The following is a 57,671-nucleotide window of genomic DNA, read 5'->3' as shown; positions in this document are numbered from 1 at the left end:
CACCCGCAAAAGACAATGAGCAGTCCTCCCGCCGGCCCGGGGAAGTCTTGCGGGCCTTGTCCCAACGTTCGCCCCATGTGACGCGACAGTCACCAGGAGTGCAGCGATGCGCAGGCTTTCCGGTTCGATTGGCATGAACGTGTTCCTGGTCGTCCTGGCCGGCGTGCTGCCCGTGCTCGGCCTGGTCCTGGCCACCGGGTACGAGCGCCGGGGGCACGAGGTCGAGCAGGCCCGCCTGACCACCTTGCGGCTGGCCCAGGCCTATGCCGACGGCCAGGTCAACGAAACCCTGCGCCTGCGCGTCATCCTTGCCGCCGTGGCCGCCCAGCAGGCCGTGCGCGACCTCGACGCCGCCACCAGCGACCGCTTGTTTCGCGACATGCTCCTGGCCAACCCCAACTACGTCAATTTCGCCCTGGCCAGGCCGGACGGCGAGGCCGTGGCCTCGGCCCTGCCCTTCACGCGGCAAAACCTGGCCGAGCGCCGGGAGTTCCGGGAGGCGCTGCGGACCGGCGCCTTCGCCGTGGGCGAGTATGCCGTGGGCAAGGTCAGCGGCGTCCAAGTCCTGCCTTTCGCCTATCCCGTGCGCGACGACCAGGGCGCCATCCGGGGGGTGCTCATCGCCACCTTGCGGCTCGGGGACATCGGCGCGTCCTTCGACCAGGTCATGTTGCCGCCGGATTCCTTCGTGGGCATGGCCGACCGCAACGGCCGCAGGCTTTACCGCCATCCGCCCCTGGCCAAGCCGGGCATCGGCGAACCCATCGCCCCCAACGTCTGGGCCACGATCCATTCCGCCCACGCCCCCGAGCTCTTTACCGAGACCGGTTCCGACGGCCTGCGCCGCATCTATGCCGTCAGCTGCGTCAGCCTGGGGGACGACGAGCCGTATCTCCATATTTTCGTGGGCATTCCCGAAACGGCTGTCACCGCCCAGGCCGACGCGGCCACGCGCCGGCTCCTGGTTTGGCTGTCGGGGTCGCTTGCCGCCTCGGTGTGCCTGGCCTGGGTCGTGGGGCGCTTCGGCATCCACGCCCCGCTGGAGCGGCTGGCCCGGACAGCCCGACGCATCGGCCTGGGAGACCTCCAGGCCCGGTCGGGCTTGACCGATGCCCGGGGCGCCCTGGGGACCCTGGCCCGGTCCATGGACAAAATGGCCGAGGACATCGCTTCCGATCGGGAAGCCCTGATCCGAGCCATGGAAGCCAGGGACCGCGAGGCCCAGTGGCGGGCCACGCTCATGGATGCCAGCGCCGACGGCATCGTGATCATCGATGGAGACTACCGTGTCGTGGAGGCGAACCGGCGTTTCGCGGTCATGCTCGGCTACGATGCCGAGGAGGTCGTTGGCCTGCGGACCTGGGACTACGAGGCCCAGCTCAACGAAGCCGAGATCCGCGACCGGTTTCCCAAGGTCCTCCCGGTGCAGACGACCTTCGAATCGCGGCACAAGCGCAAGGACGGGACGTCCTTTCCCGTGGAAGTGAGCGTGTGCGGTTGCGTCGTTTTCGGCCAGGAACTGCTTGTCGCCGTCGTCCGGGACATCACCGAACGCAAACGGGCCGAAAAGGCCCTGCTGGAAAGCGAGGAACGCTACCGCGCCCTGTTCGAGAATTCCCAGGACGCCATCGCCCTGTGGGAGGAAACCTCGGCCCGGCTGACCTGGGTCAATCCGGCCTTCCGCCGGCTTTTCGGCTACACGCCCCCCGAGCTGTGGGCCATGACCGGTGACGCCTTGTGGGGCCTGATCCACCCGGATGACCGGGAAGCGGCCCGGCGCGACATGGCGCGCACCGAGGCGCAGGGGCGCGACACGGCCCGCCTGCGGCTGCGCATCCGCAGCAAGAACGGCGAGGTCCGCTGGGGGGACGTGACGGGACGGTTGCTGCACAGCGCCGGGAAGCGGATGCTCATGTTCCTCATCCGGGACGTGACCGAGGAGCAGGAAACACATGCCCTGCTCGAGTCGGCCAAAAACCAGGCCGAGGCGGCCAGCCGGGCGAAAAGCGAATTCCTGGCCAACATGAGCCACGAGATCCGTACGCCCCTCAACGGCATCATGGGCATGCTGCAGTTGCTCAAACTCGGCGGTCTCAACGACGAAATGGCCGGCTACGTGCACATGGCCCTCCAGGCCAGCCAGCGGCTGACCCGCCTGCTCGCCGACATCCTGGACCTCTCGCGCATCGAGGCGGGTAAGCTGGCCGTTGCCCATGAGCCTTTCGACATCCGCCAAACCGTGGGCGAGATCCGGGAGCTGCTCCTGCCCCTGGCCAATCAGTCGGGCCTTGCTTGCACCCTGGCCGTCGACCGGCGCATTCCCGAAATCGTGGTGGGCGACGGCGCGCGGCTCCAACAGCTCCTCACGAATCTGGTGGGCAACGCGCTCAAATTCACCAGGCAGGGGCAGGTCGCCATCGAACTGACGGCCCTGGCCACGCCCGGTAGCGGACGCTGCCGGGTCCTTTTCACCGTGGCCGACACCGGCCCGGGCATTGCCGCAGAAGCCCTGCCGCGCCTGTTCGAGCCCTTCACCCAAAGCGCCCGGGGACACCGGCGCGAACACCCGGGCGCCGGCCTCGGCCTGTCCATCTGCAAACGCCTGTCCGATCTGCTGGGCGGGGACATCAGCCTGGAAAGCGAAGAGAGTGTCGGCACCACCGTGGCCTTGAGCCTGCCCTTCGACCTGCCCGAGGCAGCGGCGCGGCCCGTCTCCGGCAAGCCCGCGCCGCAGCCCGGGCAGTACTCGGGCCTGGCCCTGCTGCTGGTCGAAGACGACGCCCTCACGCGCCTGGCCATGCACCGGTTGCTCGAACGGGTCGGCCACCGCGTCACCACGGCCGACAACGGCGCGGAGGCCCTGCGCGCCCTGACGGCCGGGGCCTTCGACCTGATCCTCATGGATGTCCAGATGCCGGTCATGGACGGCCTGGAGGCCACGCGCCGGCTGCGGGCCGGGGAGGCCGGGGCGGGAGCCGCCGCCACGCCGGTCATCGCCATGACGGCCTACGCCATGGCCGAGGACAAGGAAACGATCCTGGCCGCCGGCATGGACGGCCATATCGCCAAGCCCGTCAATGCCGACGAACTGTTCGCCATCCTGGAGCGGTTCGCGGACAGAGCGGCCACGGACGACGCCCCCCAGGCGAGCTGAAGCGGCGGGCCTGCCCGGGCCCGGGGCGCACCGATGGGCAAGTGGCGCACCCCGGGCTCACGGAGCGCGACCCGGCCCAACGACAGGGGCGGTCGCCAAGCCCCCGGCAGGCCAGGCTGCCCCGGCCCGCCGGGATTGCGCCGGCGGCGGGGAACCCTACGCGTCCTTGGGCGCCTGCGCCTCGACCTTGGGCTTGTCCACGCCGAGGACCCGCTCGGCGAATCCCTGCACCAGCACGTAGAAAACCGGCACCACCAGCACGGCCAGCAGGGTGGAGGCGAGCATGCCGCCGAAAACCGCCGTGCCCACGGCCCGCTGGCTGGCCGCGCCGGCCCCGTTGGCCGTCAGCAGCGGCACCACGCCGAGGATGAAGGCGAACGAGGTCATGATGATGGGGCGAAAGCGCAGCCGGGCCGCCTCCACCGCCGCCTGGGTGATGTCCATGCCCTTGGCCCGGCGTTCCCGGGCGAATTCCACGATGAGGATGGCGTTCTTGCTGGCCAGGGCGATTAAAAGCACCACGCCGATCTGGGTGTAGACGTTGTTGTCCATGTGGCGAATCAAAAGCGCCACCATGGTGCCCAAAAGGGCCAGGGGCACGACCAGGATGACGGCCGTGGGCGTGGCCCAGCTCTCGTACTGGGCGGCCAGGACCAGGTAGACCAGGACCACGGCCAGGGCGAAGATCAGGTAGGCCTGGTTGCCGACCTGCTTCTCCTGGTAGGACATGTTCGTCCATTCGATGCCCATGGACGTCGGCAGGCGGTCCCGGGCCATCTGCTCCATGAGCGTGAGCGCCTGGCCGGAACTGAAGCCCGGGGCGGCGGCGCCGTAGACCGCGGCCGAGGTGTAGAGGTTGTAGCGGGTCAGCACCGTGGGGCCCAGGATGTCCTTGATGGTGGTGACCGCGGACAGGGGCATCATCTCGCCCTTGTTGTTGCGGATCTCCATCTGCATGACGTCCTGGGCATTGAGGCGGAAACGCGACTCGGCCTGGGCCCGCACCTGGTAGACGCGGCCGAACTTGTTGAAGTCGTTGATGTAGGTCGAGCCCATGTAGGTGGAGATGGTGCTGAAGAGGTCGTTGAAGCTGACCCCCTTGTACTGGACCTGGGTGCGGTCGATGTCGGCGTAGATTTGCGGCGTGGCGGCGTTGTAGGTGACGTTGAGGGGGGTCAGCCCGGTCTGGGTGCGGCCGACGTCGATGAGCCCGTAGCAGGCCTCCTGCAGGGCGTAGGGGCCAAGCGCCCCCCGGTCCTCCACCATCATCTGGAAGCCGCTGGCCTGGCCCAGGCCCTGGATGGCCGGCGGGATCATCACGAAGGCCACGGCGTCCTGGAGCGTATTGAGGCGGGAGCGGATGTAGCGCAGGATGGATTGCTGGTCCACGCCCTTGGGCCGCTTGTCCCAATCCACGTAGGTGACGAAGATGGCGGCCATGTTGGGCTGGTTGAGGGAGTCGAGGATGGACATGCCGCCGAAGGTGATCCAGTCGGCCACGCCGGGCGCGTCCTTGAGGAAGCCGTCGATCTGCTTGATGACCGACGCCGTGCGCGACAGCGAGGCCGCCGGCGGCAGCTGGAGGCTGATGATGGCGTAGCCCTGGTCCTCTTCCGGCAGGAAGCCGGTGGGCAGGGAGGCGAAGCCGATGAAGGTCACGGCGATGAGCCCGGCGTAGCCCAGCATGGCCGTCTTGGCGTGCCGGACGATGAAGCCGACCACGGCGGCGTAGACGGCCTCGCAGCGGTTGTACAGGGCGTTGAAGCCCCGGAAAAAGGCGTTGGGCTGCCCCTTGTGGGGTTTCATCCACAGGGCGCACTGGGTGGGCTTGAGGGTGGCGGCGTTAATCGCGCTGATCACGGCCGTGGAGGCGATGACCAGGGAGAACTGGCGGTAGAGCTGGCCGGTGATGCCGGGCAGAAACGAGGCCGGCAAAAAGACCGAGATCAGCACCAGGGTGATGCCGATGATGGGGCCGAAAAGCTCCTTCATGGTGGCGATGGCCGCGTCGTGGGGGCTATCCCCCAGTTCAATATGGTGGGCCGTGCCCTCCACGATGATGATGGCGTCGTCCACCACGATGCCGATGGCCAGGATGATGCCGAACAGCGTGACCAGGTTGACGGAAAACCCGAGCATGCCCATGGCGATGAACGCCCCGAGGATGGTGACCGGCACGGTGGTGGCCGGCACGAGCATGGCCTTGAAGTCCTGGAGGAAGAGCATGATGACCAAAAGCACCAGGATGCCGGCCTCAATCAGCGTCTTGTAGACGTCGTGGATGGCCTGGTTGACGAAGCGGGTGGTGTCGAAGGGGATGTCGTAGATGAGCCCGGGCGGGAAGTCCTGGGCGATCTTTTTCATGGCCGCCTTGACCAGGTCGGCGGTCTCGAGGGCGTTGGCCCCGGGCAGGAGGTAGATGGCCAGCAGGCTGGCCGGCTTGCCGTTTTTGAGCGCAAAGCGGTCGTAGGTCTTGCTGCCCAGTTCCACCCGGCCCACGTCCTTGACGCGCAGGACCTTGCCGGTCTCCTTGAAATCGGCCTTGAGGATGATGTCCTCGAACTGGGCCACGTCCTCGAGGCGGCCCTGCATCTGGATCATGTACTGGAAGTGCAGGTTGTCCGGGGCGGGCTGCTGGCCGATCTGGCCGGCGGCGACCTGGACGTTTTGCTGGGAGACGGCGTTGACCACGTCCTGGGCCGTGAGCCCGAAGGTCTTGACCTTGTCCGGGTCGAGCCAGATGCGCATGCCGTATTCGTCGCTGCCGTTGACGTTGACGCTGCCCACGCCCGGCAGGCGCGACAGCTCGTCGCGCACGCGCAGATAGCCGTAGTTGGACAGAAACAGGCTGTCGTAGGTGCCGTCGGGCGATTCGAGGGAAACGCACATCAGGATGGCGGTGGACTGCTTCTGGACGGTGATGCCTTGGGCCTGGACCTGCTGGGGCAGGCGGGCCAGGGCCTGGTTGACCCTGTTTTGGACGAGCACCGTGGCCATGTCCACGTCGGTGCCGACCTCGAAGGTCACGGTCAGGGTGTAGGAGCCGTCCGAGGCGCTATTGGAGCTCATGTAGAGCATGCCTTCCACGCCGTTGACCTGCTGCTCGATGGGCGCGGCCACGGAGTCCACGATGACCTGCGGGCTGGCGCCGGGGAAGCTGGTGGTGACCTGCACCGTGGGCGGGGTGATGTCGGGGTACTGGGCCACCGGGAGCCGCAGCAGCGTGACCACGCCAAGCAGCATGATCAGCACCGCCAGCACGTTGGCCAGGACCGGCCGCTCGATGAAGAATTTGGAGAACATGGCGTGCGGCCCCTAGGGGTTGGCCCCGGCGGCCGGCGCATGGGGCGCGGGGGCCGGGGTTTTGGGCGCTGGGGCCGGTTTTTTTGGCGCATGGGCCGGCGCCTTGGACGCGGCAGCCGGCGCCTTGGGCGCAACAGCCGAGGCCGGCGCCACGGCGGCTGGGGCTTCGGTCACGGCGTCCGGCGCCTTGGGCGCAACAGCCGGGGCCGGCGCCACGGCATCCGGGGCCTTGGGCGCAACAGCCGGGGCTTGCGGCGTGGCATCCGGGGCCTTGGGCGCGGCGGCCGGGGCCTTTGGCGCCGGGTCGGGCGTCTTCGTGGCGGTGTCGGCGGCTTTCGGCGCGGCGGCCGGGGCCTTGGGCGCGGCGGGCAGGGGCTCGGCCTTGCCGCCGGGGCGCACCCGCTGCAGGTCGCTGACGATGACCCGCTCGTCGCCGGTCAGGCCCTTGTCCACCACGTACATGCCGTCCACGGCGAAGCCGAGGGTGACCGGGCGCTGCTGCACCACGTCCTTGTCGTCGAGGAGCAGCAGGAAATGCCCGGTCTGGTCCTGGCCCACGGCCGTGTCCGGCACGAGCAGGGCCTGGCGTTTTTTCAGCGGCACCCGCACCCGGGCGAAAAGCCCCGGGGTGATGCCGCCATCGGGGTTGGGCAGCTCGCCCCGCAGCAGGATGGTGCCGATCTTGGGGTCGATGCCCAGGCCGTAGTAGTCGAGCTTTCCCGTAAACGGATAGTCCGTCGAATCGCTGAAGCCGACCTCCACCGGGATATGGACATCCTTTTCCGGGGCGGCCGTTCCGCCCCGGGCGGCCTTAAGGCGCAGCAAATCGCGCTCGCCCAGGGTGAAGTAGACGTACATGGGGTCGTAGCTGATGGTGGTGGCCAGAAGCGTCGGTTCGCCGGCGCCGACGAGGTTGCCCACGTCCACGCTGCGCCGGCTGACCCGGCCGTCGAAGGGGGCCAGGACCCGGGTGTAGCTCAGGTTGATCTCGGCGATCTCGATTTGCGCCTTGGCCGCTTCCACGCCGGCCTTGTACTGCTCGCGCTGGGCGTCCCACTTGACCACGTCCGTGTCCGGGCCGGCCTTTTCCCGCAGCAGGTTCTTGGCGCGCACGTATTCGATCTCGGCCTGGTGCAGGCCGGCCTGCTGGCTCAGCAGCTGGGCCTTGGCCTGCAGGAGCTTGGCCTCGTAGGGCTCGGGCTGGATGACGAACAGCAGCTGGCCCTTCTTGACGTCCGCGCCGTCCACGTAGGCCTGCTTGACGAGGTAGCCCTCGACCCGGGCCTTCAAATCGACGGAATTGACGGCCTGGGTGTTGCCGGTGAACTGGAGGTATTCCGTGACCTCCCGGTTCTCCGGCCTGGCCACCTGGACCTTGGGCGTGGGCGGCGGCACGTACTTGTTGCCGCCCTCGCAGCCGAAAAGGACGATAAGGCTCCCCGCGACAGCCACGAGGGCGACCAGGGCCGAGGCGATCCGTTGGTGTGGCGTGTGCATGGGCTATCCGTCCCGATCGTGTTTGCCGCGGCCCGCCCGGGCGGCGCGGTTGCCGTTTGGGGTGGCGATGCTACAGGTCGGGCACGAACCGGGACAGGCCCTGGCCGGATTCCTCGACCTGCTTCGGGCCTTCCTTGATCTGCGAGCCCCACCACGTCCGCTTTTCCATCTCGCGCCGCACGTCGTCGGGCACGTAGGGCAGGCCCTGGCGCACCTGCCAGCCGCCGCCCAGGGCCCGGTAGAGGCTGACCAGGGAGGTGGCCACGGTGCCTTGCGTGGTCACCAGGTCGTCCTGCTGCTTGAGCAGTTGCTGCTGGGCCACGAGCACGGTGGTGTAATCGGTCTTGCCCTCGCTGTACTGGATGAAGGCCAGGTCGGCCGAGCGCTTGGCCGCGTCGGCCGCCTTGGCCAGGGAGACGACCTGGGCGCTGGCCCCGATGTAGCTGGACAGGGCGTCCTCGACCTCGCGCAGGGCTTTGAGCACCGTCTGGCGGTACTGGATGAGCAACTGCTGGAACTTGGCGTCCTGGACGCGGACGTTGTCGATGATCCGGCCGTAGTTGAAGAGGTTCCAGGAAAACTGCGGCACGAACTGGGCCGTGAACCCCTGCTGGGACAGCAGGTTGGACAGGCTGAACAGGCCCACGTCGCTGGCCAGGAAGCCGACCGAGCCGCCGAGGGAAAACGAAGGGAACAGATCGGCCTTGGCCACGCCGATCTTGGCGCACTGGGCCATGGCGGCGTATTCGGCGGCGCGCACGTCGGGCCGGCGGCGCAGCAGGTCGGCCGGCACGCCCACCCCGATCTCCCAGGGCGGCGCGGGAATGCCCTTGGTCCGGTCGAGGCCTTCCGGCGGCGTGTCCGGCGGCAGGCCCAGCAGCACGGACAGGGCGTGGCGGTTCTGGGCGATGGCGCTTTCGAAGCCCGGGATGGTGGCCTCGGTGGACAGCAGCATGGTCCTCGCCTGCTCCACGTCGCGCTCGCTGGTGGCGCCGTAGCGGAAGCGGGCCTCGGCGATTTTGAGGCCCTCGGTTTGCAGCACCACGTTCTGGTGGGCGATGTCGAGCTGGGCCTGGTTGATGCGCAGGTTCAGGTAGGTGGTGGCCACGTCGCCGGCCAGGCTGACCAGGGCGTTGTCGTAGTCGGCGGCATTGGCCCGCAGCGTCGCCTCGGCCGACTCGATGCCCCGGCGGTACTTGCCCCAGAAATCGAGCTCCCAACTGGCGCCGAGGCCCAGGGTGTTCTGCCAGACGGCGTCCTGCACGGACTGGCTGGAGCCGGGCTGGGGCCAGGTGGGGGCGAGGTGGCTTTCCTTGGTGAAGGTATAGCCGCCGGAGCCGGTCTGGGACTGGGGATAGAACTGGCCCACGGCGATGCCGAGCTGGGCCCTGGCCTCGATGACCCGCAGCCCGGCCACCCGCAACGGCAGGTTGGCCTCGAAGGAGGAACGGACCAGCCGGGCCAGTTCGGGGTCGCCGAAGGCGTCCCACCACTCGTTTTGCACCGCCAGGCCCGGCCGCGTGCCGGCCTGGCCGCCCTCGACCCAGTCCGGGTAGGCCGGATCGCCCGGGCGCTTGAAGTCGGGTCCGACCTTCATGCAGCCGGAAGCAAGGATGGCCGCAAATAGCGCCATCCACAAGGGCAACCTGAAACGGATCGCACGCATGGAAACCGACCCCGTGACCCGGACGCAGGGTTTATGAAAAAAACGTCGGCACCGTCGAACCAATCCCCATCCATGGTGTGGCATGGCCACGGGAACGCCGCAAGCCCGGCCCAGGCACACAGCAGGGACGCAACGTCCCGCCTGCCGGCCAGGCCAGTCTCCTTTGCCGCTTGTTTCTTTTTTGGCCATCGCTGTCAATAACTTTGAAGCAAAAAAGCAGGTTACCTCCAAATATACAAAAAGGGCCCCGTGTGCCCCCACGTGCTGCCGCGCGGCTGCCCCGGCCGGGGCGTCGTTTCCCTTTGCGCCGCGCCGCCCGGCAGTGCCCGCGACGCGCCCCCATCACGTCTGCAACACCCGATCGCCCGCCCCAATGGTGAATCCGGAACCGTTTTGGGCGATGCCTTGCTCCATGAGCCGCCCCGTTCCCCTGTCCCGGATTACGGCAGGCCCTCCGGCAAGGGCCGCCGCCGACCGGTACCGAGGCCTTGGTACCGCTGGGAAGGCTTGCCTCCCCCGGCGACTGTGCTAGTTTCGCGACAACCATGCCGCCGGCCGCGAGGCGCCCGCGTCGCGGCGGCGATAATCCCCAACCCCTGGAGCCTGCCCATGCCCCTCGTCCGCGAAGTCACGTTCGATTTGCTGCGCCGCCTGGGCCTGACCACCGTCGTCGGCAACCCGGGTTCCACCGAAGAGACGTTCCTGAAAAATTTCCCGGCCGACTTCACCTATGTCATGGCCCTGCAGGAAACCAACGTCGTGGCCATCGCCGACGGCCTGGCCCAGGGGCTGCGAACGCCGGTCATCGTCAACGTGCATACCGGCGCCGGCATCGGCAACGCCATGGGCGCCCTGCTCTCGGCCTACCTCAACAAGACGCCGCTGATCGTCACCGCCGGCCAGCAGACCCGGCAGATGCTCCTGTCCGAGCCGTTTCTGACCAACTTCGAGCCCCAGACCCTGCCCCGGCCCTATGTCAAATGGAGCTACGAACCGAGCCGCCCCCAGGACGTGCCCGGCGCCTTCATGCGCGCCTACGCCATGGCCATGCAGCCGCCGACCGGCCCGGTCTTCCTGTCCTTGCCCCTGGACGACTGGGACCAGGAGATGGCGGCCGTGGACGTCTTTCGCACCATCGCCACCCGCCAGGCCCCGGACCCGGACCGCCTGGCCGCCTTCGCCCGTCGCATCGAGGCCAGCCGCAACCCGGTGCTCGTCTACGGCGGCGACCTCGGCCGCAGCCAGGCCTGGGACGCCGGCATCGCCCTGGCCGAACGCGTGCAGGCCCCGGTCTGGTTCGGCCCATTCACCGAAAACGTGCCCTTCCCGCAGGACCATCCGCTCTACGCCGGCGTGCTGCCGGCGGCCGTGGGCCCGGTCAGCCAGGCCCTGGCCGGCCATGACCTCATCGTGGTCGTGGGCGCGCCGGTCTTTCGCTACTATCCCTGGGTGCCCGGCGACACCCTGCCGGCCGGGGCCGAACTGCTGCAGGTCACGGACAGCGCCTACGAGGCGGCCAAGTCCGTGGCCGGCGACAGCCTGGTCGGCGACGCCGGCCTGGCCGTCGCCGGCCTGCTGGACAGGCTTGGACAGCGCCCGGCCCCGGCCTCGCCCCGCCCGGCCGGCGCCCGCGAGGACGCCCAGGCCCTTCTGGCCGGCGCCGGCGAACCGCTGACCGCCAAACAGGTCTTCGCCGTGCTCTCCCAGTGCGCCCCCGAGGACTATGTCCTGGTCAACGAATCGCCCTCCAACATGGGCGAACTGAGCCAGACACGCTTCGGCACCATCACCAAGCCCGACAGCTACTACATCATGGCCTCGGGCGCCCTGGGCTGGGGCATGCCGGCGGCCGTGGGCCTGGCCCTGGCCGAAAAGCGCACCGGCCGGGGCCGCCCCGTGGTGGCCCTTATCGGTGACGGATCGTTCCAGTACGCGCCCCAATCCATCTGGACGGCCGTGCAGCACGGCGCCCATGTCGTGTTCGTGGTCCTGCGCAACGAGGAATACGGCATCCTCAAGGCCTTCGCCCTGCTTGAGGCCACACCCAACGTCCCGGGCCTGGACCTGCCGGGCCTGGACATCGCCTCCCTGGGCCAGGGCTACGGGGCCAGGGCCTGCCGGGTTGCCTCCCCGGCCGCCATCGAGGCCGCCTTCCGCCAGGCCCTGGCCGAACCGGGCGTCACGGTCATCGAAATCCCCATCGACAAGACGATCCACAAGCTGCTGGGCGACGGCTAGGGAGGTCGACGCCACGGCACAACAGGGCGGCGCGCCCGGACCGACAAGCCAAGGCCGGCACGCCGCCGGACGAGAAAATCGATGGACCACGGGATCGTGCTTCCCAAGCTCCGGGATTCCCGCTATCCTCGCATTTCCCCGGTGATCACGCGGCTTTCTCGTGTCTGTGCCTACACTCGTACGCAGCAGGAGGCCTTCCGCGATGCGACGCCCCACCATCGTCTTGGCGCTTGTTTCCGTCCTTGTCGTGTTCCTCGTACTTGCCTGTTCCGCCGCCTTGGCCGGCAACGAACGGGGCGCCTCCACCGGCCCCACCACGGCCAAGGGCACGGTCCAGTCCGACCAGTACCTCCACGTCCCGCCCGTCAAGGTCGCCCCGAACATGGAGCCGGTCGTCCCCCATCCCGACCAGGCCAGGCGGACGGCGGACAAGCTGGCCGCCCTGGAAAAAAAGTTCGGCAAAAAGCCCAATATCATGGTCGTGCTGCTCGACGACGTGGGCTGGATGGACGTGGGCTTCAACGGCGGCGGCATCGCCGTGGGCAACGACACGCCGACCCTGGATTCCTTCGCCGCCAAGGGCCTGATCCTCACCTCGGCCTATTCCCAGCCGAGCTGCTCCCCCACCCGGGCGACCATCATGACCGGCCAGCTGCCCGTGCACCACGGCCTGCAATACCCGCCCATGTACGGCCAGGCCGGGGGCCTGGAAGGCGCCGTCACCCTGGCCAGGCTTTTGTCCGACCAGGGCTACGTCACCCAGGGCGTGGGCAAATGGCACATGGGCGAAAACGAGGGTTCCCAGCCGCAAAACGTCGGCTTCGACGACTTCCGGGGCTTCTTGTCCGTGTCGGACATGTACACCGAATGGCGCGACATCTACTACAACCCGGAAATCGCCCTCAACCCGGCCCGGTTCGCCATGATGGAAAAGTCCGATTTCAACCACAACGACGTGCACTGCCGCAAGGGCCAACCCTGCCAGGCGGTGCGCCTGATCGACCTCGATACCATCAAGACCCTGGACCAGGAATGGGCCGCCTATGCCGAGCAGTTCATCCGCAACCAGGCCGGGGCGCAAAAGCCCTTCTTCCTCTACTACGGCACCCGGGGCTGCCATTTCGACAACTACCCCAACGACGCCTTTGCCGGGACCTCCCGGTCCCACACCTCGTTTGGCGACTGCATGGTGGAGATGGACGCCGTCTTCGGCCGGCTCATGCAGGCCCTGGCCGATTCGGGGCAACTCGAAAACACCCTGGTCCTCTTCACCTCGGATAACGGCCCCGAGGGCGAGGTGCCGCCCTACGGCCGCACGCCCTTTCGCGGCTACAAGGGCACGACCTGGGAAGGCGGCGTGCGCGTGCCCACCTTCGCCTACTGGAAGGGCATGATCGAACCGCGCAAGTCCGAGGGGCTCTTCGACCTGGCCGACGTGCTCCCCACTGCCCTGTCCCTGGCCGGCAAGCCCGGGGCGGAACTGGCCAAGCTGCTGCCGGCCGACCGCTACCTGGACGGCATCGACCAGGCCTCGTTCCTGCTGGCCGAGGGCGGCGACTCCAACCGCCGCAGCGTGTTCTATTGGATGGGCACGCAGTTCGCCGCCGTACGCATCGACGAGTTCAAGTACCACCAGGTGGTGCAGATCACGGATATGATCGTCAAGAAGGGCTGGAACGCGGGGTTCAGCGGCGGCGTGGTGGACAAGACCGGCTGCGAGGTGCTGTTCAACCTCTACACCAACCCCCAGGAGGATGCCATCGTCGGCATCCGGCACCTGCCCGTGGCCGGCATCCTCCAGCAGGAGATGCTGCGCTACGAAACCGAGGTGCTGCCCAAGTTCCCGGCCAACTTCAAGCTGCCCGGGGGTTGATGGGGAAACCGCGGCTGGTGCGAAACCCTCGCGTCAAAAGGTGTAGCCAAACGACAACTGGCCGCCGACGCCAACGCTTCGCCCGCCGTCGCCGAGCACCCCGTCGGCCCGAACCCGCAGGGTCAGGGACTTGTAGGCGGCGGCAAGGCCCAGGCCGGCCTTGAACAGGTCATGGCTGCCGAAGGCGGAGCGCTGGCTGACGGCCTGTCCGGAGCACGTCCCGAGGCTCGTGACCTGCGGGTCGCCCAGGAGCCGCTCGTAGCCGAGGGTCAGGGCGGGGCTCACGGCCCAGGCTTGCCCCCCCCACCGGTCGAGGGCTGCATCCAGGTCGGCCACCAGGCTCGCCATCGCGTTGTCGCGGCCGTGGACGGACAGGGCCAGTTCGCTGCCGCTTTCCGTGAAGCCGGCCAGGGTTTCGCCCGTGACCCGCACCCCCACTTGCGGCGTGACCGTGAGCCCATCCCGGGCGAAGACGTGACCGAGGGCGGCCAAGCCGCTGGCCAGGCCGCCGGTGGTCCGGCCGCTGGCCGAACCCAGGCCGCCGCCCAGGGGGCGGTCGCTTTGGACGTCCACGAAGCCGGCCAAGGCCCGGGCCGCCAGGTAGGGGCCGCTGTCCAGGCCGAGGAAGCCGAAGCGGCCGCCGAGGGTGGCAAAAACGGTCTGGGTCGTGGCCGTGGCCCCGGCACTGCCGACCGCCCCCCACAGGGCGCCCAGGCCCGCATGGCCGCCGGCCCGTTCGCCGGCCCGGTAGGTGACGCCCACCATCGAACCGGCCTTTTGCTCCCGGCTCGAGGCCGTCTCCGTTCCCCCCTGGGTCCAGAAGGCGCCGCCAAGGCCGGCCAGCCAGAACCGGGCCTGGCCAGCGGCCAGGTCGCGGCTTTCCCCATAAGGCCGCAGGGCCTCGTCCACCCAGCCGGGCTGGCGCAGCAGGGCCGAAGCGGTGTCGGCATGGACCTGGCCCCCGACCTGCCCGGGCACCCCGCCCAGGCCGCCCAGGTCCACCGACGACTGGAGATAGAAATTGTAGGCGGTGTAGCGGCCGGAAAGGGCCGATTGCTGCAACCCGTTGAGCAGGGCCGCCCCGGAAGCGGCATTGCCGGCCAGGCCCCCCTGCCCGGGCAGGACCGGATACGAGACCATCTTGGCCCGCAGCACGTAGATGTCTTCCAGGGTCAGCCCCAGCCCCTGGATCAGGTAGCCGTACATGGAGCCGTAGGACTGGTTCACCTGGTCGAGGGCGGCCTCGAGGTAGCCGGGCACGACCCCCAGAAGCACCGTGATGGTGGCGGCGTTCGCCCCGGGCTGCTCGGCCAGGATGGCGGCCCGCGACGCCTCGATGGTGGCGGCCGTATAGCTGTCGGTGGCCAGGTAGTCCCGCATGATGGTCGCCGACGGGACGCCGGCGATGCTTTCCAGGATGGCCGACGTCCAGCCCGTGCGGTCCTTGCCGCCCGAGCAGTGGTACACGTCGGGGAAGGGGTCGTGGGCCAGGGTCAGAAGGACGGTCCGGAAATTCGCCCGCTCGGTCGGATCGGTCACGAAGCCCCGATAGAGGTTTTCGAAATAGCCGAGGGACTCCGAAAGAGAGGAAGCAAAGGACGGGAAGCTCGGCGGACTCGAACTGCCGTAGATATTGACGTTGGTGTAGAAGGCGCCCCCGGGCACTAGGTCCGGGGCGCTGGCGATCTCCGAGGGCGTGCGCAGGTCGATGTCCCGGCCGATGCCCAGGGAACTGATGGTCCGCCAATCCGTGTCGCTTAAGCCATTGAGCGCGTCGGAGCGGTAGAACACGCCGGTGCGCATGAGCCCGAACTGGCTCGTGACGTTGACGAAGCCCGTGCCGCCGTAGGCGGCCGCGATGCCCGCGATATCCCGAAAGTTCGGCGCCGACGCCAGCACCGGGGTGCCGATCACCTGGCCTGCGGCGGGCCTGGCCGCCAAACAAAGCAGGACCGCCAGGACGCGGATGAGGATGTTGCCCATGATACCCCCGTTCGGATCGCATTGGCCGGCTTGTGCGCCGCAGCATCACCACGCGGTGCCAGGAGCGGTTCCCTAGCGCTTCCTTGCGAGCACCTTCCGGCGCACAGGCAAAGGGCAGCCGCACGAACGCAGCCACAGGACGTCGAAAAAAACGGGATTCTTCCCGTTGCGACAACAAGGAATCGACAGAAAGCCTTCCCTAGCACGATTCATTCTCCCCCACCACTCCCGTCCATCCCAATGCTGCGGTGCGTCATCCTGCAACAACACAATTCCACCGTTTACTCCTGTCGCATGGGACAGAGAACACCACGTAGCGCACGACACCAATGCCCGCTTGGCGCACGAACCGAACCGCCCTGGAGTCCCGTCTCCCGCATCGCGACCAAAAAGAAAAATGCACCAGGCATTTTGACTTCCCCTCCCGCCTTGGGTAACCAGGAATGCAATGGCGCAACGGCACAACGGCCCGGCTCCGTCCGGACACGCCCGGGACGCCACGCCGGCTCGACCGCCACAGCGACCGACTCGCCCCCACGATCTTTGTGTTCCTAACCCGCAGCGCACGTCGGAGATGCCATGACCGCACCGATCATCGCCTTCACGGATACCGGCCCGCTGCCAGCCATCAGCGCAGTGGGCGGCAAGGGCTATTCGCTGCTCCGTTTATGCCGCGAGGACTTCCCCGTACCGCCGGGATTCGTCCTGACCACCCGGTTTTTCGAGCCCTGGGTGCGGCAGGTGCGGGCGACCGACGCCTGGAAGGCCCTTGTGGCCGCCCCGGCCCGGGACATGGCCACGGCGGCCGCCGCCCTGCCGCCCCTGGCCGAGGCCCTGGCCTTGGACGCCGACCAGACGAAGCTCCTGGCCGAGGCCCTGGAGGCCCTTGGCCAATGGCGGCTTTTCGCCGTGCGCTCGTCCTCGCCCGAGGAGGACCTGGCCGGGGCCTCCTTTGCCGGCGGCTACGAGACCATCCTCGGCGCGACGCGGGAAACCATGGAACGGGCCGTGCGCCGGGCCTTCGCCTCCTGCCTGAACCCCCGGGTCTTCGTGTACAAGCGGCAACACGGCTTCGACACCAGCCAGGCCCGCATCGCCGTCGTCGTCCAGGCCCAGGTCGACGCCGAGGTGGCCGGCGTCGGCTTCAGCCTCGACCCGCTGACCAACGACTACGACCTGGCCGTGTTCAACGCCAACTGGGGCCTGGGCGAGACCGTGGTCAGCGGCCTGGCCACGCCCGACCAGTTCACCGTGGACAAGGTCACGGGCAAGGTCGTGGAGACGGTCATCGGCGCCAAGCAGACGTCGTATTGGCTGCTCCCAAACGGCGGCACCACCGAACGGCCCGACGACCGCCACGACGAAGCGACCCTGTCGCCCGACCAGTTGCGGCACATGACGGCCACGCTTTCGCGCATCGAGGCCCTGTACCAGTGCCCCATGGACATCGAATGGGCCTGGCAGGGGGACCGGTTCTCCCTGCTGCAGGCCAGGCCCATCACCGCCTGGCTGCCGCTGCCCGAGGAGATCCGCACCGAACCCGGCGCGCCGCGCCTGCTTTTCATGGACGCCACCCTGGCCATCCAGGGCATCCAGGAGCCGCTGTCGGTCATGGGCCAGGACTTTCTGACCGTCTTTTTCCGCCGGGTGGCCCACCGGCTCCTCGGCGACACGGCCATCCTCGACCCCAGGCACGGCATGGTCCGCCTGGCCGGCGGCCGGCTCTACTCCTGCCTGTCCTACGCCTTCACCATGGCCAGCCCCGAGGGATTTGCCGGTTTCATCGCCAACATGGATTCCATGGTCAGCGACATCCTGCGCGACACCGACCTGGCCCCCTACCGCCGGGTGGCCAAGCCGGCCTTCCTCGAACGCCTCATCCGACGGCTCTTGACCCACGTTCCCGGCCTGCCCCTGCGCAACCTGGCCGCCGCGCTGGCCCCCGAGCATGCCGCCGCCAGCTACCACCGCAAGGTGGCGGCCGCCCTGGCCGCCATGAAAGCCGTCACTCCGGACGCAACTGGCCTTGCCGCCTACGCGGACCGGCTGGCCGGGGACTTCCTCGAACTGCTGCTTTCAGTCCTGGCCACGCCCCTGCTGGTGGGGATCTTGACCAAGTCGCGGCTGCACCGGCTCTTCGCCGCCCGGGCCGCGGCCGACTCGACGGTGGCCGACGACCTGGCCCACATCGACCAGGCCCTGCCCCACAACATCACCATCGACATGGGGCTGGCCCTGTACGATGTCGCCGCGCAGTTCCGGGAAGCCGGGCTCGGCGACGCGGCCACCATCCGCCGCAGCCTGCTGGCCGGCGAATACCAGCCCCGGGCGGCCCGGGCCGTGGCCGCCTGGCAGGACTTCATGGAGCGTTTCGGCTTCCGGGGGCCGCGCGAACTGGACCTGGCCGCGCCGCGCTACCGCGACGCGCCCGAGACCCTGTGCAAGCAGGTCGTCGCCCTGGCCGCGCTGCCCGAGGGCGGCGAAACGCCCCGCACCATCCAGCAGCGCTCCATCGAACGGCGCCAGGCGGCCCATGCCCGCCTGGGGGAAACGGCCCGGTCCATGGGCACCCTGGCCCATGTGGAATATGACCTGCTCTACCGCCTGGTGGAGCATTTCGGCGGCTACCGGGAGAATCACAAGTACTATCTGGTGGCGATCATTTCCCTTGTGCGCGAGCACGTCCGTAAGGCCGGGCGCGAACTGGCCCGGGCCGGGCGGCTCGACCGGGAAGAGGCGGTCTTCGACCTGACGCTGGCCGACCTGGACCGGGGGCTGGCCGACCCGGAGTGCGACCTGCGCGCCCTGGGGGCGGCCAACACCGTGTTTTTACGCCGTCTGGGGCACGTGGAGGAGTTCCCCCACCTGGTGGACTCCCGGGGGCGCATCCTGCGGCCCAAAGCCCGGCCGGCCAAGGAGGGGGAGCTGTCGGGCCAGGGCGTGTCGCCGGGCACGGTGCAAGGGCCGGTCAAGGTGCTGCACAGCCCGGACGAGAAGCCGCTGCTGCCCGGCGAGGTCCTGGTGGCCAGGGCCACGGACCCCGGCTGGACGCCGCTTTTTGTCAACGCCGCCGCCATTGTGCTCGAGGTCGGCGGCATGCTCCAGCACGGTTCGCTGGTGGCCCGGGAGTACGGCAAGCCGTGCGTGGCCGGGGTGGCCGAGGCCACGCGGGTCCTTCGCGACGGCGAACTGGTGGAGGTGGACGGCTCCTGGGGCCGCATCCGCCGTCTGACGCCCCCGGGCGAGCCGGCCTCGGGGAGCGACCCTTAACGAAGGCGATGGCATGTTATGCGGAAACGGACGCATCGCTAGAACACGACGGCCCCGTCCTTGGCCCAGACCTGGGCCGAGGGGCCGCGCAGGACGAATTCCAGCTCGACGGTGAAGGACTCGGCCCTGTCTCCATCGAACACGCAGCCGATATTGACCCCGTGCTGGGCGCCGATGTCGGACCAGCCGGCCCCGGAACCCGTCATGCCCGACAGCTTGCGGACCTGGCCGTCCTTTTTGACGAACACCTCCACGCCGCTGTCCGTGCCGTTGGCCCGGGGATAATAGAGCATCCAGGCCCGGTCGCGCAGGACCTTGAGGCGAAAGCGCCCGGTGCGGGCCTTGTCCTTGCAGGTCAGCGCCAGCCAGCCCGGCTGGCCTTCCTGGGCCTCCGACCCGATATTGTCCAGGCTGTCCGGCTCGATGGATTGGACGATGTTGGAACAGGAGCGCAGGCCGCTGGCCTGGGGCGCCCAGCTGACCAGGGGCAGGATCGCCGAGCAGTAGACGGTGTGCCAGCGGCGGCTCGAAAAATAAAAGACAACGGCCGCCCCGGCCACGAGCGCCGCCACAACGAGCAAGCTTTTGTATCGGCCCATGGTTTTCCTACCAGTACTCGCACACGAAATAGTCCAGATCCGGATACTGAAACGACACCGTCAACGCCCCGTCGTCCGGGGACGGGCCAAGGGCCGCCTCCGGGAGGTTGTAGCTGTTGAAAAGCCCGCTGCGGCAATGGGCGGACAGCCGCGGGTCGCCGGCGGCCCAGCGTCCGTCGCCGTCCCGGGCGAAGGTCACGGTCAGGCGCAGGGCGTCGAGGCCCTCGCGCAGCTTGCGGGCCTTGTCCTCGGACATACGCCCGGCCGCCAACTGGCCGTCCACGAAGGCCGCGACGCCCAGGGAAGCCGTGGCTTCGTAGACTTCCGACCCGTCGCGGCGGACGAACCCGGCCCAGGCCAGGCCCTCCCCCCGGCCCCGGGCCTGCAAGGCCCGGCCGGCCGGCAGCGCCGCCAGTTCCTCGGCCGCCCGGGCCAGCCGCTCGCCCTCGATGGGCGTGACCACCGTCCCCTGGCAGGGGCAATCCTCGTTGAGGTACACGTCGCCGGCCGTGGTCCTGGTCAGGAAGCGCAAGCGGTTGGCGGCGCCGAAAAAGGCGACCTGCCAGTCGTTTTTGAGCAGCAAAAACCGCGACTTGGCCGGCGGATAATAGCCCGAATAGGTCAGGATGTAGGACAGTCCCAGCCCCGGCGTCAGGCCGAGGAATTCGGTGGTCGTGTCGAAATTGCCCACCAGCAGCGTGTTGCACCAGGCATTGTCCTGGCGCGTATACGGCATGAAGCCCTCCGACAACCGGGCGAAGCGCTCGATGCGCTCGCGCTTTGCCTCGGGCCTGGCCGTCAGGGCGTAGGCCTGGTTCTGGACCTCCTGGAAGCCGAACAGCCCGGCCGCCAGTTGGGCGCCGAGCAGAAACGGCACCAGGACCCGCCACGGGCCAAGGGTCAGCAGCAGCAGGAAGGAAAGCAGGTAGACCGGGAACAGGTGGCGCAGTTCCAGGGATTGGTAGGTCAGGGCGGCGAGGAGATAGCCGCCCAGGTTGCAGGCATGGACCCAGGGCAGGTCGCGGGCCGCCCGGCCGCCCGCCCCGCCGCTGCGCGCCCGCAGGCGGCCCCAGGCCAAGCTCACCAGGACCAGGGGCAGCAGGGCGACCATGACGCCGACAAAGGGATTGCCGGCGATGAGTTCCCGGGCGCGCGCGATGTTGGGCGCCACCAGATCGTAGGCCAGGCCGGGCATGGCGGCAAGCGCAACGCCCCCGCCGAGGATGTTCTGGACCACGGCCCGGCCGGGGCTGCTGTAGCTGACGAACGGCGAGGCCGGCAGCATGTAGGCGGCATAGCACAGGGCCAGCAGCCCGGCGCCGCAGGGAAAGGCGGCCAGCCGGCCCCAGCCCGCCACCGGCAGCACGAGCAGGCACCAGGGAATGAAAAGCAGCCCCCAGGACACCTTGATCAAGGCCGCCGCCGCGATGGCCACAAACAGCATTGCCGCGAAACGCCGCCTGTGCCGCCCAGGCTCGGCCGCGAGCACCTTGGCGAACAGGGCCGCCAGGACGAAGGCCAGGCCGAGGTGGGTGGCGTCCTGCCAGTACGTCGCCGCGGCATGGGGGAAATCGACCAGGGACACGATGGCCAGGCCCAGAAGCGGCAGTTTGGCCAGGCCCGGGCGGGTCAGCGCCAGAAAAACAATCAGGCACAGCGAGAAAAACGACAGGTTCAGCACGGCCGCCCGATAGGCAAAGGCCGCCCCGAACACCTTGGCCCCCAGGGACAGGGCCAGGGGAAAGCCGAACCCATGCGGCCCGAACGGCGAATTGCCCAGAAAGGCCGGAACCTCGTTGAGCGTGAAACGGCCCATGCCCAGGCCGGCCGCGGCCAGGGCCCTGGCCTGGGTCACGGCATCGAAGGTGTCCCAATGCGGATAGGGGATGAGGTTGCCGATCGCGGTCTGGGCCAGGGACTGAAACACCCCCGCCACCACCAGCCACGGCGTGAGGACGATCAACGCATAGCCCAAGGCCAGCACCAGCCTCTGGGCACCACCTTGCTTGCGTGGATTGAACATGCTGTATGTCTTGAACTTTTCCGGAGACAGCTTGGGATATGCCGCTGTACTGCCGTTTCCGGCCAGCGTCAAGCCCCCGGGGGCGGTGGCCGGCGCCGGGCCGAGGCCCCTTCCCTCGAACAGGGCCGCGCCGCGTGGCCCTTTGGCCGGGCGGCGGACACCGAACGGCTTGCGGCCGGCCTCTTTTTCGGCCGCGCCGCGCGGCCTTTCGAGCGGACGGCGGACAGGGGCCGTCTTTCTTCTTGCCAGCCACCGCCTTTTCAGGCAGACAGGACCCGGACGTCAGATGTTTGGAGGCCCGGGCCGGCGACGGCAACGGGCTTTTTTGATGCCCGACTTTGTGAAAAAAAGAACAATCTCCGCTCCGCGACTGCTTCTCCGCGAAACCCTTTTGAATCAATGACAAAAAACGGGGCACCGTCCACGGACGAAGCCCCGTCGTATTCGCTCGTGGCCGAAGCCCGGCCTAGACCTCGATATCGACCACGCGGCGTTCGGCCACCACCTTCTTGATGAAGTCCACCACTTCGAGGTGCAAGGGGTGCGTGGCATAGGCCTGCAGGTCCTCCCTGGAATCGAAGGTGCTGTAGAGCACGATGTCCGTCGGCGGCACCGAGGCGAACACGGCCTCCCCGATGGCCACTTCGAGTTCCCGGGCCAGCGGCAGCTTGGCCGGCAGGGCCAGCAGCCGGGCCTTCATTTCCGCCGCGTTGGCGGCCTTGTCGCGGCCCTCGGCCTGCTCCTTCAACGTCCACATGACGATGTGCTTGATCATCGCGCGCTCCTGCTCCTGGTTTGGCATTTCGCGGCGCCCCGGTCGCGTCCGGAGGGCGCCGCGCCACCGGGCCGTTCGCGGCCCGGTCCCGTTTCTCTTGCTGGCTGGCGCGCCCGGAGGCAAGGCTTTTACGCCCGGTTTGCGGCGCGCAGCGGAAAAAGAGGCGGCCCGGGGTGCGCTGGACCCGTTTTGCCGCCGGCCTTAGGGGAGCGGGCGGGTGTCGGCGGCCAGAAAGGCTTCTACCGCCCGGTGGGGGGCGTCGTCGTCGGTCATGGCCGCGTCGAGGAGGCGGGTGAAACGCAGCAGCCGCCCGACCAGCTCCAGGGCCTCGATGCTTTTGTCCTCGGCCGCGTCGCTGCACTGGGCCGTGACCAGGTCGTCCTGGCGGCTGGCGAAAAAGCCCCTGGCCCGCAGGATGGTGGTCAGGCAGATGGCCCGCCGTTCGCGCAGGGCCGGCACCGCGCCGCCGCCCTTGAAGCGCAGCCGCACGTAGTTGCCCCGGGCCCGGGGGCCGCAGACGGCGTCGATCATGGCGAAGTGGAACTCCAGCCGGGCGTTGACGTTGACATAGTCGCGGGTGACCAGGGCGTAGTTCGGCTGGCCCACGGGCCGGCGGCCCCGGCCGTCGGTCAGGCCCCGGGCCAGAACGCCGGTGAGGTCCCGCTCGCCGTCCTCCCCGAAAGCGATGCCCGGCGCGGACAGCCCCCGCCACAAGGCGGCCAGGGGAACCGAGGCCACGGCCTGCGGTCCGATCAGCCTCCCCGGGCCACTTTCCCGCAAGCCGCCGCCCAGGTCGATGACCATGCACTCCAGCGGCCCGTCGCCGCGCAGCACGCGCACGGCGCCCCCGGCCTCCTCGAGCAGCGCGTCGCCGGCCTCGAACAGGGTCAGCACGGCCGACTCGTGGGCAAAGCGCACGACGTCGTGCAGGGTGCGGCACTCCAGCACCGAAAAGGTCGGGCCGTAGGCGTCGGTCAGGGTCAGGGGCACGATCAGGTCGTGCACGGCCGCCCGGCCCGGCGGCAGTGGCGCCTTGGCGTTGTGGCCGGGTTCGGTTGCCGGCGGGCACAGGATGTCCTCGATGGGGCCGATGGCGGCGGGCGCGGGTACGATGCGGCCGGCGTCGGCGTCGAGCACGACCAGGGACCCCTCGGGCACGGCCTCGATGACGCCCTGGGCCCGGGTCAGCATGGGCCGGCCGGCCTCGCGGGCGATGGTCGAAAGGTGATCCACGGGATTGCCGCCGGCCGTGGCCAGGCCCTGCCACAAGGGCAGCCCCCGGGCCGCTTCCGGCGCGGCAAAGGGCAGCAAGGCCACGACCGGCCCGGCCACGGGCGCCGCCAGGGCGGCCTCGTCCGTGACATGGCGCGCCCGGCCCAGGCAACGGCCCGGCGAGGCCGTCATGCCGCCGGCGAAAAGTGGCCCGGGCAAGGCCGGCGGCCGGCGCGAGCCCCAGACGATGCGGGCCGGCCGCGACTGGAGGAGCCAAAAATTCCCCTCGCCATCCAGGGCGTATTCCAGGTCGCGCCACGAGCCGGCCAGGGCCTCGGCGGCCAGGGACAACCGGGCCAGGACGGCCCGCGCGGGCTCGGACAGCACCGGTGCGTTGCGCACGGCCTCGGGCACGGGCTCGCGGCGGATGCCGCCCCCGGCCGCGGCCACGGCCCGCCGGGTCTTGCGGGCCACGTGGGCGATGTGGTCGGTGGGGTCGTCGCGCAAGACGCGGTAGATGTCCACCGGGGCCGCGCCGTTGACGGCCAAAACGCCCAGCCCCGGCACGGCCGAAATAAGCATCCGTTCCGTGTCCGGCCGCACCGGGTCGAGGCTGAAGACCACGCCGGCGGCCGTCGCCGGCACCATGACCTGGACCAGGACGGCCATGTCCAGGGCGTCGGCGGCAAGCCCCGCCTGGCGGCGGTAGACGACGGCCTGTTCCGACACGCCCCCGGCCAGGACCTCCAGGAAGCCCTGTTCCAGGGACTCGGGGGCAAGGTTGAGGGCGGTGGCCAACTGGCCGGCGAAGGAATGTTCCAGCGTGTCCTCGGTCAGGGCGCTGGACCGGGCGGCCAGCGTCAGGGGGAAGCGCCCGGCCAGGTCCTGGCCGAGCGCGGCCACGGCCACGGCCATATCCCGGCGCAGCCACTCGGGCACTGCGGCACCCAGTATTTCCTTGCGCAGGGCGGCGCAGGCGGCATTTCGCGCCGCGTCGGCGCCGTCGGCCCCGCCCAGGGCCTGGCGGATGCGCGCCTCCAGGCCGCTTTCGCGTAAAAATTCCCGGCAGGCCCGGGCCGTCACCACGAAGCCCGGCGGCACCGGAAAACCGTTGGTCACGAGCAGGGCCAGGCCGGCCGCCTTGCCGCCCACGTCCGCTGCGTCGCGGGCCTGGGCCAGGGGCAGGCAGGACGGCGGGCGCGGGCTGGCCTCCACCTGTTCCAGGGCGGCCCGCAGGGCCTCCTCCAGGGCCAGCTGCCGGGCGTAGAGGGCGCCGGCCCCCCGGGCCGAAAGCCTGGCCAGGCCGTCGACCAGCTCGAAGGCCACGGCCAGAAGCTCCTCCACCCGGCCGGCCAGTTCGGCCGAGGCCGCGCCCGAGGCCAGGGCCGCCTCGACCGCGCCGAGCTTGTCCAGGGCGCGTTCGTTGTTGGCCAAAAGGATGCGGAAGGTGTGGTAGCGCACCTTGAGCGCATCCAGGGCGGCCCGTTCCCGGGTCTCCCGCCGCCTGGCCAGGAGGTTTCGCAGCCAGCCGATCACGGCGCGGCCTCCGCCGCCGAGGCGGCCCGCCAGGCCTCGCCGAAGGCCCGTTCCAGGGCCTCGACCGCGCCCTGGCCGGAAAGGTCCGTGTCGCGCTGGCGGGCGAAGGCGCACAGCCCGCCCAGAAGACGCAGGGCCATCAAGGCCGGGGCGTCCTCGATCATCTTGCGCCGGGCCGTCACCAGGTCGCCGGCCGCCTCCACCTTGAAGTCGTAGCGGGCCAGGATGCGCCGCAAGAAGGCCGCCCGGGCGTTCTTGCCGGCGGCATCGGCCAGGCCGCCGACGAAGCGGAAGGCGATGGTGTTTTTCTCGGGGTTGCCGCCGACATAGGCGTCGATGACCGTGTAGTGGTAGCCCAGGTGCAGGCTCAGGTTGCAGTAGGACCGGGCGGCGATGGCCAGATTGCCGCGCATGTCGGGCAGCGGCCTGGCCATGGCCCCGATGATGTCGCCAAGGCCCACCCGGGCGGCGGTGGTTTCCCACAGGCCCGGGGCCAGCAGGCCGCCAAGGACCGCGGCCAACGGGCGCGAGCGCACGGCGGCCAGCCCCGTGGCCCCGGGCGCCAGGGCGCCGCCGATGTCCAGGACCCGCAGGTCCAGGGGAATGGGCAGGGCCAGGGGTTTGGCCACGCCCTCGGGCATGCCGGCCTGGCGCAGGTCGGCCAGCACGGCCACGGCCCGGTCGTGGGCGAAATGCAGGATGTCGTGCAGGGTGCGGCAGCCGGCGGCGCTAAAATCCGGGGCGCCCGGGTCGGTTGCGTGCAACACGGCGATGCGCCGCAGCAGCCGGCGCAGCAGCAGGTACTCCGGATCGTCCGGGGACAGGCCGCCATCCGGGGCCGGCCGGGTCGGGCCGATGCCGGACAGCACGCAGCCCGATTCGGCGTCCACCGTGACCAGCATGCCCTCGGGCAGGGCGGCCACGGCCCCGGACAGGCCAAACAGGGCCGGGGTGCGGTATTCCCGGGCAATGGCCGCCAGATGCCCCACGGCGTCGCCCACCTCGGCCACCACCGCCCCGGCCCGCCGCAACAGCCGGGCCAAGGCCGGCGCGGCCGACCGGGCCACGGCCACGGCGCCAAACGGCAAGGCCTCCGGCGGCGTGTCCTCGTCCACGTGGACGACCACGCCGCTGGCCGCGCCCAGGCAAGCCGCCTCGCCGCCGCACAACACCGGCACGGCCCGGCCTTGCGGCGGCCGGGCCAGGGGCACGAAGGGCAGCGGTGCGGCCGATTCGAAGACCACCGCGCCGGAAGATTCCAGGGAAAAGCCCATTTCCACCGCCTGGCCGAGCAGGCGTTCGGCGGCCAGGGCCTGGCCGGCCAGGGCCTGGACAGCCTCGGCGCCAAGGCCGGGCAGGGCCGGAGCGGCGGTTGCGCCCTCGGTGGCCGCGTCCAGCCGGGTGAAGGGATGGGCGCGGTCGCAGGTGAAGGTCGCGGCCCGGCCCGGATCGCCCTCGGCCCAGACGTCCAGGCGCAGGGCCACGGCTCCGTCCGGTTGGCAAAAGGCCGTGCGGATGCGGCCCCTGGCCACGGCGGGCCTGGCGATCAGGACCGTGGCCGCAAGCCCGGCCCCCAGGGCGGCCTTGGGTGCGAGCTCCCGGCCAAGCGCCGCCAACGTGGTGGCCAGGGGGCCGGCCTCGCCGGCCAGGCCCGTGCGGGTCAGGGCCGCGCCCTCCCCGTCGGGGGCAACCGTGGCCACGGAAACGTTCAGGCGCGCCCCCGCCGCCGGCCCGCCCAGGCTTTCCAGGGCCTCGGCCAGATCCTCCCGGGCCGCGCCAACGAGGCCGCCCCCCTCGTCCCAGGCGGCCGGGGCCACCACGAAACCGTCCGGCACGGCCAGGCCCAGCCGGCCGGCCAATTCGCCCAGGGCCGCGGCCTCGCGGCCGACCTTGGCCCGGTCCTCCAGGCGCAGCTCGCGCAAGGGCCGCACCAGGTCGGCGTCCCGGGGCTCGGGCCGCCCGGCCAGGATGTCTTCCACGGCCGCGGCCAGGGCCATGAACCGGTCGTAAAGGTCGATGTGGCGGTTGGCGGTCATGCCGTTTAAGGCATAGACGGCCTGATGGGCCAAGTCCGTCACTTCCCGGGCGGACTTTTCCAGAAAGGCCCGGTCGAAGATGTATTCGCCGCCGAGCATCCGCTCCATGCCGGCCATGGCGGCCAGGGCGGCGGTGTTGGCGTCGAGCAGGGCCTGGAATTTCGAAAAAACGGATCGGGCCTCGCTGGGCGTTGCCCCGGCACGGCCCCGGTCCAGGGGCGAATCAAACGGCATGGCGGCTTCCCATCTGCGCTTCGAAGCGGCCGACCACTTCCAGGATGTCGGCCAGTTTGAACGGTTTGGCCACGAAATCGAAGGCCCCCTTGTGGAAGGATTCCTTGGCCGTCTCCAGGGTGGCGAAACCGGTGATGACGATGACGCCGACACCGGGCGAGACGGCCTTGACCCGGTCGAGGAAGGCGATGCCGTCGAGGCCTTCCATCTTGAGGTCGGTGATGACGATGTCGGCCGGGGTTTTCTCGAACGCGGCCAGGGCCTCCTGGCTGTCGGTGAAGGCCTCCACGTCGTAGCCGGCCTTCTGGAAGGCGGGCTTGAGCCGTTTGACCACGATGGGCTCGTCGTCGAGGATGAGCAGCCGGCGTTTGCGCGAATCAGGGGTTTCGGGCTGGGTCATGGGCGTCCTCCGTCACCGCCGCGATGGCGGTGAGAAATTCCGTGGCGAAACAGTGGGCGTCGCCCTCGCGGCCAAGGCGCACGTCGAGTTGGCGGGTAAAGCCGACCAGGCCGCCCAGCAGGCGCAGTTTGGCGCACATGGCCCGCCGGTCGACCTTCTTGATGCGCCCGACCACCAGGTCGCCGTGGATCTCGACCCGAAAATCGGCCCGCTCCAGGATCTTGCCGATGCAGCGCGCCCGCCGGGCCCGGCGGCCGAAATCCGTCACCCCGCCCAGAAACCGGAAATACAGCGAATTGTCGTTTACCACCTCGCCGACATAGGCGTCGATGAGGATGAAGTGGTAGCCCAGGTGCAAATTGAGGTTCATGTATTCGTTGGAGACCACGGCCAGGTTGCGGCCGAGCTTTTCCTCGCCTGGGCCGCCCATGCCGAGCGTGCGCGTGAGGCTGGCCATGAAGCTGCCCATGTCCACGGGCACCGGGTCGGTGTCCCACATGCCCGAATCGGTCAGCCCGGCGAGCAGTTCGCGCAGCGGCAGCGAGGGCAGCGCCTCGGGCGCGATCTCGCCGCCCTGGGCACTGCCGTCGCCGTCGAGGTCGATGATGGAGAGGTTAAGCGGCAAGGGCGAACGCAACCTGCGGGCCGAGGCGTCGAGGATGCCTTGCCTGTTTTCGCTGAACGCGATCAGTTCGGCCACGGCCTGCTCGTGGATGTAGCGGGTGATGTCGTGGTAGGTGCGGCAGGAGGCCGGCGTGAAGCTCGGGGCGTGGGGGTCGACGAGGTTTAGGGGCGTGATCTTTTTGAGCAACCGGCGCAGCAGCCGGTATTCGTAGGAGTCCTCGTAGACGGCCTCCTCGGTCAGCTCGAAGTAGCGCAGCTCCTTGACCAGGCCCCGGTAGACCACGTTTTGGGTGGCGTCCACGGTGATCTCGTCGCCGGTTTCGAGCAGCTGCGTGGCCAGGCCGCAGCCGACCACCGTGGGCAGGCGGAACTCCCGGGCCACGGCGGCCATGTGGCCGGCCGGGGAGCCGATGTCGGTCAGGATGCCCTGAGCCCTTGGCATGACCCGCGAATAGCGCGGCGAGGTGTGGTGGGCGACAAGGATCGCGCCGAAGGGGAAATCGTCGAGGTCGGCGTCGCTGCGCACCACGTAGGCCGTGCCCATGGCCACGCCGCGCTGGACCACGTCGCCGCGGCCGGAAAAAAGGATCGCGGCGTCCCTGGTGGCCGCGTCGATGGCCCCGGTGCGCCGGGCCGGGTCGCCGTAGAAGACCATGGGCCGGCTTTGCAGCAGGTACAGGCGGCCGGCGGCGTCGATGGTCCATTCCACGTCCTGGGGCCGCTTGAAATATTTTTCCAGGGACAGCGAAGCTTCGCCCAAAAGCGACAGGTCGGCCTCGGTCAGGCAGGGGGCATCGGCCTTTTGCGGGGGCAGGTCGGTATAGGCCGTGCCGCCTTCCGGGCGCAGGGTGAGGGCCTGGGGCTTGTGGGCGATCTCCCGGGACAGGCTGGCGAAGGGTGCCCGCCGGCCGATGAGGTAGGAATCGGTGTCCAGTTCGCCGGACATGATGGGCGCGCACAGCCCCCAGGCGGCGCTGACGAAGATGCCCTCTTCCTTGCGCGTCAGCGGCGCGTAGGTGTAGAGCCCGCCGCTGACCACGGAATCGATCATGACCTGGCAGCCCACGGCCATGACCGCCTCGTGTTCCTGGAAGCCCCGGCGGCGGCGGTACAGCCAGGCTTCGGGCGTGTAGGCCCCGGCCACCACCCGCTTGAAGGCCTCGGCCGCCTGGGACGGCGGCACGCCGATGACGCTTTCGTACTGGCCGGCGAAGCTCGTTTCGCCGTCCTCGTTCCAGGCCGAACTGCGCACGGCCAGGCTCCGGGGCGGTTGGCCCAGCCGCTCGGCCAGGGCGGCCAGGGCCTCGGCCAGGCCGCGCGACAGGCTTTTGGGCAGGCTGGCCGCCAGGATGCGCTGGCGCACCGTGGCCGAAGCCTCGGCGATGGCCCCTTCCTCGTCGGCGTCGAGCCGCGCGGTCTGCCGGGCGATGAGTTCGGGCAGGCCGTTTTTGGCCATGAACGCGGCAAAGGCCCCGGTGGTGATGACGAAACCGTCGGGCACGGGCAGTTGCAGCACGTTTTTGAGTTCGCCGAGCATGGCGAACTTGCCGCCGGCGGCCTCGGCCATGTCGGCCCGCAGGGCGGACAGGGGCAGGGTGGGGGCGGTGTCCGGAAAATGGTGCCGGCCGGCCAGCTCGTCGGCGATCTCCTGGCGCACGGTTTCGAAGGCCGAAAAGAGCGGTACGTTGCGGCAGCGGTTCAAAATGGACAGGTCGGAAACAAGCTTGAAGATCTGGTCGGAAAGCTCCTCGCAGGCGGCCTCGATGTAGCGGCGGTCGAAGACGTATTCGCCGCCGAGCTTGTCCCCCATGTCGGCCATGAGCGTGAGGATGCGGTTGTTGCGTTCGAGGATGCTTTTGAACTTTTTAAAAAGCACCACGAAGGGCACCGGGGCCTTGCCCCGGGGGGTGAGGCCCAACGCCTGTCCGATCCTGCCCAAAACGCCCATGGCCGACTGCTTCCTGTTTCCCGTTCGGGCGCGGCGCTAATGCGCCCCGCTCTTGGAACCGGAGAACAGCTGGCCGATGACCAGGCCGCCGAGGATGGCGATGATGGAGGCCAGGATGCCGTAGAGCGCGCCGTGGCCGAAGGCCATGTCGGCCAGGAAGGCCGGGACGCCGACGAAGGAGGCCTTGATCGTGGCCTGGCCCCTGGCCGCCACGGCGCCGCCATCCAGGGCCAGGACCTCCACGGTGTAGGCGCCGGGCGAAAGCCGCGAGGGCAGGTGCAGCACGGCCGTAAACGGCCGCGTGTCCCCGGCGTCGGGGCCAAGCGTCACCTGGCCGGCGTTTTCGAGGTAGAGCTTCTCGGATTTCTGGAATTTGAGGAATTCGGCCACGAGCTGGGCCGTATCCGGGTCGTGGGATTCGACCGTGATGCCCGGGGCCAGCCCCGGCACGCCGAACGTGGCCACGGCCTCGGCCGGCGCCTCGGGCGAGGCGGCGACCAGGAAGACGCTCGGCGCGTTGGCGAAGGACACCTTGTCGGTGTTCATCCACAACAGGCCAAGCACCCGGCCTTTTTCCTTCATAGGAAAGGTCTGGGCCGCACCTGCCAGGCGCACCACCACCTGGCTGCCGGCCGGGGCCTGGCCGGTGACGGTCAGGTCCGTGCCGTTGTAGAGCGAATTGATGGCAATGGCCTGGGGGGCCAGGGTCAGGGGCGGCAGCGAGGCGGCCAGGGCCGGGGCGGCCAGGGCGGCCGTCAGGCCTAGGGCAAGGGCAAGGGCAAGGGCGGGCAGGCGGCGCATGCTAGTGTCCTCCGATGGCCGCGAGCAGCACGTTCGGCCGGGCCAACAGTTCGTAGAGCATCTTGAACATGACCAGCAGCACGATGCCGGCCAGGTAGATCTTCAGTTGGTCGCCGTGGAGCTTGCGCCCGATGCGGGCCCCGAACTGGGCGCCGATGGCCGAGCCGATGAGCAGCACCAGGGCCAGCACGAAGTCGACCGTGTGGTTCTGGGCGGCCTGCATGATGGTGACGTTGATGCAGGTGAAAAGGACCTGGAACAGGCTTGTGCCCACGACCACGTGCATGGGCATGCGCAGCATGTAGACCATGACCGGGACCATGATGAAACCGCCGCCCACGCCCATGATGGCCGACAGCACGCCGACCAGGCCGCCAAAAAAAAGCGGGGTCAGGGCCGACTGGCGGATGCCCGAGCGGGGGAAGTCCATCTGGAAGGGCAGGCTGGCCATGAAGGCGGCGTAGCCCGAGGCCTTGGCCGGGGCGACCTTGGCCGGGGCCGGCTTCCTGGCCTTTTTCATGGAGCTTAAGGACTCGAAGAACATGTAGGAGCCCACGCCGCCGAGCATGAGCACGTAGGTGATGGCGATGCAGAAGTCGGCGTTGCCCATGGCCCGCAATATCTTGATGAGTTGCACGCCCAGGGTGCCGCCGAGGACGCCGCCGATGAGCAGCAAAATGCCCATCTTGACATCGACGTTGCCCAGGCGCAGGTGGATCAGCGTGCCCGAAGTGGAAGCGCCGACGATCTGGTTGGAATCCGAAGCCGCGGCCACGGTGGCCGGAATGCCCATCATCATCAGCAGCGGGGTCATCAGGAAGCCGCCGCCCACGCCGAAAATGCCCGACAGCAGGCCCACCCCGCCGCCAAGGCCCAGCACGGCCAGGATGTTCACCGAATTGCCGGCGATGGGCAGGTACAGGGTCATGGGGATGCTCATGTCGCCTCACCTTTCGCTTGTGTTTCGTTTGGCTCCCGGCGCGGGGTCACAAGCTCCACCCGGCAGGAGACGCCATGCAGGATGCGCCGCAGGGATTGGGCCTCCCGCTCCGATGCGCGCCCTTCCCCATCGGCCGATTCCGACACCAGGAGCGTGATCTTGCGATCACGAGCGAACCGGATCACCTCTTCCTCGAAGTCCCCTTCGGTCACGAAGTATTCGATGCCGACCCCCTCTTCCCGGGCCCGCTGCACCAGCAGGCGCACCCGCCCGCGGTCGTCGGCCTCGGCCAGGGGGGGCGCGCCCCGGGCGTTTTCCTCGGGCCGTTCGGTCACGAACAGCACATGGACCTTGGCCTCGATTCGCTTGGCCAGGGAAAGCGCCCGGGTGAGGGCGGCGAAGGCCCCGTGACGGGACGTCATGCCGACGAGTATGCGTTCCATGGGTTTCTCGGCCCTGGCCAAAGCAACCGGCGGGCCAAACGGCCGCATTGACGCAAGGGGCCGGGATCATGGGGATTGTGCCCATGGCGGCCCCGCCGGGCAGCGGCCGGTGTTCCAGATTGAAATGTTCCTGGCCAAGGCGGCCGCGGCATGTTTCACTCTGGGACGCCCGGGGCCGGGGGATTGGGAAAAAACGCGCAATGACGGGCCGGCGGCGGTTGGAATGGCCTTTGCTGCCAGGCGGCAACGGCGAAAGCCCGGCCACCGGCGCATGGGGCGCGGCGGCCGGCCCCAGGGGCGACCGGGGGAAGCGGCTGTCACGACGGGGTCCGGCCCCCGGACGGCCGGCAAAACGGCGGGCGTCGCGCCTGCCCGTCAAGGATGACCGCCATGTTGCGCACCATCCGTTCCAAAATGCTCTTCGTGTTCGCGGCGAGCCTTTTTACCGTGACCGCCCTGGCCGCGCTGCACATCGGGAGCCTGTCGGCGCTGCGGGAACGCTACCTGGTCAGCGAACGCATCGAGGAGTTGCAAAGCGACATCCTCGAGGTGCGCCGCTTCGAGAAGAACTACCTGCTCTACCACGACGCGGGGAGCCTGCGCGAGGGGCTCGACTACCTCGACGCCGTGGACCGGCTGGCCGGGGGCCTGACCGGCGGCATGGACCAGGAACTGGGGCCGGCGTCCTACCGGGAATTTCTGGACGACCTGACCGCCTACCGGGCGGCCCTGTCCGCCCTGCCCCAGGCCGGCATCCCCGAAACGGCCGCAACCGAGGCCGTGCGCACCAAGGGCAAGGCCCTGACCGATTTCGCCACCCGGCTGCTTTCGGACAAGCGCCGGCGCATCCACGAGACGATCAACCGCTCCCTGGCCCTGCCCTTCGCCTTTGCCGGGGTGTTTTTGGCCCTGACCGTGGCCGTGGTGGCCCTGGTGTCCACCCGGGTGCTGCGGCCCCTGGCCATCCTGCGCGAAACCACCCGTCGGGTGGGCCAGGGCGACTTCCGCCCGGTCCCGGTGCGCGAGGGCCTAAGCGACGAGATCGCCGGGCTGCTGGGGGCCTTCAACCTCATGGCCCACCAGCTCGAAGCCAACCAGGAGCATCTGCTGCAAGCCCGCAAGATGGCGGCCCTGGGCACCTTCACCGCCGGCGTGGCCCACGAGCTCAACAACCCCATCAACAACATCACGCTCACCGTGGACGCCCTGCGCGAGGACCACGCGGCAAGCCTCGACGCCGAGGGCCGCGAACTCCTCGACGACATCACCGCCCAGGCCGACCGGGCGGCGGACATCGTGCGCAACCTCCTCGATTTCTCCCGCACCGAGCGCCCGCCCCTGGTTTCCCTCTCGCCCCTGGAGGTGGCGGCCAGCAGCGCCTCCCTGGTCAAGAACCAGATGCAGGCCGCGGGCCTGGCCTTCACCCTGGACGTGCCGGCCGCGCTTTCGCCCGTGCGCGGCGACCTGCGCAGCCTCCAGCAGGTGCTGGTCAACATCCTGCAAAACGCCGCCCAGGCCACGCCCCGAGGCGGCACCGTGCGGCTTCGCGTGGCGGCCGGGCCGGACGGCGAAACCGCCTTCACCGTGGACGACTCCGGCCCGGGCGTGCCGCCCGAGGTCCGGGAGCACATTTTCGAGCCCTTCTACACCACCAAGGGCGTGGGCAAGGGGACGGGGCTGGGGCTGGCCGTGGCCTATTCCCTGACCAAGCGCCACGGCGGGCGCCTCGAGGTGGACGCCTCGCCCCTGGGCGGCGCGGCCTTCACCGTCCGGCTGCCCGGCGCCCCCCGCCCGGATGCCGGCGCGGCCCCCGCCCCCGCCGCGCCCGAACCGGAAAAGGGCCGGGAGGCCGCATCGTGAACGCCCGCATCGCCGTGGTCGACGACGAAACCATCGTCTGCAACCGCTTAAGCCGCGCCCTGGCCAAGGATGGGGGTACGGTCGAGGCCTTCACCGAGGGCCGGGCCTTTCTGGCCCGCCACGCCGAAGCGCCCTTCGACCTGGTGTTTCTGGACCTGATGCTGCCCGACGGCGACGGCGTGTCCCTCATCCCGGCCGTGAAGTCCGTCTCGCCGGCCACGGAAGTGGTGGTCGTCACCGGCTTCGGCACCATCGAGACGGCCATCGCCGCGGTCAAGGAGGGGGCCTTCCACTACGCCCAGAAGCCGGTCAAGCTGGCCGAGGTGCGCCACCTGGCGGCTTCGGCCCTGGAACGGGCGGCGCTTAAGCGCGAGAACTCGGCCCTGCGCCGGGCGCTTCGCGGCACGCCGGGGGAGCGGCCCCTCATCGGCGTCTCGCCGGCCATCCGCAAGGTCTTCGCGCTTATCGACAAGGTGGCGCCGGTGGATTGCAACGTCCTGATCCTCGGCGGCAGCGGCACGGGCAAGGAGCTCGTGGCCAGGGCGTTGCACCGGCAAAGCCCCAGGCGGGAGAGGCCCTTCGTGTCGTTTAACTGCGGGGCGTTCAGCGAGGAGCTCATCAGCAGCGAGCTGTTCGGCTACGAGAAGGGGGCCTTCACCGGGGCCGTGGCCACCAAGATCGGGCTTCTGGAGGCGGCGGCCGGGGGCACGGTCTTTCTCGACGAGATCGGCGAGATGCCGCTGCCCATGCAGGTCAAGCTCCTGCGGGCCATCCAGGAACGCCACATCCGCCGCGTGGGCGGCACCCGGCCCATCGACCTCGACATCCGCATCGTGGCCGCCACCAACAAGGACCTCAAGCACGAGACCGCCTCCGGGGCCTTTCGCGAGGACCTCTACTTCCGCCTCAACGTGGTCACCATCCACCTGCCCCGCCTGGACGAACGCCGGGAGGACATCGCGCCCCTGGCCGCCCATTTCCTGGAGAAATACAGCCTGGCCTTCCGCAAGGCCGTGACCGCCATCGAGCCCGAGGCCATGCGCATCCTTGCGGCCTACAGCTATCCGGGCAACGTGCGCGAGCTCGAAAACATCGTCGAGCGCGGCGTGGCCCTGGCCGAAAGCGAGACCCTGCGCGTCAAGGACCTGCCGGCCGACCTGCGCCAGCTGCGTTTCGATTCCGTGGAGGGCGAAGGCCTCGTTTCCCTGGAGGAGATGGAACGGCGCTACATCGCCAAGGTGCTGGAGCGCACGGGCTACAACAAGGGCCTGACGGCGCAGATCCTCGACGTGCCGCGAACGACCCTGTGGCGCAAGCTCAAGCAGTACGGCCTGGATTGAACCGGGCGCGCCCGACACCGACAAAAAGGGGGTCCGACACCCAAGGACATTGATTCCTTCCCCGCCTTGGAGCATAAGGTAGGCCTGATCCATCACCCCCGATGGCCAAAGGCTAGGATACCCCGTGCTCGATGCCGACAAGACAAAAGAACAGTTACTGGCTGAATGCAACACCCTCCGAGAGCGATTGCAACAGCAGCAACAACTGCTCCTGACATCCACACATTTTTTTCATTGCTGCTCACGCCAGGTCTTCGACAACTATCGTATCGACTGGGTGGAAGGGGCGATCGAGCCCTTGCTTGGCTTCACCAGGCAGGAACTTCTCGCCGCTGGCTGCTGGATCCATTTTGTTCATCCGGAGGACCGGCTGCGCGTCGGCCTACACCTTTTGTCCCTCAAACCGAATGACCGTGGCGAGCAGGAATTCAGATTCATATGCAAGGATGGAAGCATCCGATGGGTCAACGAAGCCTACCGATGCGAGCATGACGCCACCGGCACGGGCTACAGGCTCTACGGAGCCATCAAGGACATTACGGCGAACACGATGGCGGCCGATGCCCTCCGTGAAAGCGAACGGCGCTTCCGCATCGTCGCCGACAACACGACCCATTGGGAGTACTGGCAGGCGCCGGGTGGCTCTTTTCACTGGGTGTCCCCTGCCTGCCAGCGCATTTCTGGCTATACGGCCGAAGAATTCATGGCCAAGCCCGGGCTGCGCATCCGGGACATCGTCCATCCCGACGACACCGCCCTGTGGGAAAGGCACAGAAGCCAGGCCGAAATGCAAAACCTTGGCCACTGCACCCTGGAATTTCGCATCATCAAAAAGACCGGCGAAACCGTCTGGATTGCCCATTCCTGCAACGGCAACTTCGACGAAAAGGGCGTCTCGCTGGGCCGGCGCGGCTGCAACATCGACATCACCGACCGCAAGCAGGGCGAAGCCCTCATGGGCGCCATCCTGGCCAACCTGCCGCTGGATTTCTGGGCCCGCGACCTTTCCGGAAAGGTCATCCTGCAAAGCGAAATCAGCAAGGCCCTCTGGGGTGACCTCAACAACCTGCCCCAGGAAGCGGCCGTGCCGGCCGACACGCTGCGCCGCTGGCGCGCCAATGCGGCCAAGGCCTATGCCGGGCACAAGGTGGACGCCGAGGCCGAATACAGCCTGCCCAACGGCGAACGCGTTTTCTCCCACGAAATACTGGCCCCCATCCGGGACCGGGACGCAATCCTGGGCATCATGGGCGTCAACGTGGACCTCACCGAACGCCGCCGCATGGAATGCGAACTGCTCGCGGCCAAGGAGGCGGCCGAGGCAGCCAACCGGGCCAAATCGGAGTTTTTGGCCAACATGAGCCACGAGATCCGCACGCCGCTCAACGGCATCCTGGGCATGCTGCAACTCCTGCAAACCACGGCCCTGGACGCCGAACAACAGGACTACCTCTTTGACGCGATAAAATCCTCCCACCGCCTGACCCAGCTGCTTGCCGACATCCTCGACCTGGCCAAAATCGAGGCCGGCAAGCTGACCCGCCAGGAAAGCCTTTTCGAAGTGGCCCAGCTGCGGCAATCCGTCCTCGATGTCTTCGCCCTGGCCGCCCAGCACCAGGGGCTGCGCCTGGAGTGCACGATCGACCAGGCCATGCCGCCCTGGCTTGTGGGCGACGAAACGCGGCTGCGGCAAATCCTTTTCAACCTGGTCGGCAACGCGATCAAATTCACGCCGCACGGCCGCGTGGCCGTGGACATGCTGCCCTTGCCGTCGCACCGCCCCGGCATCCTGCCCGTGCTCCTGACCGTCAGCGATACGGGCATCGGCATCCCCGACGACCAACTCAAGGCTGTCTTCGAACCGTTCACGCAAATCGAGGGCACGTATACCCGCCGGTTCCAGGGGGCTGGGCTGGGGCTTTCCATTGTCCGCAAATTGCTGCATCTGCTGGGCGGCGAACTGGCCATCGAGAGCCGCGTCGGCAGCGGGACGACGATGTATTGTTCCCTCCCGCTCAAGCTCCCGGAAGCCGCGCAGGGCCACGCCGCGCCGGCCCCCCCCGCTGTCCGCCACGACGCTGGCCACGGCTTGAAACTGCTCCTGGTCGAGGACGAGGACGTCAACCTCCTGGCCAGTCGCCGGCTGCTCGAAAAATCCGGCAACAGCGTCGTGACCGCCAAGGACGGCCAGGAGGCCTTGCACCACTTGGCGGCGCAGCCTTTCGACCTCATCCTCATGGACGTGCAGATGCCGGTCATGGATGGTGTCACGGCCACGAAAGCCATCCGCCAAGGCACGGCAGGCCGGGACAAGGCGCATATCCCCATCCTCGCCATGACGGCCTACGCCATGTCCGGCGACAGGGAAAAACTCCTGGCCGCCGGCATGGACGGCTACGTTCCGAAGCCCGTGGACATGGCCGCCTTGCAGGCCGAGATCGACAGGGTCATGACGCATCGGGCATCGCCCAGCCCGCCGGCCCCTTAGCCAAGGGACCTTTCCGGCCTCGCGGCCCTTTCCCCGGAAAATGCCCTTGGAGTCAGGCCGCATCCTGGACGCCGTCGAACAGACGGGCGGACGCAAGCTCCAGGCCGGCCGGCGGGTGTTGCCGGCCGACCGCCCCGGCGGCCGGCCGGCGTTGTCAGGCGGCGGCGCCTATGGCACTTTCGCGCCCGGCCGCGGCGGCAGCATGGACTGCCCGGGGCAGCGCGCCCCGCGACCGGGTCGCGGCACACCCGCCGCCCCGCGCGCCACAACCACCCGTCCACGGCGGGAAAACAGCGGATATCCCATGCAAACGCCCCACCCTCCCCTTCGGACCGTGCGCAACGGTCGCATCGAGCCGCTGCCGGCCAGCGGCCTGCTGGATCGCGCCCGGGCCGCAAGCCACGTGCTGATCGACCTGGGCACCGGGGATGCGAGCTTTCACTACCGGGAGGCCAAGGGCAAACCGGACAGCCTGTGCATCGGCGTGGACCCCGCGGCCGACAACATGCTGCGGACGTCCTCGCGCATCGGCCGCAAGCCCAGCCGCGGCGGCGTGGACAACCTGGTGCTCCTTGTCGCCAGCGTGGAGGCGCTGCCTGCCGTACTGCGCGGCCTCGCCGCCCGGGTGACGATCCTGTTCCCCTGGAGCGGCCTCATGCGCGCCCTGGTGACCCCGGACCCGACCGTGCTCGAGGCCGTGCGCGGCCTGCTGGCCCCGGGCGGCTTCGTCGAGGCGCTGTTGAACCTGCAGGTCTTCGGCGACCAGGACTACAGGCAGCGCCTGGAGCTCCCGGAATTCGACGCGGCGACCGCCCGCCCGGCCCTGGCCGACGCCTATGCCAAGGCGGGGCTGCGCATAAGCGACTGGGACATCGTCGAGCCGGGCCAGGTGACGCTGCGCACCACCTGGGGCCAGCATCTGACCCGAGGCAGCGGCCGGCTGACGTTGCGCCTGGTGGCCCACCACATGCCCCTGCCCGGCCCGGAGCCGCTCCCGGCACCCTGAGCGCACGGCGCCGCGCCGGATGCGCCGGGATGTCTTGTCCAACCCCCGGCAAACCATTTTTCCCTCTGGCGCCCCCGCGCAGGAAGCCATTGGCTTTTACGGCGGCATCTGCAATACGGTGCGCAAGCGCGGGCCCTGGCCGTTGCTGCCGGCAATGGCGACGACGGGCGGCCCATGCGTAAGGCCGGCACACGCGTGGCACGGCGGGTACGGGCTTGGCCGGCAACCGCACCGCCACGGCTGGGGCCGGCACCCGGGGACGGCCCCAGCGCCGCGCCGGGGGCCCCGTCCGGGCCGGGGAGGCGAATATGCCGGAGCATGCGCGGGGCGGCCTGACCGCCCGCCGCCGATGGCCGTACGTCCTGTTGTGGGCCGGGCTGTTGGCGCTGTCGCCGGGGCTCGAACCGGCCGCCCGGGCGGGCTTGTTTCAGGTCGCGCCCTGGAAGGTGACCCGCGAGGAGCCCGCCGACGGCTCGCCGCGCTTTTGCCGGGCCACCGCCCCCATGGCCGGCACCGTGGGGTCGGTGTCGCTGTATCACCTTTCCCTGGACGCCTTTGCGGACGGCGAGGTGCGGCTCCAGCAGCGCGGCGAGCACGACCCGGACTGGATGGCCTACGGCAAATCGGAAGCGTCGGGGCGCAAGGCCGTCCCGGGTTGCCGCTTCTGGTTCGATGACCGGGCCATGCACCCCATGACCACCATCCTGGATTACGACGCGGGGGTCATGCGGTTCGACCTTTGCGGCGACCGGCAGTTCCTGGAGGAACTGGCCGCGTCGCGCTACCTCAAGCTGGAAACCGAGCCGGGCAGCGTGACCGAGGTCAACGGCGAGCGCCGCGCCTCGAGCGAGGGCTGGACCGGCTACGCCCTGTCCAATACGCCAAGCCTGGTGCGGCAACTCCAGACCTGTCTGGCCTCGATCAACGACCCGACCCCCGTCGGCCCGGTGACGGTGTACGAAACGGCGCCCCCGGCCGCACCCGGCCCCGCGCCCCTGCCCGGCCGCCTGGAGGCGGCACGCCGGGCCTGCCGCAACACCCCCGACGACAACGCCGAGGCCCGGGCCATGGCCTCCCTGCAACTGGGCCAGGCCGCGGCCGACGCCCTGCGCCTGGGTGAGGCCCGGGAAGCCTTCGCCGGCCTGGGCGCCACGCTGTCCCGGGGTGTGGCCATGACGCCCTCCATCCGGCGCGGCCTGGCCCGGGCCGTCGAGGTCCTGATCATGGCCGAGCGCTACGACGAAGCCTTCGACGTGGCCAAGGCGCTGCCGGAAAACGAGGGCCTGCTGGCCACCATCGACGTGGCGCGCGGGGATTACGCGGCCGCGAAAAAATGGCTGTTCGCGGCGGCTGCGCGCATCCAGGGCCTCCCCGTCGCGACGTGGGGCGAGTTGACCTGGCAGCGCGCCAATCAATACCGGATGGAGCTGCTCGGCGCGGTGGCCCCGGGCATGCGCCGGCTGCTGCTGTCCCTGGCCATGGCCGCCCTGGGCCAGGAAACGGCCACCGTCCGGAGGCATTGCGGCAACTGCGTCTATTTCATGACCGAATCGTTCCCGGCCGTGACCGCGGCTGCGACGATCCTCGATTGGACGGAAGGGGACATGTTGCGGGAGGGGGCGGCGGACACCGCCGCTGCCCGCCGCGAACTGGGCCTGGCCGCGTTTTTGCGGGGGGACAGCCTGCTGCGGGCCGGCTATCTGGTCACGGTCAAATCCGAACTGGTTTACGCCCTGTTCGAGCTGGACGGGCAGCCGGGCATGGAAGGCTGGGCGGCCCGGGTCCGGGTCTCCCTGGCCCGGCTGACGGCGGCCCAGGGGCGGGCCTCCGAGGCCTTGGGCGAAGCCCAGGCGGCGGCCGCCGCCGCCGAGGCCGCCCTGGGCAGGGAATCGCTGCCCTGGATCGAGGCCGCCGCCCTCCAAAGCGAAGCGGCGCAGCGCGTCGGCAACCAGGCCGCCGCCATCGCCGTGGCCCGGGAAGGCCTCGCCGCCGCGTCGGTGTGCCTCCCGCCGCAGCACAGCCTCGTCTATCGCCTCAACCGCTGCCTGGGCCTGGCCCTGCTTCAGGCCGGCGACGCGGCCGCGGCCGAACGCGTGCTGGCAAGCGCCCTGGGGCTGCAAGGCCTTCCGGACATCCCGGACAAACGCCTGCGCGAGACGGTCCGCCGGCTCGATGCCCTGCCGCAGCCCGTCCTCAGCAAGCCCATCGTGCCCACCAACGACGCCGAGATGCGCCAGATGCAAAGCGACACGGAAAAAGACCGCACGGCCCTGGGCACCGACGCCCGGGCCCGGTTCGCGATCCTGGCCGAGGGCCTCAACCTGCCCTCGCTCAACGCAAGGCTGTCCGTGGCGGCCCGGGCCGAACGCATCCAGTACGTCGGCGCCCTCGCCTTGCTGCAACAGCGCAAGCAAAAGCCCAGGGACGTCGCGGTGTTCCATCTGCTCCGCGAGGCCCTGGCCTTTGACGAGTACCGCATGTCCTACCGGCTGGACGGCTCCAGCGTCTCCGGGGGCAGCTCCTTCGCCGACAAACTCGTCAGCGTCACCCGCGGCCTCAGCGTCCTCGACAACCATGGCGGCCTGCGCCCGGACGCTTCCCCCGCCCTGCCGGCCTATTTCTTTTCCGCCTCGCTCTACACCGACGCCCTGGACTGGATGAGCCTGGCCAGCATGTTCCCGGGCGTCAAACGGCAAAGCCTGCTTCCCGGCGAGGCAAGCCAGGGCTTGGAACGCGTCTTCCAGGAAACCCACCAGGCCTGGCTGACCCTGGACGAATCGAAAAAGGCGAGCCTGTTTCACCAGGCCCTGGTCCAATCCCAGGCCGTGACCCGAGGCGAGGTCATGGCCAACCTCTTGACCCGCTCCCAGCTCGTCGAGGACCCGCATGTGCCCGAGCAGTACCGGCATTACAGCCAGCAGGCCATCGACGGCGAGCTGTGGCTGCGGCGCCAGCGCGGCGTCCTGCTGGACGCCGCGGCCACCGGGGACCCGGCCAGCCCCCGGCTGGGGCGCCTGCGCGCCCTGGCCCGCCGCCTGGCCCTGTCGCTGCCCTTCTGGGGAAGCGACGACGCGATCAAGTTTTCCTATCACGTCTCGGCCGACCCGGCCCTGATGCTCAAGGGGTTTGAAAGCCTCACCTGGTTCGGTGCGGCCAAATACGAGTTCAAGCTGGACAAGGCCATGGCCAACCTCCAGCCGCACGAGGCCATCGTCATCTGGCTGCCGCTTGAAAGAACAACCCACGTTTTCGTGGTCACCGGCAAGGACTGTCATTGGGTGATGGTGCCCGTGGGCCAGGCGGAGCTGGGCCGTCGCGTCCGGTCCGTCCGCCGGTCCATCGAGGCGGTGTCCGCGGAGCTGCGCAAGGCCAAGGGCCATCCCGAAGGGGTCGCCTACCCGGCCGAAGACGCCTATGCCCTCTACAAGGCCCTGTTTGCCCCCGTGGCCGACCGCCTGGCGGACGTGCGCCACCTCTACGCCGTCCAACTCGGCGCCACCGGCGGCATTCCCCTGGGGTTGCTGGTCACCCGGGCGCCGGCCGCGGACCGGGAGCCCGACTGGCTCATCGACCGCTTCGCCATCACCCGCGTGCCGGCCCTGGTCAACGCCGCCGCGCTCCGGCACAGCCTGCCCTCGAACCTGCCGGCCGAACTGCTGCTGGCTGCGGGCGACCCCGTCGTGGCCGGCAAAACCCCGCCGCCCCCCCACCCGGCCCTGGCCTCCTTGCGCTCGGTCAGCCACATCGACCAATCCCTCGAGCCCCTGCCGGAAACCCGGCGGGAGATGGCCAGCGTCGCCAGCCTGCTGGGGCTGTCCCCGCAGCAGGCCCGCCAATGCGTCCTCGGCGGGGAGCAGGCCACGCCGCGCCGCGTCCTCGACCGCTTGCGGCAAAGCCATTTCCGCTACCTGCTCTTCGCCACCCACGGCTTGGCCCGCTTCGAGGACATCGGCGAACCGGCCCTGGTCCTCAGCCCCGACTCGGGCAAACGGCGGCCCGAGGACGACGGGCTGCTGCGGGCCTCGGACATCGTGGGCCTGGACCTGGATACGGACCTGGTCATCCTCTCGGCCTGCGAGACCTCGCCGTCGGGCGAGGACGGGGCCGAACCCCTGACCGGCCTGGCCTCGGCCTTTCTGGTCGCCGGCGCCCGGTCGGTGGTGTCGACCCAATGGCCGGTGGTCACGGACGCGGCCGAAGCGGTCTCCACCGCCGTGATCGGCTCGGTGCGCTCCGGCCGCGAGCCGGCCGTGGCCCTGCAAGAGGCCCTGCGCCACCTGCGCGGCGCCACGTCCTCCGGCCGGCCGTCCCACCCGGCTTTCTGGGCGCCCTACGAACTGGTGGCCTTTCCGCGGTAGGCGGCCTCGCCGCCCGGCCCACGGCGGCCGCCCCGGGCGGGCTGGCCCACGGTCCGGATACCGACGGAACCCGGGCGCCGTGCCACCCGTTGGGCCGCAACCACTTGTTTTTCCGGAGAGGCCACTCCTGGCCCGGCAACATGCCGCTCCTGGGCCGCCGGGGACAAGGCAGCGCGGCAAGCCCATTTTCACAGCCAACAAACGATTTTCCGATGTTGTACATCGGCAAAATAATACCGACTGGCAAGTTCCCGCCTGCACCATCCCAATGCAGAAATATATTAACAAGACAGGCAGGCGGTGACGTTGCGCAAGGCAGGCGCCGGCGTCACACTCTACTGCTCGAGAAGTTGCCATCATTTTTAAAAATAAAACTTCAGCCCTTCAATACAACAGGCTGTTTCGCTCCAACTACTTCCGACCGACCTTCTGGCTCTGTTCTGCATTTCATACACAATCAGTAGGCTCCAACAGGGCTGCATCAGTCTTCTTGCCAAGATGGAGAGGGCTGGTTTATCCTGCCGCACAGAGCCCTTCGGGTTTTGTTCCTCGTGGCCCATGGGGAAGAGGCATGCGAGAGCCGGCAGCACGGGCGGGGCGTCAAGCACGTGGGAACGCGCTTGCGACAAGGCCCGTCGCTGTAGCGGACGGGCCTTGCCATGCCTGCGTCAGGCCGTCGGCTCCGGCCGGGGAGCGAAGGCCGCCTCGCCCGTTGGCCCTTGCCCGATTGCGGTTGCAATGCCTCGCCCCGGGGCAGTCCTTTGGCCAGGCCCTTTGTCGGCGCGAAAAGCCGAGGAAATACGGCACATCGCGCAAGGTAGACCCAGCGTAAGGCATGTGCGCCTCATGAGTAAAAGTCGAAAAGCCCTGTTCGCGACGGCCGGCCTCACCTGTCTCGCCCTGCTGGCCATGGGGTGCTATTTCGCGGCCTTCTCGCCCCAAACCTTTCGCGGCCCCGGCGACCTCTACCTCCTGCGCTACCCCAGGTCGTGGCAGGCCACGGACACGGCCGGCCTGGTCACCTTCACCCCCAAGGACCGGCTGCCGGGGGCGGCCGTCAGCGTGACCATCGTCATCGCCAAGGCGGCCGCCGGCTGGGTCGACGGTTTCGAGAAGGCCTTGTCCGACGCCTTTGGCGCCCTCGGCTCGGATTACCGGTTCCTGCGCCAGGAAACGGTCCGCCTGCCCGGCGGCGAGGCCAACACCTATGCCTACACCGTTGTCCTGGACGGAACGCGCCGGGACAACCTGGTCTACGTTTTTGAAATCGGGGCGCAAAAAGCCGCGGTGATGACGTGTTCCGCACCGCCGGGCCAGGAGGCGGACCTGGCGAAAACGTGTCGGGATTTTGCCGCGACCTTCCGCTCCCCGGCGCCGTGACGGCTGGCCGGGTGGAACGGGGCCGCGGCGGCAACGCAGACCTTGCGCAAAAGGAGGGCCAATGTTTGGGGCACGCCTGGGGGGGACGGATTGCAAAAACGCAGTGCGTCCTGGTGTGCGGCAGCAAAGTCTCTGATTCGGAGTGGGAGTTTGTAAAAGCAATTCTTAATCGATGAAGAGGGCAGCGGCATGGCGCTACGAAAAAGACGAAGGCTTTCCTTTATTGTCTATCTTGTGCTCATTACCTTCCTTGTTGGCGGTTGCGCCAGCAAATACGGCAAGCAGATCACCGACGTCAAATACTGTCCCGAATGCTACCAGCCTATCCAGGATCTGCGCAACGCCGAGAAACAGTTCAACACCACCGTCGCCGGCTCGGTCGTGGCCGGCGCCCTGCTCGGCGCCCTGGTCGGCGCCATCGCCACCGGCAAGGTCCAAGGCGCGGCCGCCGGGGCCGTCGTCGGCGGCATAGCCGGCGGCGCGGCCGGCTATGCCATAGCCAAACAGCGCCAGATCAAGGACGACAACGCCCGCCTGGCCAGCTACCTGCAGGACCTCGACGGCGACATTTCCGGCCTCGACCGGGTGACCGCCGCGGCGCAGGTGGCCCGCAAGTGCTACGACAGGAAGTTCCAGGAGACCCTGGCGGAATACAAGGAACAAAAGATCACCCGGGCGGTCCTCGACGAACGCTACCAGGAAATCCAAAACGGCACCCTCGAGGCCAGCCAGATCCTCGGCACCGTCATCACCGGGGCGTCCACCAAGGAAGCCCAATACCAGGAGGCCCTCAAATCCGAGGCCCTGGCGGCCAAGCGCGACATACCCCAGCCCGTGTTCGCGCCGGAGCCCGCCCCGGCCCCAGAGCCCGAGCCGGCCAAAGGCAAGAAGGGCAAGCGCGCCAACGTTTCGAAGAAGCTCAAGAAAGCCGAGCCGGAGGCCGAACCCAAACCGTTGCCCAACGCCGACACCGCCGCCCAGGCCAAAAAGCCCCCCGTGGTCGAGACCGGCGACAAGCTCACCGACATCAGCACCCGCAACGCCCGGTTCGCCGGAAACATCAAGGACGCCCAGGACGAAAAGGCGGAGCTCGAAAAGGCCCAGGCCGAACGCAAGAAGACCTTGGAACAACTGACCGGTTAACGCCGCGGCCCCCGCCGGCAAAGGGCGCGGGGCCGCACCAGGCGAAAGCCCCGCCTGCCGCGCCGGCCCCGGTATCCCGGGGTGGCCGGCGGCGCAAAGGAGACGCGGGCCGGCGGCAACGCCACGGACACAAGACGCCGCCGCCGGCCCCAGGCCGGCCGCCCGGCCTGGGCCCAAGGCCCCTCGCCCGGGCCGCACCCGAAACGACAGGGATCGAATATGCCCATGCGATTGCACCGATTGTGGTTTGCCGTCCCTCCAGGCACCCTGCTGGCGGCGATGCTGCTGGCCCTGACCGCTTTAACGCCGACTGCGGCGGTTCGGGCCGCCGAGGCCATCGCACCGCAAGACGCCCCGAGCCCGCAAGCCGTTACCGCCGAGATCAAGGCCCTGGAGGCGGAGATCGCCCGGTTGCGGGACCTGCAAAACGCCGAGCCGTGCGCGATCCGTCAGGCCCTCGGCCTGCCCGTGGTCTCCGTGGCCGGGTCCGACCCGGCCAGGCTCGAGGCGGCCACGGTCCTCATCCTCCTGGCCATGGGCGACAACATCTCCATGGGCACCGGCTTTTTCGTCGCGCCGGGCGTGGTGGCCACCAACCGCCACGTGGTGGGGACCCAAAGCCAGGCCTTCGTGATCGGCAAGGCCCTTGCCCACCCGGTCGTCGGCCGCGTCATCGCCGCCAGCGACGCCGAGGGACGGGACTACGCCCTTATCCGGCTGGACGGCCCGCAACCCCAGGCCGCCCCCCTGCCCCTGTGCGGCACGGTGCGCAAGACGGACAAGGTCGGCACCTGGGGCTTTCCCGGGGCCATCAGCCTCGACGACCCCCAGTTCAAACGCCTCCTGGAAGGCGAAGACGCCGCCGTGCCCGAAGCGGTCTACAGCGAGGGCGTGGTCAGCGTGGTGCGCGACACGGTGACGCCGCCGGAGATCCTGCACACGGCCGTGCTGTCCCCCGGCAACAGCGGCGGCCCCCTGGTCAACGCCGCCGGCTGCGTCGTGGGCATCAACACCGCCATCCAGGCGGACGACGAATCCTACCGGCAGACCAACGTGTCGCTGGGTATCGGCGACCTGGCCGCCTTCATGCGGTCCCAGGGCCTCGCGCCGTCCTTTTTCCCCTAGTGTCGCGCCCGCGAAGGGGATATGGGCTTATTGAAGTACAACATCCAAGCATAACTTATTTTTTCTAAAAAGATACGCTCGTATATTTCAAGGGACGCAACACGAGCCGCGACAGATCAAGGGATGCTCGACCATGAACGGGACGCTGATCGCTTCGACCCCACGCGGGAGCATGCAACCCCTGGCCTACCAGGGCATTCTGGCCACGGATTGCCATCACCAGATCGTCACCATCCTGCGCAGCCGCCTGGGCGATTCCCACGTGCTGCTGTTCGCCGAGCCGGCCTTCGACCCCGGCCGGGACATCGTGGACTGGTACACGCCCGTCCAGGGTACGCCCATCCGGCTGATCGACCTGCCCGAGGACCGGCAATCCCAAGTCCGGGGCACGCTGCTCAAGATGGCGGCCGACATCCAGACCCAGGCCCGGCAGCTCAAAAACACCGGGGACAACAACCGGGTCCTTTCCGGCAGCATCATCGAACTGGCCCTGCAATACCCCGGCGAGGACTGCATCTACCTCGTCGGCGAGCAGCCGGTCATCGTCTGCTGGGGTTTTGCGCCGGCTACGGCCGGGGCCATGCCCCAGGACCTTTCCCGCCTGGCCCCCATGGCTGCCCCGGCCGCCGCGGCCAAACCCGTCTCCGAGCCCGCGCCGCCGGCGGTCCCGGCCGTGGCGACACCGCCGGCCGAAGAGGCCATCCCGGTGCTGGAGCCTGCCCCGGCCCGGCGGCGGTTGGGCTGCCTGCCGGCCTTGCTCGGCCTGTTGCTGCTGGGCTTGCTGCTCTTTTTCCTGTGGAAGTATGGCATATTGCCGCGCAGCTGGTTTCCCTTCCTGGCGTTCGACCGGCCGACGGCCTCCCTGGCCGTGCCCGGTGATGCGGAGGTCCCCGGCGGCCTCGAGGCGGCCCTGGCCCGCCGCGACGCGTTGCGCCGGGAGCGCGACGGCCTCCAGGCCGGCCTCATCGAAAAGGCCGGCCAATGCCCGCAACCCGGGCCAAGCGCCCAGGCCGCGCCCGGCAAGGAATTGCAGGTGCCGGCCAGTGCCGGCCAAAGCGGCGACTTGAGTTTCCTGCAGGGCGTGTGGCGCTGCGACGCGGACCTGTCCACCCCCCAGGACCCCGTCATCGTGGAATACCTCTTCGACACGGCCGGCAAGGGCCAGATCACGGTCAAGACCACGCGCAAGATCTGCACGGCCGGCGTCAATGCCGCCATGGACGGGGCCGGTGCCCTGCGCATGGAATCCGATGCGACCATTCCCTGTTCCACCGGCAGCCCCATCGACGGCCAACGGGTGGTGTGCGTGGGCAAGGGCGCCCAGACGACCTGCGAGGGCGTCAATGTCACCTCGAAAAGCAACTGGAAGGCCAAGTTCTACAAGTTCTGAACCTGGCCCGGGAGGCGGAGATGCGAAACCATTGGCGAAGGCGCGGCGCCTGGCCGGCGATTGCCGCCCTGGCCGTGACCTGGGCGCTGACGGCGGGGCCGGGGCTGTGCGGCCAGGCCCCGGAACCCCTGCAGAACAGGAGCCCCGACCAGGCGGCCCCCACCCCCCCGGGCGACACCCGGCCGCCCGGCGCGCCGGCCACGGTGACGGTCACCGGCTCGGGCGGCAATCAGGATGCCACGGTCGTGGTCACGTCCCCGGCGGTCGGCGTTGTCGGCGGCGGCGTGGCCGTGCCCGAGGGCGGCGCGGCCGGAACACCGGACGGGCGCGGCCTGTCGGTCACCCCGGGCGGGCTCAAGGACGGCCGGGCGGCACCGCTGGTTCCCGGCGACCCCAAGGACGGCCGGACGACGCTGGTCCCGGGCCGGTTCAAGGATGGCCAGGCCGTGCCCGACGCGGCCAGGCCCGGTACGCCGCCGGCCGACAAGGGCAAGGACGCCTCCCCCAACGTCACCGTCACGGGCAAAGGCGGCGACCAGAACGCCAAGGTGCTCGTCACGCCCCAGGCCGTGGTGCCCGTGGCGCCGGTCGCCCCCGGATCGGGCCTGGCGCCGGGTGCCGGCAAGGACGGCCTGGCGACGCCCCTGGTGCCGGGTGCCGGCAAGGACGGCCTGGCGCCGGGAAAGGGCCTGCCCACGGCCGTCCCCTCGGGCGAGCCCATACCGCTTGGGCCCAACGCCAGGGTGGTCGACGCCGCAGGCCACGACGTGGCGGTGCCCCCCGGCCAGGAAGTGACCCTGCCCCAGGGCGGCAAGGTCATCGATGCGGCCGGCAATGTCGTGGTCGTTCCCCCGGGCGGCCGGGTGGTCGCCCCGGCCCGGGTCATGACGCCGGGCGACTTCTTGCCCAAAACCGACACCAAGCCCGAGACGGGCAAGAAACCGGCCCAGGAGCCCCCCAAAACCGACCCGGCCAAGCCCGGCAAGCCGCAAGCCAAGCTGCAACCCGACAAGGACGGCCGCGCCAAGGCGGAAAAGCCGCCCGACAAGCAGGCCCCGCCCGCCAAGGCGGCCGCGGCCAAATCCGGGGAGCGCATCAAGATCCCCGAGGAGGCCTGCCAGAAGCACACCCTGGATTTCCTGGCCGGCTGCTGGCGCGGGCAGGTGCATCTGCAGGACAGGACCGATGTGACCATCCGGCTGTGCTTCGACACGGCCGGCGTGGGCAAGCGCCTGGAGACGTATTCCCGAAACGGCAGCAAATGTACCGGCGCCACGCGCGCCAGTTGGAGGGGCGAAGGCCTGACCTTCTCCTTCGACAAAATTTATTGCAGCGATGGGCGCATGGGGACGGACGCGCCCATCGTGTGCCAGGGATGCGGCGACGATACCCGTTGTACCGGCACGGAATACAACGGCAGCAGAAAAATAGGCAAAACCAATTTCGAAATCGTCAAGGAATAACCACCTCTTTGTCGTTGACCGGGCAACACGTGCCCGTTGATTGCAGATTGTGCCGTACCGAGAGGAATTCATGAAAGAAATGCCGACCTACAAGTCGCCGGTCAGCCTCATTCCCGGCGGCTGCCTGCAATACCTCGATTTCGCCCTGGACTTGTCCCGGCTGGACAAACGCAGCCGGTTTTTCCGCGAGGAGCAACGCCAGGACGGCGAGCAGCAAGGGCGGCACCGCAATGTCCTTTTCTGCCTGGCCCAGGACGAGGACGGCTGCTTCGTGGACATGACCACCGGCCGGGCCTGCGATTACGACTACGAGGTCAAGGCCCGCAAGGCCGTGGAGGCCTGGCTGGACCAGTGGCTGCCCATCCCGGTCCTGCGCACCCGGGAACAGAAATGGCCCGACGGCCACGAACGCTTCGACCTGGGCCCGGCCAACTGGGCCCGTTGCCGCCTCATGCGCAGCCACGACGCCCCGGACACCCTGCGCCTGGTCGTGGTCTTCGACATGGGCGTGGAAACGCCGCCCGAACAAGGCGAGCACTATTTCGCCCTTTCGCCCCGCGACGTCGAGGCCCACGCCACCTTCCGCCTGGCCTGGCACGTCCGGGACAACGCCTGGTTTTGCAACGCCGCCTGGGTGGACGAATGGATTTTCGACGTCTGGACCCGGCAACAGGAAAAAACCCGCAAGAAAAACCTGGAGTCGGATTACGTCCTGGAATACCTGGCCGGCTATTTGACCATCCTGGAGGTGGTGCGCGAGGCCATGGACGACCTGGCCGTGCAGGTCATCAACCCGCGGCGGGACAACCCCGTGGACGTGGACTTCATCCTGGACATCGGCAACTCCCGCACCAGCGGCATCCTGGTCGAGACCCTGCCCCAGCGCATCACCAACCTCAACGACAGCTACCTGCTGCAACTGCGCGACCTCAGCGACCCGCAGTCGGTCTACGTCGACCCCTTCGAGACCCGGGTGGAATTCCTGGAGGCCGGCTTCGGCAACAACGTGCTGTCGCGGCGTTCGGGCCGGCGCAGCCCGGCCTTTGTCTGGCCGTCCCCGGTCCGGGTCGGCCCCGAGGCCTGCCGGGAATCCACCCATGCCGTGTGCGCCGAAGGCACCACGGGCATGTCGAGCCCCAAGCGCTACCTCTGGGACGAGCGGGCCTGGCAGCAAAGCTGGCGCACCAACACCGGCGGCGGCCCCGAACCCATGGTCACCAGCGGCCTGTTGCCCAGGCGCGTCAACCGCGAGGGCACGCCGCTCCTGTGCCAGGACGACCCGGCCTTCAAGCGCAACCCCATCCTGCGCGCCCAGGACATGGAGGTGGCCTTCGAATCCTTTTTTACCCGCTCCTCGCTCATGATGTTCATGCTGGTGGAGATCCTCACCCATGCGCTGATGACCATCAACTCCCCGGCCCAGCGCGCCCGGCGCGACCTGCCCAACGTACCCCGCCGGCTTCGCCGGGTGATTTTTACCGTGCCGTCGGGCATGCCCGTGGCCGAGCAGCGCATCTACCGGCGCTGGGTCACCTGGGCCGTGCGCGTGCTCTGGGACGCCCTGGGCTGGCAGGACTTCTCCATCGACCCCCGCCAAAAACGCCCGCCCGCCCAGGCCGATTACCGCCAAAGCCCGCTGGTGCGTTGCGATTGGGACGAGGCCACCTGCACCCAGCTGGTCTACCTCTTTAACGAACTGACCCGGAAATTCCACGGCGACGCCCACCACCTGTTTGGGCTCATGGGCAAGCACCGGCCCGAGGCCGGGCCGCGGGCGTCGCTGCGGGTGGCCACCATCGATATCGGCGGCGGCACCACGGACCTTTCCGTCACCACCTTCGTGCTGGACAGCGACACGGGTTCGTCCACGCGCATCCGGCCGCGCATCGAGTTTCGCGACGGCTTCAGCATCGCCGGCGACGACATCCTGCGCGACATCGTCATTTCCCACGTCCTGCCGGCCATCGGCGACGCCGCCGCCGGCGGCGACCTGCGCGAGGGCAAGGCCGTGCTGGCCAGGCTGTTCGGCCGCGAGGGCATGGACAAGTCCCAGCAGGAACGCAACCAGCGGGCGCTTTTCGTGCGCCAGGTGGCGGTGCCGGTGGCCCTGGCCCTGCTGGCCGCCTACGAGGAGGCCGACCTGCTGGTGGGGGCCGGCGGCAACGTCCGTCTCTTGAGCGCCTTTTTCCGCCGCCCGCCCGCCCCCGGGGAAGCGCCGCCCCCCTCGGCCGACGACCGCCGCGCCGACACGCGGGCGCCCTGGCCCAACCGCTCGGTCATCGACTATGTGGAACGGGGCGTGGCCCAACTGCGGCCCGGCAGCGGCTTTTCGCTCATGGACACGCCCGTGCGCTTCGACCCGGCCGGCATCGACCGCACCATCCGGGAATCCGTCGGCCGGCCCCTGGCCAACCTGTGCGAGGTCATCCAGGCCTACGACTGCGACATGCTGCTGCTCACCGGCCGGCCCAGCCGCTGGCCGGCGATCATCGCCGCCATCTGCGCCAAGCTGCCCACCCCGCCGTCGCGCATCTGCCCCATGTGCGCCTATCGGGTGGGGCCGTGGTACCCCTTCGCCGACCCCTTCGGCAACATCACCGACCCCAAGACCACGGTGGTGGTGGGGGCCATCCTGTGCGCCCTGGCCGAGGGGCACCTGGAGGGGTTTTCCTTCGAGACGGCCAGCCTCACCCTGCGCTCCACCGCCCGGTTCATCGGCGAGATGGAGATGCAGACCGGGCAGCTCAAAAAGGACAAGGTCTGGTTTTCCGTGGACGTGGCCGACGCCAAGGAACAGGAGCTTTCCCGCGAGGTCATGTTCGCCGGGCCCTTGACCGTGGGCTTTCGCCAGCTCGACGTGGAGCGCTGGACCACCACACGCTTTTACATGATCGACTTCGCCAACGAGGATGCACGGCGCAAGGCCTCCGGCAAACTGCCCTATACCCTGCGCCTCGACTACCGGCTGGCCGAGCTGGAGGAGGCCGAGGACGCCCAGCGCGACGAGGGCGAGCTGGTCATCAGCGAAATCGCCGACAAGGCCGGGGCGGGCATCAGCCGGCGCGACGTGGAGGTGCGGCTGCAGACCCTGCCCCTGGACGAAGGCTACTGGCTCGACACCGGCATCGTCTACCACGCCGTCTAGGCCGGCCTCCCGGACAGGGTACCCTCTTCACGGCAAGGAAACCATTTTTCCGGACAAGCGCCCCTGCGGACAACTTTTTTTCGGGGGCACGACACGAGGCTACCGGGAGCAACGCATGGAAGCAGACCGCAACGCCAAGCTGGCCGACCGTTGCCAGCAACTCGATGACGCCGTCCGGCAGGCCGCCGACTGGGTCCGGGACAACGAGGGCCTGGTGCGCGGCGAGCGCGACGGGCTTTTGGCCGAACTGCGCCGCAGCGGCCGGTTCTTTCGCCGCTGCCGCACGGCCGCCACCCGCAAGATGTGCGTGGGGGTCTTCGGCCCGAGCCAGGCCGGCAAGTCCTACCTGATCTCGGCCCTGGCCCGCAACGCCGACGGCCGCCTCATGGCCATGTTCGGCGAGGACCAGCACGATTTCGTCGGGGAGATCAACCCCGAAGGCGGCAAGGAATCCACCGGCCTGGTGACCCGCTTCACCATGACCCGGCCGACGTCCCTGCCGCCCGGCTTTCCGGTCCAGGTCCGGCTGCTTTCCGAAATGGACCTGGTCAAGATTTTCGCCAACACCTACTACGCCGACTGCGAGCACCAGGACGAGCCCGACGCCAAGGCCATCACCGAACTCCTCGACAGCCTGGAAAAAACGGCTCCGGACGTCCAGGGTCGGGCGACCCTGGACGATTTCGAGGAGCTCAAGGAATACCTCGACAAGAATTTCAAGGCCAAGCCCCGGGTCCAGGAACTGGGGCGCAGCTTCTGGCCCCGGACCCTGAGCCTCGGGCCGCGCCTGGGACTTGCGGACCGCTTGCGGCTCTACAGCCTGCTGTGGGACCGCATCGAGCCCTTTGACAAGGCGCTTGGCATCCTGGCCGGCGCCCTGGAACGGCTGGGCCATCCCGACACCGCCTACTGCCCCCTCGACGCCCTCATCCCCCGGGACAAGAGCATCATCGACGTGGCCATGCTGGCCGGGCTCGGCGAGGACGGCGACGGCGGCGACGCCATCGCCGTGGCCACGGCCGCCGGCGCCCAGGCCGTGCTGCCCCGGGCGGTCGTCACGGCCCTGACCACGGAACTGACCATCGTCATGCGGGAAAAGCCCGACGACTATTTCGACCACACGGACCTGCTGGACTTTCCGGGCTACCGCTCGCGCTACAAGATCTTCGACATCCGCCGCGAACTGCAAGGCCCGGGCATGCTCAAGGAGTTCTTCCTGCGCGGCAAGGTGGCCTACCTCTTCCAGCGCTACTGCGCCGAGCGGGAACTGACCAGCATGCTGCTGTGCATCGGCCCGAGCAACCAGGAGGTCCAGGACCTGCCCGGCGTCATCAACGAATGGATCGTCTCCACCCACGGCAAGACGCCTGAGCATCGCAAGGACAAGGCGGTCTCCCTGTACTTCGTGCTCACCAAATCGGACATGGAGTTCGAGGAAAAGGCCGGCCAGTCCCAGGTGAAATACCGTTGGGACATCCGGCTCCAGGCCTCCCTGCTCGATTTTTTTGGCAAGCAGTACGAATGGCCCAACGACTGGGACGGCAGGCACAAGTTCAACAACCTCTTCTTGCTGCGAAACCCCAACTACCGCTTCGACGCCGTCCTCAACTACGGCCCGGACAAGCGCGAGTCCGGGGTGCGCCCGGAGAAGGAAGCCTTCGTGGCCGAGCTGCGGGAAGCCTTCCTGCAAAGCCCGGCCGTCAAGGAACATTTCCAGGACCCGGCGGAGTCCTGGAATGCGCTCATGCAGTTAAACGACGGCGGGATCCGCCTGCTGCGCGAGCGGCTGCGGCCGGCCTGCAACCCGCAGCTCAAGCGCCAGCAGATCGAGACGTCGCTGCTCGAACGCAAGGAAATCCTCCTCACCCGCCTCAAGGCCTTCTGGAAAAGCGACAACCGCGAGGAAAAACGCCAGCAGCAGATGGCCCTCAGCCAGCATTTGGCCCGCATCTTCGCCACCCTGATCCAGGGCCAGCGCTTCGGCGAATTCCTGTGCTGGCTGTGCGTCAAGGACCACGACCTGCACGCCATGTACTACGAAGCCCGCCGGGAAATGGAACAGGCCGCCGCTTCGAGCGAAACAACCGCTTCCCCGGCCTCCGTGGTCGGCGTCACCGTGGACGCCGTGGACCTGCTGGCCGACATCTTCGGCGACGCCCCGGCCCCGGCTGGGGATGCCCCGGCCCCGGACGGGAACGCCCCGCCCCCGGCCCCCCCCCGCGACGAGGCGGCGGCGTTTGCCGCGCGCATCGAGGCCTTCTGGTGCAACCGGTTGCGCGAGGTTTCCGACGACCCCAAGCTGCAGCGCTATTTCGGCCTGCCCCAGAAACAGTTCGGCGATTTCGTGGGCGAACTCATCCTCGGCGCGGCACGCCTGAACCTGCGCGGGGAAATGGAAACCGCCATGCGCAAGGCCGCGGCCTATGCCGACATCGACATGGAACGCGTGATCTGGAAGCAGGCCTCCCTGGCCGCCGGCTGCATCAACGCCTTCGTGGACTGGCTGGGCTACGACCCCCGGCGCAACGACGCGCAAAAGCGCAGCGTGGCCGTGGGCGGCCGGCGGGTGACCGTCTTCGATCCGCCGGCGGCCGTGGAGGGCTTTCCGAAACTGAGCGAGGAAATGGGCGTCCTGGAACGCCAGTGGTACCGGGACTGGCTCATGGCCCTGGTCGCCTGCATCCTGGCCAATGTCGACTTCGAAGGCGGCATCACCATCGACGTGGAACAAAACCGGCTGCTCGGCGAAATCATCACCGCCATTGCGCCGCAGGTGGAGGGGGCGCGATGAAAGCCGTCTACGAAAACGATACGGAAAAAGGCCCCGGGTACGGCATCTTGCGCCTCACGGACCTCCAGCTCGCCCCGCCCCAGGACGGCTGGCGGTTTTCGGTGCGGCGCTCGAGCGACCGGCAGTGCCTGATCCCCGGCGGCTGGCAAGACGCGGAAAGCCCCCTGGAACCGGCTTGGGCCACGGTCGTGGGCGAGGCCCTGCTGCTGTACGTGGGCCACGAGACCGTGGACCAGCTCGACGAGCTGGAGACCTACCGCATCAGCCTCATCGGCCCGGGCGACGCCCGCCAGTCCTGCCACCTTTCGCTCCAGGAGGTCGTCTACTCGCCCATGCGCGGCGGCGGCCGGCTCTCCGACGCCATGCCCGAGACGCCCCCGCCGCCGCCCAAGCAACCGCCCCTCCCTCCGGAAGAACCGCCGGCAAGCCCGCCGGCCGACGCCTTTTCCGGTCAATCGTCTGTCGTGGCCGGGCTGCTGCCGGAATTCGAGATGCCGCCGGTCGCGCCGCCGCGGCCCTGGTGGCCCAAGGCGGCGGCGGCCCTGGCGGCCCTGGTCCTTATCGCCGCCGGCTGGTGGTGGTTCCTGGGCGGCAGGACGGCTCCGTCCTCCGCCGTCCCGCCGCCGGCCGAGCCCGCCAGCGCGGCAAACGAAAGCAAGCCGGCCCCGGACAAGGAGCAAGCCACCGGGGATCCGGCCCAGCCCGAGGCCCCGCTCACGCCCATGCAGCAGGCCCGGGCCTGCCTGCGGGCCAAGTGCGGCGGGGACAAGGCACTGGACCTCAGCGGGGCCATGCCGGAGACGCCCGACGGGCGCGACGCCGCCTTCCTGCTGCTCGGCGCGGCCGCCGAAGCCGGCCAGGCCAAGGCCATGGTGCCCCTGGCCCGGTTCTACGACCCCACGGACGAGGCCCCGGCCGGGAGCATCCGCAAGGATGCCGAACAGGCCCGCCGGTGGTACGCCAAGGCCAAGGCGGCCGGCGCGGCCGAGGCCGCCGCCCGCCTGGACGGCCTGGATGACTGGCTGCGCCGGCAGGCCGAGGCCGGCGACGCCAAGGCCCGCGAACTGCTCGACGGCAAACCCTAGTGTCGCATCCGTGAAAAGAATATGTACGTATATGGCAACAACATTATAAAATAATTACTTTTTTAAGAATACTATCGTACTTTTTACGGGACGCAACACTCGGTGCCGCGCCGCCCAAGGAGGCCCTCATGACCCCATTCGTGCGAACCCTGCTCGCTGGCGCCGTCCTGCTCGCCCTGGCCGGCAACGCCCTGGCCCAAGGCCGGCAGCCGCTGCTCCAGGAAGGCAAGCACTCCCTTTTCCAGCGCCTGGTCAGCCACCCCGGGGCCAAGCTCTACGACGGGCCCGGCCCCGAGGCCAAGGTCGTCAAGGACGGCCTCAAGACCTTCACCGTCCTTTATATCTACGGCAAGAAGGACAATCGCCTGGAGGTGGGCGCGGCCACCAACGCCGCGGACGGCTGGATCGACGCCGGGGCGGCCACGCCCTGGCCCCAGGCCATCACCATGCTTTTCACCGAGCGGGGCAACCGCGACCCGGTGCTGTTTTTCAAGGACCACGACACCCTGATCGCCACCTGCGGCCAGGACGACCTGGAAACC

At 69.0% G+C, this 57,671-nt stretch carries 32 protein-coding genes (1 of these 32 cut by a window edge); 18 read left to right on the top strand and 14 right to left on the bottom strand.

Annotated elements, in window-relative coordinates; all coding sequences use genetic code 11:
- Window positions 1-106: 106 nt before the first annotated feature.
- The gene (locus ACP59X_RS02825) at window positions 107-3,154 is read left to right on the top strand and encodes a PAS domain S-box protein (protein WP_428564771.1); all 3,048 of its coding nucleotides are present in this window, start codon (window positions 107-109) and stop codon (window positions 3,152-3,154) included.
- A 156-nt stretch (window positions 3,155-3,310) separates the two neighbouring features.
- Here the strand turns inward: ACP59X_RS02825 and ACP59X_RS02820 are convergent, their stop codons facing one another.
- The 3 genes from ACP59X_RS02820 to ACP59X_RS02810 form a co-directional block, all read right to left on the bottom strand.
- Window positions 3,311-6,457, bottom strand: a complete 3,147-nt coding sequence (locus ACP59X_RS02820) for an efflux RND transporter permease subunit (protein WP_428564768.1) — start codon at window positions 6,455-6,457, stop codon at window positions 3,311-3,313.
- A gap of 12 nt (window positions 6,458-6,469) precedes the next feature.
- Complete coding sequence (locus tag ACP59X_RS02815; RefSeq protein ID WP_428564765.1) at window positions 6,470-7,954, bottom strand: efflux RND transporter periplasmic adaptor subunit; 1,485 nt, start codon at window positions 7,952-7,954, stop codon at window positions 6,470-6,472.
- A 70-nt stretch (window positions 7,955-8,024) separates the two neighbouring features.
- Window positions 8,025-9,587 (bottom strand): efflux transporter outer membrane subunit, encoded by a 1,563-nt coding sequence (locus ACP59X_RS02810; RefSeq protein ID WP_428564762.1) that lies wholly within the window; start codon window positions 9,585-9,587, stop codon window positions 8,025-8,027.
- Window positions 9,588-10,229: 642 nt separating this feature from the next.
- Between ACP59X_RS02810 and mdlC the strand changes: the two genes are divergently transcribed.
- A complete protein-coding gene (gene mdlC, locus ACP59X_RS02805; RefSeq protein ID WP_428564759.1) occupies window positions 10,230-11,858 on the top strand; it encodes a benzoylformate decarboxylase in 1,629 nt (542 codons plus the stop codon).
- A gap of 202 nt (window positions 11,859-12,060) precedes the next feature.
- Window positions 12,061-13,731 (top strand): sulfatase-like hydrolase/transferase, encoded by a 1,671-nt coding sequence (locus tag ACP59X_RS02800; protein WP_428564756.1) that lies wholly within the window; start codon window positions 12,061-12,063, stop codon window positions 13,729-13,731.
- A 33-nt stretch (window positions 13,732-13,764) separates the two neighbouring features.
- On the opposite strand, the gene ACP59X_RS02795 is transcribed toward ACP59X_RS02800, so the two are convergent.
- Window positions 13,765-15,714, bottom strand: a complete 1,950-nt coding sequence (locus ACP59X_RS02795) for a tyrosine-protein phosphatase (protein WP_428564753.1) — start codon at window positions 15,712-15,714, stop codon at window positions 13,765-13,767.
- 579 nt (window positions 15,715-16,293) lie between these two features.
- On the opposite strand from ACP59X_RS02795, the gene ACP59X_RS02790 reads away from it, so the two are divergent.
- Complete coding sequence (locus ACP59X_RS02790; protein WP_428564750.1) at window positions 16,294-18,984, top strand: PEP/pyruvate-binding domain-containing protein; 2,691 nt, start codon at window positions 16,294-16,296, stop codon at window positions 18,982-18,984.
- 38 nt (window positions 18,985-19,022) lie between these two features.
- Here the strand turns inward: ACP59X_RS02790 and ACP59X_RS02785 are convergent, their stop codons facing one another.
- The 10 genes from ACP59X_RS02785 to ACP59X_RS02740 all read right to left on the bottom strand — a co-directional run bounded on the left by ACP59X_RS02785 (window position 19,023) and on the right by ACP59X_RS02740 (window position 32,555).
- Window positions 19,023-19,583: a hypothetical protein gene (locus ACP59X_RS02785; RefSeq protein ID WP_428564747.1), complete on the bottom strand. Its 561-nt coding sequence runs from the start codon at window positions 19,581-19,583 to the stop codon at window positions 19,023-19,025.
- A gap of 7 nt (window positions 19,584-19,590) precedes the next feature.
- Complete coding sequence (locus ACP59X_RS02780) at window positions 19,591-21,606, bottom strand: hypothetical protein (RefSeq protein ID WP_428564745.1); 2,016 nt, start codon at window positions 21,604-21,606, stop codon at window positions 19,591-19,593.
- A gap of 466 nt (window positions 21,607-22,072) precedes the next feature.
- Window positions 22,073-22,381, bottom strand: a complete 309-nt coding sequence (locus ACP59X_RS02775) for a Dabb family protein (protein WP_428564743.1) — start codon at window positions 22,379-22,381, stop codon at window positions 22,073-22,075.
- Between the two features lie 201 nt (window positions 22,382-22,582).
- Window positions 22,583-25,129 (bottom strand): PEP/pyruvate-binding domain-containing protein, encoded by a 2,547-nt coding sequence (locus ACP59X_RS02770; RefSeq protein ID WP_428564740.1) that lies wholly within the window; start codon window positions 25,127-25,129, stop codon window positions 22,583-22,585.
- Window positions 25,126-27,399, bottom strand: coding sequence for a PEP-utilizing enzyme (locus ACP59X_RS02765; protein WP_428564737.1), 2,274 nt, complete (start codon window positions 27,397-27,399; stop codon window positions 25,126-25,128). Before ACP59X_RS02765 ends, ACP59X_RS02770 begins: the two co-directional genes overlap by 4 nt.
- A complete protein-coding gene (locus ACP59X_RS02760) occupies window positions 27,389-27,799 on the bottom strand; it encodes a response regulator (RefSeq protein WP_428564733.1) in 411 nt (136 codons plus the stop codon). The genes ACP59X_RS02765 and ACP59X_RS02760 overlap by 11 nt, the downstream gene beginning before the upstream one ends.
- Window positions 27,777-30,371, bottom strand: coding sequence for a PEP/pyruvate-binding domain-containing protein (locus tag ACP59X_RS02755; protein ID WP_428564730.1), 2,595 nt, complete (start codon window positions 30,369-30,371; stop codon window positions 27,777-27,779). The genes ACP59X_RS02760 and ACP59X_RS02755 overlap by 23 nt, the downstream gene beginning before the upstream one ends.
- Window positions 30,372-30,407: 36 nt before the next feature.
- The gene (locus ACP59X_RS02750) at window positions 30,408-31,172 is read right to left on the bottom strand and encodes a TIGR02186 family protein (RefSeq protein WP_428564727.1); all 765 of its coding nucleotides are present in this window, start codon (window positions 31,170-31,172) and stop codon (window positions 30,408-30,410) included.
- A 1-nt stretch (window position 31,173) separates the two neighbouring features.
- On the bottom strand, window positions 31,174-32,112 hold the full coding sequence (locus ACP59X_RS02745; RefSeq protein WP_428564724.1) for a sulfite exporter TauE/SafE family protein: 939 nt from the start codon (window positions 32,110-32,112) through the stop codon (window positions 31,174-31,176).
- Entirely contained in the window at window positions 32,109-32,555 is a 447-nt protein-coding gene (locus ACP59X_RS02740; RefSeq protein WP_428564721.1) for a universal stress protein, read from the bottom strand. The genes ACP59X_RS02745 and ACP59X_RS02740 overlap by 4 nt, the downstream gene beginning before the upstream one ends.
- Window positions 32,556-32,945: 390 nt before the next feature.
- Here ACP59X_RS02740 and ACP59X_RS02735 point away from each other — a divergent pair, with 390 nt between their 5' ends.
- The 14 genes from ACP59X_RS02735 to ACP59X_RS02670 all read left to right on the top strand — a co-directional run.
- Window positions 32,946-34,415 (top strand): sensor histidine kinase, encoded by a 1,470-nt coding sequence (locus ACP59X_RS02735; RefSeq protein WP_428564718.1) that lies wholly within the window; start codon window positions 32,946-32,948, stop codon window positions 34,413-34,415.
- Window positions 34,412-35,755 carry a sigma-54-dependent transcriptional regulator gene (locus ACP59X_RS02730; protein ID WP_428564715.1) on the top strand — a complete coding sequence of 448 codons (1,344 nt, stop codon included), beginning with the start codon at window positions 34,412-34,414 and terminating at the stop codon, window positions 35,753-35,755. The genes ACP59X_RS02735 and ACP59X_RS02730 overlap by 4 nt, the downstream gene beginning before the upstream one ends.
- Before the next feature lie 124 nt (window positions 35,756-35,879).
- A complete protein-coding gene (locus ACP59X_RS02725) occupies window positions 35,880-38,243 on the top strand; it encodes a PAS domain-containing protein (RefSeq protein ID WP_428564712.1) in 2,364 nt (787 codons plus the stop codon).
- 304 nt (window positions 38,244-38,547) lie between these two features.
- Window positions 38,548-39,249 (top strand): hypothetical protein, encoded by a 702-nt coding sequence (locus tag ACP59X_RS02720; protein WP_428564708.1) that lies wholly within the window; start codon window positions 38,548-38,550, stop codon window positions 39,247-39,249.
- A gap of 308 nt (window positions 39,250-39,557) precedes the next feature.
- A complete protein-coding gene (locus tag ACP59X_RS02715) occupies window positions 39,558-43,607 on the top strand; it encodes a CHAT domain-containing tetratricopeptide repeat protein (protein WP_428564705.1) in 4,050 nt (1,349 codons plus the stop codon).
- 846 nt (window positions 43,608-44,453) lie between these two features.
- A complete protein-coding gene (locus ACP59X_RS02710) occupies window positions 44,454-44,987 on the top strand; it encodes a hypothetical protein (protein ID WP_428564702.1) in 534 nt (177 codons plus the stop codon).
- Window positions 44,988-45,176: 189 nt separating this feature from the next.
- On the top strand, window positions 45,177-46,130 hold the full coding sequence (locus ACP59X_RS02705) for a glycine zipper domain-containing protein (RefSeq protein ID WP_428564699.1): 954 nt from the start codon (window positions 45,177-45,179) through the stop codon (window positions 46,128-46,130).
- A gap of 219 nt (window positions 46,131-46,349) precedes the next feature.
- A complete protein-coding gene (locus ACP59X_RS02700; RefSeq protein ID WP_428564696.1) occupies window positions 46,350-47,255 on the top strand; it encodes a trypsin-like peptidase domain-containing protein in 906 nt (301 codons plus the stop codon).
- 133 nt (window positions 47,256-47,388) lie between these two features.
- Entirely contained in the window at window positions 47,389-48,645 is a 1,257-nt protein-coding gene (locus tag ACP59X_RS02695; RefSeq protein WP_428564693.1) for a hypothetical protein, read from the top strand.
- 20 nt (window positions 48,646-48,665) lie between these two features.
- The gene (locus tag ACP59X_RS02690) at window positions 48,666-50,108 is read left to right on the top strand and encodes a hypothetical protein (protein WP_428564690.1); all 1,443 of its coding nucleotides are present in this window, start codon (window positions 48,666-48,668) and stop codon (window positions 50,106-50,108) included.
- Between the two features lie 70 nt (window positions 50,109-50,178).
- Window positions 50,179-53,253, top strand: a complete 3,075-nt coding sequence (locus tag ACP59X_RS02685) for a virulence factor SrfB (RefSeq protein WP_428564687.1) — start codon at window positions 50,179-50,181, stop codon at window positions 53,251-53,253.
- A 115-nt stretch (window positions 53,254-53,368) separates the two neighbouring features.
- Window positions 53,369-56,044 carry a virulence factor SrfC family protein gene (locus ACP59X_RS02680; RefSeq protein WP_428564684.1) on the top strand — a complete coding sequence of 892 codons (2,676 nt, stop codon included), beginning with the start codon at window positions 53,369-53,371 and terminating at the stop codon, window positions 56,042-56,044.
- Window positions 56,041-57,129, top strand: a complete 1,089-nt coding sequence (locus ACP59X_RS02675) for a hypothetical protein (RefSeq protein WP_428564681.1) — start codon at window positions 56,041-56,043, stop codon at window positions 57,127-57,129. The genes ACP59X_RS02680 and ACP59X_RS02675 overlap by 4 nt, the downstream gene beginning before the upstream one ends.
- A gap of 128 nt (window positions 57,130-57,257) precedes the next feature.
- Window positions 57,258-57,671 carry the 5' portion of a vWA domain-containing protein gene (locus ACP59X_RS02670; protein WP_428564678.1) on the top strand. It continues 1,575 nt past the right edge of the window, so only the first 414 of its 1,989 coding nucleotides appear in the window; the start codon lies at window positions 57,258-57,260; its stop codon lies beyond the right edge, outside the window.

The organism is Solidesulfovibrio sp. DCME, from assembly GCF_049995385.1.
In the GTDB taxonomy this organism is placed as follows: Bacteria; Desulfobacterota; Desulfovibrionia; order Desulfovibrionales; family Desulfovibrionaceae; genus Solidesulfovibrio.
Note: the sequence above shows the minus strand (reverse complement) of the source record. Positions and strands in the feature narration are given on the sequence as shown.

What these genes read in the sequence shown, in the direction of transcription:
- ACP59X_RS02785 (WP_428564747.1), bottom strand. Translation starts at nt 19,583, where the DNA reads ATGGGCCGATACAAAAGCTTGCTCGTTGTGGCGGCGCTCGTGGCCGGG.
- ACP59X_RS02775 (WP_428564743.1), bottom strand. Translation starts at nt 22,381, where the DNA reads ATGATCAAGCACATCGTCATGTGGACGTTGAAGGAGCAGGCCGAGGGC.
- ACP59X_RS02695 (WP_428564693.1), top strand. Translation starts at nt 47,389, where the DNA reads ATGAACGGGACGCTGATCGCTTCGACCCCACGCGGGAGCATGCAACCC.
- ACP59X_RS02675 (WP_428564681.1), top strand. Translation starts at nt 56,041, where the DNA reads ATGAAAGCCGTCTACGAAAACGATACGGAAAAAGGCCCCGGGTACGGC.
- ACP59X_RS02690 (WP_428564690.1), top strand. Translation starts at nt 48,666, where the DNA reads ATGCGAAACCATTGGCGAAGGCGCGGCGCCTGGCCGGCGATTGCCGCC.
- ACP59X_RS02825 (WP_428564771.1), top strand. Translation starts at nt 107, where the DNA reads ATGCGCAGGCTTTCCGGTTCGATTGGCATGAACGTGTTCCTGGTCGTC.
- ACP59X_RS02680 (WP_428564684.1), top strand. Translation starts at nt 53,369, where the DNA reads ATGGAAGCAGACCGCAACGCCAAGCTGGCCGACCGTTGCCAGCAACTC.
- ACP59X_RS02700 (WP_428564696.1), top strand. Translation starts at nt 46,350, where the DNA reads ATGCCCATGCGATTGCACCGATTGTGGTTTGCCGTCCCTCCAGGCACC.
- ACP59X_RS02755 (WP_428564730.1), bottom strand. Translation starts at nt 30,371, where the DNA reads ATGGGCGTTTTGGGCAGGATCGGACAGGCGTTGGGCCTCACCCCCCGG.
- ACP59X_RS02820 (WP_428564768.1), bottom strand. Translation starts at nt 6,457, where the DNA reads ATGTTCTCCAAATTCTTCATCGAGCGGCCGGTCCTGGCCAACGTGCTG.
- ACP59X_RS02780 (WP_428564745.1), bottom strand. Translation starts at nt 21,606, where the DNA reads ATGTTCAATCCACGCAAGCAAGGTGGTGCCCAGAGGCTGGTGCTGGCC.
- ACP59X_RS02750 (WP_428564727.1), bottom strand. Translation starts at nt 31,172, where the DNA reads ATGCGCCGCCTGCCCGCCCTTGCCCTTGCCCTTGCCCTAGGCCTGACG.
- ACP59X_RS02735 (WP_428564718.1), top strand. Translation starts at nt 32,946, where the DNA reads ATGTTGCGCACCATCCGTTCCAAAATGCTCTTCGTGTTCGCGGCGAGC.
- ACP59X_RS02790 (WP_428564750.1), top strand. Translation starts at nt 16,294, where the DNA reads ATGACCGCACCGATCATCGCCTTCACGGATACCGGCCCGCTGCCAGCC.
- ACP59X_RS02815 (WP_428564765.1), bottom strand. Translation starts at nt 7,954, where the DNA reads ATGCACACGCCACACCAACGGATCGCCTCGGCCCTGGTCGCCCTCGTG.
- ACP59X_RS02715 (WP_428564705.1), top strand. Translation starts at nt 39,558, where the DNA reads ATGCCGGAGCATGCGCGGGGCGGCCTGACCGCCCGCCGCCGATGGCCG.
- ACP59X_RS02685 (WP_428564687.1), top strand. Translation starts at nt 50,179, where the DNA reads ATGAAAGAAATGCCGACCTACAAGTCGCCGGTCAGCCTCATTCCCGGC.
- ACP59X_RS02800 (WP_428564756.1), top strand. Translation starts at nt 12,061, where the DNA reads ATGCGACGCCCCACCATCGTCTTGGCGCTTGTTTCCGTCCTTGTCGTG.
- ACP59X_RS02765 (WP_428564737.1), bottom strand. Translation starts at nt 27,399, where the DNA reads ATGCCGTTTGATTCGCCCCTGGACCGGGGCCGTGCCGGGGCAACGCCC.
- ACP59X_RS02720 (WP_428564708.1), top strand. Translation starts at nt 38,548, where the DNA reads ATGCAAACGCCCCACCCTCCCCTTCGGACCGTGCGCAACGGTCGCATC.
- ACP59X_RS02710 (WP_428564702.1), top strand. Translation starts at nt 44,454, where the DNA reads ATGAGTAAAAGTCGAAAAGCCCTGTTCGCGACGGCCGGCCTCACCTGT.
- ACP59X_RS02760 (WP_428564733.1), bottom strand. Translation starts at nt 27,799, where the DNA reads ATGACCCAGCCCGAAACCCCTGATTCGCGCAAACGCCGGCTGCTCATC.
- ACP59X_RS02795 (WP_428564753.1), bottom strand. Translation starts at nt 15,714, where the DNA reads ATGGGCAACATCCTCATCCGCGTCCTGGCGGTCCTGCTTTGTTTGGCG.
- mdlC (WP_428564759.1), top strand. Translation starts at nt 10,230, where the DNA reads ATGCCCCTCGTCCGCGAAGTCACGTTCGATTTGCTGCGCCGCCTGGGC.
- ACP59X_RS02705 (WP_428564699.1), top strand. Translation starts at nt 45,177, where the DNA reads ATGGCGCTACGAAAAAGACGAAGGCTTTCCTTTATTGTCTATCTTGTG.
- ACP59X_RS02745 (WP_428564724.1), bottom strand. Translation starts at nt 32,112, where the DNA reads ATGAGCATCCCCATGACCCTGTACCTGCCCATCGCCGGCAATTCGGTG.
- ACP59X_RS02810 (WP_428564762.1), bottom strand. Translation starts at nt 9,587, where the DNA reads ATGGCGCTATTTGCGGCCATCCTTGCTTCCGGCTGCATGAAGGTCGGA.
- ACP59X_RS02740 (WP_428564721.1), bottom strand. Translation starts at nt 32,555, where the DNA reads ATGGAACGCATACTCGTCGGCATGACGTCCCGTCACGGGGCCTTCGCC.